The organism is Bacillus sp. V3B, assembly GCF_024494465.1.
In the GTDB taxonomy this organism is placed as follows: Bacteria; Bacillota; Bacilli; order Bacillales; family Cytobacillaceae; genus Bacillus_BD.
Window position 1 is genome coordinate 1 of the sequence record NZ_JAETXM010000012.1, and the last position, 57671, is coordinate 57671.

The window sequence follows — 57671 nt, forward strand, 5'->3', positions numbered from 1 at the left end:
ATCAGCGTAGCGAACAAATTTATGTCCCCTTTCTTCTAACTCCTTATCTAGTTCATCTAGCACTATATTAGAGAGTAAAGGACTTAGAGGACCACCTTGAGGTGTTCCTTCTTCTGTAATTGAAACCACTCCATTCGTCATGACACCAGCTTGTAGATATTTACGAATGAGTTTTAGTAGTGGTTTATCGTTGATTTGTTTCGCTAGTGTGCTCATGAGTCTATCATGGTTCACCTTGTCAAAGAACTTCTCTAGGTCCATGTCTACGACCCATCTGTATCCTTCTTTGATGTATTCTTTTGCTTTCCTAACTGCATCATGGGCACTTCGGTTTGGACGAAATCCATAGCTCTGTTCGGAAAACATCGGATCATATATCTTCGATAATACTTGGGCAATGGCTTGTTGAATCAAACGGTCTGTCACAGTTGGAATACCTAATAACCGAACACCGCCGTCAGGTTTCGGGATTTTGACTCTTCGGACAGGCATTGGCTCATAAGTACCCTTGAGAATTGCCTCTCTGATGGATGACCAATTTTCAAGTATGTGCTGTCGTAGGATTTGTACGGGCATCATATCTATTCCATGGCTTCCTTTATTCTGTTCTACTCGCTTCAATGCTTGAAGCATATTCTCCCGTGACAGGATTTGATTCATAAGCATCGTTATTTCTTCCTTCCGTGAATAGCTTATCTTCTTATGCCAGTGGTCACTCCACCCTCCAAGAGGTCCCCCACGGGATTCACCGTTTCCTTCCTCAAGTGAGGTACTACGTTTTCTGTGTTCATCATGACTCACTGAATGCCAAGGGCTATTCTCTCCTAATTGTTCGGTCCTTCCGAATCGTTCTAGACCGATTCGTACTATGACCTCTGCTGACTTCTGATGGTTCAGCTACTTATCACTAAGTAGGTTATGAAGAGTACTTCACGTATCCATCAGATCTCCCCAGGTAAGAGTGCAATCTTTCCTTCCATCTATCTGCTTCATTTACTCTGTATCATCTTTGGCAGAAAGGACTTTGTTTTGTTTGGCAAACTCATCCAATGATACCTAGCCTTATATGAAGTTCGTGTTCCTCAGACCAGAAGTTTGCCGCTCGCTTCCTTCAGATTCTGCGTCACCACAGACACCCTTGCGTTAGGCTAACTGCTACTTCTGCCTTCGCAGTTCGGGACTCACACCCTAGAGATTGCACCCATGCTGGGCGCACCAAAAAAGCTGGTTACGAATTCGTAACCAGCTTAACGGAGAACAATTGAGGGCAGTTCTCCTCTCCATTCGTAACCTTCTTTTGTCGTGACGAGTATGGAGCTAGCTATATCTGTTCTCCCCATTGCCTGTGACAGTTTTTTTCGAAGACTCACCATATACCGCTTCACCGCTGAAGATCCTACTTGACGGTCTAACCAGACAGACGCTTCAATTTTAGCTTTTGGACACGATGTCATCGGATGGTCCATTAAGAAACCGAGAATCTCTGCTTCTTTTCGTTCTAAACGGACATCATCTTGAGAAGCACGGAAAAATTTTTCTTCTTTTGATCAAATTCGCCCCGCCGAATTTGCGCCCGGATTTTTATCGAGCTCGCTCGATAAATGACCTTTAAAAATCCGAGGCATCCGCCGGAGGCTTAACTTCATTCAGTCGGGGTTTGAACCCCCACTGAATCAGAGAGCTTTTTGCATTCATCCCTTAACTTTAGAAGTGGAGGACTTCTGCTGAATGAAGTTAAATCTAATACGACACACTTCCCATCCATCGCTTCTTCGACCACTTTCTTATAGTCATCTTTTGAGACAAACTTCCTTTTTTCATTTGATCCTTTTAACAAAATCGGCTCTCTTCGATTCTCTTTCATTCGATCAGCATACAAATCAATGAACCATTCATGATCATTATTTGTATCCAGTCTTTTTGCCTCTTCAATCAATGTTAATGCCTTGCCAATATAGCCCAGCCTTGCATACCCAACTGCCAAGTTACATTGTAGTTTAATCTGCTTACTACCCTTCATTCCTTTTGCTAAAGCTTCATTCCCGTAAAAAAGAACGGCTTCCCATTTCCTTTTTTCTTTCGCTAAAATGAATGATAAATGATAAAACGCATCCCGTTTATTGGGTGCATGAATGGTAGCCATTCGCAATGTTTGATAAGCAGCAAGATGGTTTCCTTTTCTTATCTTCTCGTCTCGCCCAACTTCTAAATAAAGGTCTGCCAAAGTGATGGAATAACGAGGTTCTTTCTTATCTAATTGGATAAACTGTTTGTACAACTCGACCCCCTCTTCTAACCAAGCGTTCCTCTCTTCTCCTTCATCTAAGCCTTCGCGATCCAGCCAGTTATCCTCCAAGTCTAGCAACTCGTCCATTGTCTTTTGTTGCATGCTAATTCACTCCCTTAAATCGTTTAAAATGCAAAGAATTTCTCCTTTTTCTTTTACTATCGGTAAGTTTTCTTAAATACGAGTACTTAAAAATATTAATAGGAAATGAATAGGACGAAGGTTTTTGGTTTTATAATGTGTATTTAGCACATAATGTTATTAGTTTATTTTTGAAATTTTCCCCTATTTATCATTTATTTTTCTCCCTCTCGACAGCACTTAAAAGGATACCCAAAATTGGATAGATCCTTCCTCTATACGGATATACGGAATATCTCCGAATAATATTTAATCCCATTTTATTCATGATTGGGAACAATGCAAGTGGACTCTTTTTAGCTAAGAGTGTAAGGGACTTTTGACTTTTGACGGTCCCAATAAGAATTTAACTGACTTAACAGTGATATTAAATTCTTATCAAAGAATCTCATGATTTCAATCGTGGGAGATTCAAATAACAGATACATGTCAGTGGCACATTAAAACAGTGGGATACTAATTAGTATCCCACTATATAATTGTTCAAAAGCACTATAAAGTTGAGACTTTTACATATTTAGGTAAATATTTGATGCATATTGTGGCTATGAAAGGAAGAATTTATATAGTTCACTTAAAAAATATACCCCGCCTTAATCATTACTTTTCATAAAATTTTCAGGAACAAAATGCAACTCGACTTCCTCATAAGGTGATTTCTCATAGCTTTTGATTAATCCATTCGTCAAAATATCTTTTTTGTTTATGATTTTTTGTTTTATTTTAACAGTGATCACTTGTTTAAAAGGAAATGGATCAGCAGAGATGGTATGTTGATCTCTCCATTTAAGAGCCATCTTCACTTGCTTTTCATCCCCTGGCTTCATTGGAAGTGTGATCCCATTTCGAAAAAAGAAGTGTTCTTTTTCCTTTGGTACACCCGGTTCATTTAAGCACATGTATAGGGATAAATCATCACCTAACTTTAGTAACCCGTAATGGAAGTTGAACAAATCATCGTCTAATCCCGCAAAAGATTCAATCAATCGTTTTTGACGATCCTTTTCTTGCTCTATAAAGGCAACAGCCCCTTCGGAAGGATCATGCAGTAAAAATCGAGAATAATGTCTACTGCAAAGAAGTGCCGCATAAGGATCATTTTTTTCCACTTCAAGAATTCCGAATGTGTAAATAACCATTTTCGGCGACAAAGGATAATCTGAAAAAGTATAGGGAGCCTGACTTCGGTCATTCCAAAATGGCTGTTTGTCAAAAGGCTTCCATCCATAGTCATGATACCGAACCGCGTATTGTACTGACTGTCTAAACTCTTCTCCATACAAAAGAGAATCCTCCCAGTTTTTCATCAGTTCACCTGACACGATCGCATGGTTATCTTGTTCAATCATAATAAATTCATCTGCTCGTTCTCTTACAATCACGAGAATTCCCCCTCTCATTTACTATGGATCATTATAACTTTTGGCCAATAAGCTTAAACATCTATGCCTTTTAATACATATTAGATGTTTAAGGCTACCTTGAGGAAGAAGTCTATAAGAGTGCTTTAAATCGTTTTTCATAAGCTAAAAGGTCATTTTAACATAATCTATAGCTGTAGCACCCGGATTGATTAATGAACGAACGATTTGTGGCTCCAGTTGTTCCCACAATAGTTCATTTCTTCCCCTGAACTGTTTGGATTTTTCAGTCTTCATCGGTATTAAATCGAAATTTGTCACACACCGAAGAACGACCCCGAGCTTTTAATCAAGCTCGGGGTCGTTCTTTCGGTTGTCCTTATGCGTTGGAGGCTTCAGAAATGTTCTGAATGGATTTGGACAGCATTGCGTTAAATTCATCATCTGTTTGATTGGCAGTTAGTCCCTCTGTTAAGGCACGCGAGAAACTTGCGATCATTCCATGATTATGTGCTAGCTTTTCATTGGCTTCGGCTTGTGTGTAGCCACCTGATAACGCCACCACCCGCACAACATTCGGATGCTCAATTAATTCCTTATAGAAATTATCTTCTGTAGGTAAAGAGAGTTTAAGCATGATCTTTACGTCTTTCCCTAGGGCAGATAATTGATCGAGTATCTCTTCTTTTAATATTCTTTCTGAACCTGCCTTATCTGCGCTGTGAATATCCACTTCCGGTTCGATAATCGGAACTAGTCCAGCCGCAACAATTTGTTTCGCGACATCAAACTGCTGTTGAACAATTTTCTTGATACCAGAAGGATTAGCTTCCTTAATAAACGAGCGCATTTTCGTCCCGAAGATGTTGCGTTCATTTGCCCGATTCAGAAGCTCGTCTAAACCGTTAATCGGTTTCATGAGCTGAACTCCATCCTCAAGTTCAGCAAGACCTTTATCAACTTTCAGAAAAGACACAATGCCTTTCTTCTCCCATAAAAAGTCAGCTGTGTATTGCCCGTCAATCGAACGATCAATCGTGTTTTCAAATAAAATTGCTCCCAAAACATACTGGGAATCAAACCCAGGACTCTTGATAATACGAGTCCTCATCTCGTGGACCAATGTATACATCTCTTCATCGTTGGAATAGCTGTTTTCGCTAATGCCATATGACAATAGTGCCTTTGGAGTACTTCCGCCGCTTTGGTCCAAAGCCGCTATAAAACCTTTTCCTGTTTGAATTCTTCCAAATTGCTTGTTATTCATAAATAGTTCTCCTTTCGCTGAATGGAATTCTGTACCTGCTTTATTATAACACTTCATGAACCTCTCATGACTAAAGTCACGAGTTTCAGGGTTAGCGCTAAAGCACATTGACCACTTGTGGCGAGGAACACGCGGCCGCTATCCCATTGACAAAAGCCTTTGGGATTACTTTTCGTAGAATTATGGTGAAAAATTCTGTAATATAAAAGTTAGCTTTTTTACTTGATGGAAGAAGATGAACAAAATATACTTATATCAATTGATTTTCAATATTTCTAAAACAGCTGTACATGAAAAACAAACATAGATCGTATATTCATATAGATACTTTTTCAAACTGAAAATATCTGAATAGAAAGCGAGGAGATAAAGGATGAATCGAAAGCTTTTATAGGGTATTTTGGCTTGTGGCTGTGTTTTTGCGACAGGATGTGAAAGTCAGGAAGTGAAACAAGTAGAAAACATGCAAACCTCTCCAAAACAAGCTGAGGAAAAAGAGGAAACCAAAGATCTAACTGAGCAAGGGGCTCCTGATTCTTTACAAGAAAATGCTCCAATGAAAGAAGACACGCCTCCTGTCGTGCAAGAAGAAAAAGTTGTTTCCTATCAATTTAAAAAAGAGATCTATCAAGATGGAGATCTTACTATACACTACCCTCAGCTTATGCAAATGGAAGATAAAAACAAAGAACAGCAGATCAATGAGTTGCTTAAAAAGGAAGTAATAAACCCTTTAAATTAGTAGGTTGGATCATTTCGATTATTAACCCCTTTATGATTTGAATCTATATAGATCTGCTTTATCAAATTACACAAAATATTTCGATAATTAAATCGAAATGATACTTTATTTGCAATAGGAGAGGTACAATCTAAGAGCGAATAGGTGTTAAAGGGGACTTTCTTTGATCGAATGATGTCGCATACTCATTTGTCAGCTTTTCTTCCCAAACGATAGAAATCACTTCATTGTTAGAAAAAGGAGAATCCTCTTTTTCTGGTAAATTCAATATAAGTTGTTCATTATGAATGATTGCTTCTAGTTGACACGTTCTAAACCCGTTCGATACAATCACTTTATAACGGCCAGGAGGAGGAAGTAAGTAAAAAGGAGAGATGAGTACGTTCATATCTTCTTTATTTAATAAAACCGTTCCCTTCATTTGATAAGGTTCACCTAAGAAAAAAGGGATTTGTTTCACTTTTCCGGAAAAAATTAAATTTCGTATCATCGTTGAACTAATTTTTTCACCCGTAAACTCTATTTTTCCTACTCTGATGACATCAAGTAATCCATTCGAGTCAGAATTCATTCGCTCCATATGTCCTTTCCCATTGCAGCCATACGTAAAATCAAAACCAGCAACAACGATCACAGCACCAAAATCCAGGAGATACTTTTTTACAAATTCATCTGGAGGCAAAACGGCAAATTCCTTATCAAAATGGACTAAATAGTAAATTACCACTCCTAATTCCGCTAATTTTTCTTGTTTTTTTTCCTGTGGGATTAAATAGGGGAATAATTTATCTTCTTTTGAAAGAACTTCCTTCGGGTGAGGAAAAAAGCTCATGACTACCAATGGAAGGTTTCTTTTATCTGCTTCTCTTTTTGCGGATTTGATGACTTCTTGATGACCAAGATGAACTCCATCAAAAAATCCCAGAGCCATTACACAGGGCTTTGCTTCATTCATTCGATTTTTCCGATTGCTTCTATTTAAATGAATAACCTTCAATTTTCTCACCGCCTAAATATAACAGGATAAAGCATTTACCTTCCGAAGAGTGTGCTTTCCGCAAAAATGAATGGCTATTCGGAAGGTAAATCATCCTATCTTATGATTTTTCTGGGATCACCGGTAATAACAAATTAATTCTCTTTATATCGACATACCAACCATCTTATCTTCATCGAGGCTTGGTCCTCCTTGAAATAACCGTATGCCCTAATCTCCATCAGACATACGGTTATTTCACCTTTCTCAGTTATTACTAGCAGCCGCCAATGTGTTTTTTTGCTTTTCATAATCCTCGATTGTTATCATATTTAGATTGCTTTTAGGAGTCATGCAGCAAGCGAGTGCAAAATTGTTTTTTAGTTCTTCATCAGGAAGGTATTCATGGGATCGGGTTGTTTCGTGATCGTACTCGCCTTCCAACACTTTAACCTTACACATCCCGCAGCCTCCACGCTGGCATCCAGTTGGAAATGGAATAAAGTGATCCCGAGCTGCTCTTAATGGGGTTTGTCTCGGAGAACACTGATACTCAAATTCTTGGTTTCTTGCTTTTAATGATACTTTATACATGCCATCACCTCACTAAGTATATATAGAATTATGTTAATGCCTTCATAAAGGATTCGGACAATTCTCTACGGTGATAGAAAATACCAGTTCCAATTTCAGATGCATCCCATGTAATCGTCGGCATATCACGGAATGCCATATAACCGCCAGCAAATGCTTCATTTCGGTTTCCAGAAGGATCGAAAAAATAAATGGTTTGTCCTCTTGTAATTCCATGACGGGTAGGCGTAACATCGAATGGAACTTTATGCATCGATAAGAGGTCTGCCGCTTTAAATACATCATGTAGGGAATCCACATGGAAAGCCACATGATGCAGCTTAGCATCAGGCCCATGGACAAACGCAATATCATGTACTGTATTAGTCGTAAATAAGAAACTACCTAGTAATTCTTCTTCGCCTTCCGTTACGATTCTTTCACTTTGTTTAAAATCAAGGACTTCAACAAAGAATCGTGTAACGGTCTTCAAATCATCCCCTGTTAGTAATAAATGATCAAGACGATGTGGTGCAATCCCTTTTGCGGTTAATGGCCATGGATGAGGGTTACGCGTACCCACTGCCGTTCCAAGGAAACCAATTTCATAATATAACTCACAATGATGACCAGTTGGTAAAATAAAATGAACTGCTTCTCCTTCTGCTAATCTTGTATGGCTGGAAATACGTGAGGTAGTACAGCCGAACTCTTCAACCTTCTTTTCATAATAGGCTAAATCATCAAGGGTCTCGACCTTAAAGGCCATATGAACCAGACCCGCTTTATTCGATTTTGTTAAAATTAAACTATGATGATCATATTCATCCCATGCCTTTAAATAAACACTATTTCCTGCACGTCCGGTTTCTTCTAATCCGATCACCTTAGTATAGTAGTCTACTGATTGATCTAAATCTAGTACACTTAATTCTACCCGGCCAAGACGAAGTACTCTTCCCATGTTATTCCTCCTTTTTAAATACTTTTAGGTTCTTTTACCCGTTCTACTAACTGCAGCAACTCACGGTTCGGTCCATGAAATAAGATCATTCGTCCTCCCTCAAGAGTTGGCTTTACATCATCTGACGTAAAGATAATATCCTTCTCCTTCAAAAAACGAATGGTTTCCTCAATATTTTCAACAGTGAATGCGAGATGATTGACAATACCCGTTTCACTGTATTTGCTTCCTTCTGTTAATTCCTGAATGAGCTCAATTTCCATACTCCGCTGTGAATCAAGATATAAAAAAGCCATTTCTCGGTCAGGTTTACGACCTCGAAGCCGTACTTTAAACCCAAAAATATCTGAATAAAACTGAATGGTTTCATCCATATTGCCAACCATGATCGCTACATGTTCCATTTTCTGAATCATCTTAGTCTCCTCATATTTCACTAAGTTTGTAGATAGCAAGAGCTAACACTTGTATATTATTGCTGAACATAATTCAAATTGTTTTTTAATGCCTGCACCCATTGCATGGATTTCTCGTAGCATTCCCCAATTTGCAGCACCCTTTGATCGGTGAAAGGCTTTCCAATCAACTGCAAACCGACTGGAAGATTTTCCGAAGTAAACCCACAAGCAACAGAGAGAGCCGGAAAACCAAGAATATTCGCTAACGGCGTTTTACCAAGGGTAAACATATTGCTGATCGCCATTTCCGGAACCATCGTTCCAATTTCAAACGGTGGCTGAACATTCGTTGGGCCAACTAAGGCATCAATCCCATTCATCTGTTTGATCGTTTCTCTAACAAACTGCTCTCTTCTGCGTTGGGCAAGAAGGTAGACGTTTGCAGAAATATCACTACCAAAGTCAAAACGGTATTTCAAATCATCTCCATATAAATGACCATATTTCTTCAAAAATGGTTCATGCACCGAGACGACCTCTGATTGGGCAATCGCCTTTAACGCGTTAAGAGCCTCATCTATCCCCGGTAAATCAATGGGAACGATTTCCGCTCCTAATGATTCGAGTTGATGGAAGGCTTCTTCTATAACCTTTTTCACATCATCATCAATCCCAGCAAACATATAAGGTTCATAGAAGCCAAGCTTGACTCCTTTTAAATCATGTAAAGAGTCTGACAGAACCGTCACATTTTTTTGGACAGATGCTGGATCCTTTTGATCATGACCTTTCATGACTTCAAGCATAATGGCCGCATCTTGAACTGTTCTAGTCATCGGACCTACATGATCCAATGACCAACTGAATGGTAGACAGCCGCGTCTTGAGACCACTCCGTAGGTTGGTTTAAATCCAACGGTGCCGCACATCGCTGCCGGTAGTCGGATGGACCCCGCTGTATCCGTTCCTACTGCACCAAAAGCCATTCCAGTTGCGGTTGCTACCGCAGATCCCCCACTAGAGCCACCTGGAATTCTTGTCACATTCCAAGGATTTTTTGTACTGCCATAATGGGGATTTTCCGTCGTCGCCCCCATGGCGAATTCATGCAAATTCGCTTTGCCAATGATAACTGCTCCAGCACCTCTTAATTTTTGAACAGCTGCCGCATCCTCAGAAGGAATCCAGTTATCAAAAATTTTAGAACCGCCGGTCGTTTTTACACCCTTTGTTTGTAAAATATCTTTGACCGCAATGGGAATACCGTGTAACGGCCCTCTTACATGATGGTTTGACAACTCTGTCTCCAATTGTTTCGCCTGAGCCAGTGCCTCTTCTTCCATAACCGTAATAAACGCATTCACTCTTGGCTCATGCTCGGAAATTTGCTTTAAGGTCATCTGGGTTAATTCGACCGGTGAAATCTGTTTAATTTTAATGGCGTTTGCAACGTTTTCAATCGTATCAAAAAGAAGTTCATTCATAACTAGACACCTCATAAGCTTCTAAACTAAAAGTAAAGGCCGGCTCTAGTATCGCTAATTCTACTTCCTCATCATCCAAAATAGTTCGTAGATACTCTTCTAATGTCATGCAATCCCTGCTTTCACTTCGAAATTCTTATCCTAATCAAATTCGCCCCGTCGAATTTGCATCCGGATTTACCTGAGCTCGCTCGATAAATTACCTTTAAAAAATCCGAGACATCTGCCGGAGGCTTTAACTTCATTCAGCTGGGGTTTGGACCCCCACTGAATTGATAAAAGCTAGCATTTAACTCACCACTTATAGAAGATGGAGATTTCTGTACCTGTCGCAAGCTATCGGTACAAAAAGCATTTGCTGAATGGAGTTAAAACGTAAATATTAGTAGGATGATTTCCTTTTTTGCCTTCCCAAAGGAAATCACCCCACAACCGAATCGATAATCGTTACATTCATCTATCGATCTAGTAAAAGGCCACCTATCTATTATGACTTTACTTCTTGTCCACCTGCTTTAAACTGTTGATTCATTGGAAATGCCTCTTGCCATGATTTTTGATTGCTGTCATAGATCCCTGCACTATATAGATCTTTTAAGGAGTTATTGTCTAACTTAAAGTTCTCTGCTCCTTTTTGGAACGCTTTCGCTTGTTGAAGTAATAAGCGACGCATATGAATAATCGGTAAATCACTTGTTCCAAGGTGTTCCTTCGAACGGTCAACTATCGGTCCCATTGTTTCAGTTGCTGCATGGTCCTGATTCGCAATTCCACGAATACCCGTAAAGTTTCCTGTTTTTTGCAATTCACGATCCTGAGCATAATCATTTTCAAGGCTGATTTGTTTTTTGAAATGCTCATCTAGTTCTAAGCCACGGCGTTCATGATTAGCTTGAACATCGATTGGACGATCATGTGAAAATTGGACATCCCATGACCAAGTACTGTAATCATCTCTTGGAATAAACGCATGCCACATTCCATCTTCTCCCTCAAATCTTGGCGGATACGTATAAAATGGGAAGATATAGTGAATTTCCATAAACGCATTTTCAGTTTCAGTACCAATTCCAACCGCCACACAACGTTTTCCGTAATTTGTATCCTCGACATCCTGCTTAACCGGCGGATTTTTCACAAGCGGATGATCCGGATCAATTCCTAAATCAGTACTTAAAACCCCTTCACCTGTCTCCTGCTTTCCATGTGCTTTGTGTAGAAATGCTGCATGGACATAATCAAGGTCATTTTCCATTACCTGTGCATAGTTACATTCCTGCCAAACTCGCTCCGACATCATATAATCATCAGGCAATCCCATCCAATAAAATTCAGGGAATTCAGGCTGAGTATCTTCTGGTCCCATATAGGTCCAAACCATTCCTTTAACCTCTTTTACTGGATAGCTTTTAATTTTGATTTTCTGTCTAAACTTTGGATCTCCTTCTTCTGATGGAATTTCCGTACAATCGCCATTTGTATCAAATTTCCAACCATGGTACATACAGCGAAGCCCACATCCATCATTGATTCCATAATATAGTGAAGTACCACGGTGTGGACAGGCTTCCTCCATCAAACCAATTTTTCCTTCCGTGTCACGAAATGCAATTAATTCTTCTCCAAGTAATTTCACACGTTGCGGCTTGCCGTCAGGTTGTAATTCATCTGACTTTAAAGCTGGAAGCCAATAACGTCGGAATAACTCTCCCATTGGTGTACCAGGACCTACTCTTGTTAATAAATGATTATCTTGTTTTGTTAGCATATCAATTCCTCCTATATTGTATTTTACTGTTTATTTCGAAAATTAAGATATTATGTTTATATCTTATTAAATCAAACGCTTTCAAACAATTGACGATTAGGTCGGAAAGTTACGAAAGTTTACAACCGAAACATACAGTCAAGGGTAAATGTTAATCTGATTTTTTAAAAAATAATGTTGAAAACCAGGAATTAGACGTGGAAGGCGATTGGAAAAATTCTTATGAGACCATGCATATTTGCAGCACTTTCCCCCTCACTCAGAACCCGTCTGTTACTTTCTTGAGGGATATGCAAGTGGTTATTGTAGTACCTCTCTAGAAAAAAAGTCGTCTTCAAGGAAGTCGAATGCATCGGGAAGGGCGATTCGCATTGTCGATTTGTCGGAAAAACAATGGACTTATGGGGAGATGAAATTGCACCTGAATTGGCTGATTATGCGCGAGAAGATATTGGCGATGAACTAGACCAAACTCATAAACGTATTGAAAGATAAAGTGACATTTTGAAACGGGGAAATACCATTAGCAACCAAATCAAATTCGCCCCGTCGAATTTGCGTCCGGATTTACCTGAGCTCGCTCGATAACTTACCTATAAAAAATCCGAGACATCTGCCGGAGGCTTTAACTTCATTCAGTCGGGGTTTGGACCCCAACTGAATTGATAAAAGCTAGCATTCATCTTACCACTAATAATTGTTAGAGACTTCTGTACCTGTCGCAAGCTATCGGTACAAAAAGCATTTGCTGAATGGAGTTAAAATTACAAAAGGTTAAAAACCATATACGTTTGTAAAGAAATTTGAATTTCAAATTTAGATGAAGCCTTTGACAAATCGACGCCAATGATTTCTTGAATTCTTGTTATGCGATAACGCATCCCACTTATTGAAACGTTCATTTCTCTAGCGGTTTTATGGAGATTGCATTCATTTTCAATATAATAATATAGCGTTCGAACCAGTTCTGTCGAATTTTTCTCGTCATAGGTTTTTAAGTCAAGTAAAAACTCATGAGCATACGCCAATAATTCCTCCGGTTTCCTCGCATCTAGCAAAATCATAATATGTCCTAATTCATCCGCATGGACGACGGCACTACTTTTCGTATTCATTAACCGATTTTTCGCCTTTGCTACCTCAATAGATTTAGTGGATTCTTTATATCGTTTACTGTATTGCTCAGCGTCAGTACAGAGCTTACTTACACCGATATAGATTGAATCCGTTTCTATCTCCTTTTGTATCAACACGTAACAGTCTTCAGCAAAACTCTTGATGTTGATTTTTTTCTTCTGAAGGTACTCACTTGAAATTAAAACCGTTACTTTGTTATACTTTTGCAGCTTAATAAAGGTCGTGTGAAAGTGCGTTTCCTCTCGACTAAAGAAATTCATCAATGCTTTTAAGGGGCTATTCCCTTTATTTGTGTTATGTTCTTCGGAATCCGGGAAGAGCGTATGATTCGGGAGTTCGAAGGTTGCCACATAATGGGGCTTGTTGATGTTATAGCCAAAATAAGAGAATCGCTTCACAATATCAGCCGTATTGGTTTCACTCTTAAAGAGTTCCTCCAACAAGTCCCCCTTCATTCTCTCTTCCGTTTGAATGGCCGTCCGTTCATTTAACATTTTGACAGCACAAATACTCGCGGCCCTTTCGAGAAAATCTGTTTCAGCATCCCCAAATGGTTCCCCTTCCCGATAAATAGAAATGTAGCCATATACGTCATTTTGAATAATAATCGGAGAAACGAGTAGATGCTGATGAGTTGCCATTTCATAGGACTCAGTTTGAGTCAGGACAAGATCAGATACCTCTTTTTTAATAAATCTTTTGATTTTCTCCCATTGATACTCCTGAATATTTGGATACGTTTCATCAGCATAATGGGCGATGTCTTCAAAGTACTGGTTTTGGATAAAAACCGGCAGACTTAAGTCATCAGCAAGGATTTTGGCAAAATCATGCATCCCCTTGTCCTGAAGGAGAGCAGACGTCAAGTTCTTGGTAATGGACGTCCCGACATGCAGAATCTCACTTTGTCTTTCTACACGACGATAGACAATATCAAGTTCATCGGCAATGTCTTGTTCCTCATAGTTAGTCAAATCATCATCGATTTCAGAACCCCATTCTTCCACTGTTTTTGCCACATAGCGACATTGTTTATCGCCCCTTCCGACACATTCCGTTTCCTTAAAAATGACCCTCTTCCCCATACATTCACTTGTATAACCCCCACCATAACCAATCAGAAAATAACAGATTGGTTCATGATACAAGTCATAATGTTGTAAATGCTGCTTGGCTTCATACGAATCAACCCAGTGCCCAGAAACATCAAACGTTCCTTTCTCCATATCTACATGAAAGTATTCCGGATACGATAAGACACGGCCGCCAATTTGGTGCATTTGTGAGCCAGCTATAAGCCAATCCATGTCACTCTCCCAATCAACCATATCCTTTAACATCCTTGCTTCATATTTTCCACAATGCCAACCGTAGCGAAGAAGAAACCTTTTTGCCCTTTGGATTCCTAACGTGTCAATGAGATCCTTCCTTAATACCCCCCATGCATCCGTACTTGAAATGACCATACGCTTTTCTTGGAAATAATAATCTCCTCCATGATTGAAAAAGGAAAAAATATTTGTCAATTTGTTATTTCTAGTCGATGTCAAAACAACCTACCTCTTTCTTGTTTAATGATAGAATATTCCTAAAATTAAGATCACTACTATCCTTAAAAAGCATTTTTATATAATTTATTTTTTGAATTTTCTCTATTTTACCTTAAATAAAGGAATTCTTCTATTTATTTACTCCATTTTGAGAATATTTTTACTATTTGGAATTAGTGGGGAATAAAACTTTTCAGGAGGCTGGTAGATAGATTGGCTGGAGTAGGATGTTTTCTAGATAATAGACTCATTGATTTAAAGAGCTTCATTGCCTTCATCCCCCTTATAAATTCAGGGGATGAAGGCAATGAAGCGATCGTTCAAACGATGTTCCTCAAATGAAGCTAGGAAACGGCTTTGTGCCTAGTAATACAGAGCCAGCACCGTCGTACATGCCTCTACACTCTATAGTTAATTTCGTCAGAAAGATCTTGAATTGGAAAATCCTCCTTCGTAAAGTCAGGAGCCTTTAATCCCTTTTTGAGAACTTGATTTAAAGCATATTCTAAAGAAGCAATCGTTTTCTCGGATAAATAATGGATCCATGAATCATCTTTAGACAGACCTTTTCCAGTCCATGCTGCAGGACCTTCAATCTTTTTCGTTAAAATAATTCCCATGAAAATCCCTCCTTTATAATGTTTAATTAAATTTTTTTATGGTAGCAATCACAAAAAGGGAGTGGGAAGCAACGTCCTAATTAACAAATGAAATATGAGAAACAAGAAATTATATAAACTACTTCTAATGTTGTATAGAATAGGGAAAGCACTTTTCTTTATGAAGGTCTTTAGAGGACTAGGTGGTTTCATTCAGTATTCATCCCCTCCTTTTGATTAAAGGGATGAATACTGATAAAAAGCTTTTGAAGTGAATATCCTTTTTGACTGTTTTTCTAGGCTTAGATGAAGCCAGGAAACGGCTTTGTGCCTAGTAATACGGAGCCAGCTCCGTCATACATGCCTTCACTTAAAAATGCGTGTTGGGTTACGACCATCGCATCCCTCAGATAACGCTGTAATGGATGTCCGTCGTAGATTGCCGTAATCCCTGCAAGCATGTAAGCGGACTGGACAACACTTGCACCTACACGAGTAACCTCTGCTGCAGCTAAACGAAGCATACTTGTTTGCTCAGGAGAAACTCCGTCACCCTTTAAAATAGATTCCCAAGCGGAATCAGTAGTCTCGTAGAAAAATGCACGTGCTGATCGAAGCTTAGCTTCCGCCTCTGCCACACCCATTCGCACATATGCGCGATCAGCCATCTTAGGTGCGCCAGAAACACTATCACGACCAGCGGCCATCTGAGAAACTTCATCAAGTGCAGCACGAGCAACACCAAGGTTCACCACTGCTAGAACCTGTGCTGCATACGCAATGGTTGGATACTGAAAAATCGGTTCATCTATAGTAGGGACACCACCACGGACAAAGGTCCATTCCTCAGGAACGAAAACATCATTTACCCTTAGATCATGACTCCCTGTTCCACGCATCCCCATGACTTCCCAATTCTCAACAATTTCCACGTCCTCAGGTTTTAGTACAGCTGTTAAAGGCTTGCCGCCTTCCCCAGTGCCAATCCCGACACCAAGAACATCAGCCCCCTTTGAGCCACTTGCAAACTTCCAAAGACCATTTACACTAAATCCGCCTGTTACTTTCTCGGCAGGCTGGACTGGGAACAGACCGCCTGCAAAGGCAACATCTGGTCCATTAGCATATAATTGGGCAAGTGTATCTTTTGGCAGGGCTGCTAGGTAGACATTAGCAGAGCCAAAGCTTGCTACCCATCCAGCGGAACCGTCCGCTTCAGAGATTTTCTCAATTAGTTTAAGAAATTCTGATGGCGAAGTTCCAGCACCTCCAAAGCATTGCGGTACATGAGCACGATAAACGCCCAGCTGCTTTAATTGTTGAACCATATCACGAGGGACGTGACGCTTCGCTTCAAATTCATCCTTACGATTTCGGATTTCGTCCAACACACAGTTAAGTAGGTCCTTACTTTGGATTTCAACAGTCATCTTTTTTTCCTCCCCATTCTTGGACATTCTTTTCTTATCAAATTCGCCTTGGCGTATTTGCGCCCAGTTAATACCTGAGCTCGCTCGATAAATTTCCTCCTGAAAATCGAAAGGCTCGCCGGAGGCTTTAACTTCATTCAGTCGGGGTTTGGACCCCCACTGAACTGTTAAAAGCTAGCATTCATCTCACCACTTATAATCGTTAGAGACTTCTGTACCTGTCGCAAGCTTTCGGTACAAAAAGCATTTGCTGAATGAAGTTAAAAAAACAATTTGTTTCCTAACCTAATCATTAAGTGTTGTATTATCTCATCAGCCTTCCACCATTAATGTCGAAGGTCGCTCCAGTTGTAAATCCACCAGAATCAGAAGCTAAATAGGAAACTAAGTCTGCCACCTCTTTTGGTTCTCCTACGCGTTTTACTGGGATGCTCTCAACCATTTTCGCTATTTTTTCGGGGTCCATTTTATCCATCTCTGGCGTACGCACAGAAGCTGGAGTGACCGCATTAACGGTAATGCCATATTCTGCTAAGGATCTAGCAAAGGTTTTACTTAAGGCAATTTGTCCTGCCTTCGAAGCAGAATAATGAGCACCTGAAGTTAATGGGCCGGCCTGACCACCGAATGAAGACATATTAATGATTCGTCCCCATCCTCTTTCTTTCATCGCCGGAATAACCGCTTGCGAGAAAAAGAATGTACTTTTTACATTCACAGACATGACTTGATCCCATTCCGCTTCATCAATCTCTTCGATTGACGTTTCATAACGGATCCCTGCATTATTAACGAGAATGTCGATTCTCCCCCACTTATCTACAACTTGGTCAACAGCCTTTTTAATTCCATTAATATCAGAGACATCTAATTGGATAAACATCACTTGCTCTTTATCAAATGCTTCTTGAAACTTCTGCTTTGTTTGTTCAAGATTCTCTTTGTTTCTAATGACAAAAACGACCTTTTTTCCTTCATTCACAAAATTTTCAGCAACGGCTAATCCGAGACCTTTATTAGCTCCTGTAACAATTGCGACTCTTTGCTCTTTCATTTGCATTAAAAACCTCTCCTTTGTTCTCTGGTTAAAAATTTGAGAAATACAATCTTTATTGAATTAAAACGTTTTCATAAGCCAAGATCGAATTTCAATATTTCGTTCATCTTCAAATATTTTCCCTATGAACACAATATAGAATATTTAGAATAATCTAACTACTGCATATTAGGTTTGAATAACTAAGAAATATTAGTGCGATTCGTATTAGAACATTCCGAAAGGTACATTTATAAGTAAAGCGCAGCCACTGGAGAAAGAATTCACTCTCTAACATAAGAATCTTATCTTTATTAAAGGCTGCTTTCGTAAAGATTGTTGTTAAAATCCTAATGCCGATTTTAACGTAGAAATAGCTATTTTATGCTTTTAAAATCAGTTTTCGAGCTCTTTTCTCATAAATAAAACTTATTTTGCATGTCAAAATAGCTAAAGATAATAATCATTCATCTTCAAAAGCAACAAAGTTTGCGAAAAGAGCCTTATTAAATAAAAAGTGCCTGGAACCGTAGAACGCCGTATCTAGTAGCTTCTCTTATGCTACTAAATCGATATTCTACGGTTTCCAGACACTTGCCCCTCTACCAATTAAGTCTGAAAATTCTGAACTTTAAACTAAGAATGTAACGATTTCTGGGAATAGGATCAGAATAACCACAAAAATCGTATACGTCACAATAAAATATCCTGTCCCTTTGAAAACCGTTGTAATCGGGATTTCCTTTGATATTCCTTGAACAATAAAGGCGTTCACTCCTACCGGTGGCGTAATTGCACCTATACTTGTCACGATACATAGAAGAATCGAGAACCAGACCGGATCGTACCCGAGTGCAATGATCGCTGGAAAGAAAATCGGGATCGATAAGATTAAGAAGCCTAACGCATCCATAATGGCCCCACCAATCACATAGATCAATAAAATAGCAATAAGGATAATCACTGACGGTACCGCAAGATTATTCACAAACTCGGCCACAGCAAACGGAAGTCTTGTCGCCGTGATAAAACGTCCGAAAACGACCGCACCCACGACTAAAAATAACACCATAGCGGTTGAACGAATCGTACTATCTAGTGCATCTTTAAAGCGTTTCCATGTGAATTTTCTCATCGCAATCGTAATGAGAAGGGCACCAAACGCACCAAACGCCCCTGATTCTGTCGGGGTAAACAAGCCATAGAATAAGCCCCCAATCACAAAGGCAAATAAAACAAATACAGGAATAACCCCTCTTAACGATTTTAGTTTTTCTTTTAAAGGAAATTTTGGTCCTGCTGGTCCTAATTCAGGGTTTCTTTGGCAAAGGAAGATAATCGTTAAAATCATTAAAGTGGTAAGCAGGAATCCTGGTAGTAAAACAGCAACGAACAAATCCTGAACCGATTGCTGTGTTTGAATTGCAATAACAATTAATACTGTACTCGGTGGGATTAAGATTCCTAACGTTCCCCCAGTCGCCACACTGCCTGCACTAATAGCTTGATCATATTTATATTTTTTTAATTCAGGTAAGGCGATGGTTCCCATTGTGGCCGCAGTAGCTGTATTTGATCCACAAATAGACGAGAAACCAGCACTAGCTAAAACGGTTGTACTTGCCATTCCCCCTCTAAATTGCCCAAGCCACTTATAGGCCGCGTCAAACAAGTTTTGCGTGATCCCAGAGCGGAAAATGATTTCACCCATAAAGACATACAATGGAATAATAGCTAATGTATAACTTGAAAATTGCCCCCAAATATCAGCACCAAGAACATTTAAAGCTGCCTCTTTTCCCATAAATAGAAATAATCCAACAAACCCGACGATAAACATCGTGAAGCTGACAGGCATGCGTAGAAAAATGAGGACTAATAAGGCAATGATGCCAATTAACCCAATACTAATTGGATCCATACGACTTCCCCCCTTTTATTTCGGCAATAAGGTCTGTTAAAAGGACTAACACAAAGACAAAAAATCCAAGGGCAGTAAGAATAACAAATGGGTAAAAGACAATTCCTAAGGTTTGAGAAACATTTTGATTGGCAGACAGTGATAGTGCATATTGGAATAGTTGCCAGCCTACGATACTAAAGAAGCCAAGGGAAACAAAAGCAATCACAATTCTTAGGCCCTTTTGTAATCCTTCAGGAAATTTTGTGACAAGTAAGTCAATCTCCACATGACCACGGTGAATTTGCGTATAACCAAGTGCAAAAGAAACGGAAATGGCCGCTAACCAACCGACCATTTCGGTTGTTCCAAGTATTGGGGTTGAAAAGGATCGTTTAATGGCATTGATGACAATCAGAAGCATCATCACCATCACAGCACTTCCAGAAATCAAAGCGAATAATTGACTAACTCTCAAGGCAAATGTTTCTAACAAGCCCTTTTTTACTGCTTTATTTTCTAAATTCAAGCTCACTGATCCTTTATCTGGTGTTAACTCTGTCACTTCACTCAACGAAGATCCCTCCCAAAATGCCCATTTAGATTATAAAATGATTACCCCCTAGTAAAAGCGGAATAGGGAGTAATCATTTATTTCTTTTTTATTTTTGACTATATTGTTCAACAAGTTCCTTCAAACGCTCTTGATATTCTTGTCCAGGTAAACCTGCATCTTCAGCTTTTTTCACGGTATCTAATTGTAGTTTTTGACCAATTTCATCCCACTTTTCTTGATCTTTAAGGGAAACGACTTCAATGCCGTGCTCATCTTCGCTCCACTTTAATACCTCATCCACATAAGTATCTAAATAGTCGCCTGTAAAGTCAGTCATTTCTTGATTTAACTCATCAATAACCGTCTTTACATCTTCTGGAAGGGAATCCCATTTACTTTTATTCATAACAGCAACAAATGTATTCAGTGTAAGTGGATAATCGGTTACGTATTTCACCATTTCAGCGTATTTCATATCCTTTAATACTTCACGTGAAGATACATAGCCATCAACAATTCCAGTCTGCAGCGCTTCTGCGACTTCCCCTTGAGACATCCCTACTGGAGAGGCTCCCAGTTCTGTAAATAAATCGGTGGTCGCACCTGAAATACGTAATTGTTTCCCTTTTACATCGGCCAAGCTTTCAACTGGTTTTTGTGATTGAATATAAGCTGGCTCAGAAGCAAAGGCTGTAATAATTTTGAAATCTTTAAACGCATCTGGTGAATACTCGTTCACTAAATCAGCTATTACTTTACTAGCTACTGCTGCATTTGGGTATCCAGAAGGCATATCAGAAATCGCTAACAATGGAAATCTTCCAGGTTCGTAAGTTGTTGACGATAACCCAATATCAGCAAGTCCATTGGCTACTCCGTCATACATGTTCTCCGCAGTCAATAGAGATCCGCCTGGGAATGTGTTGACCTTTACCTTTCCATCTGTTCTTTTTTCTAATTCTTCAGCCCACTTTTCCATTTGCACAGCTGGGAAGGTTCCCGCAGGAGCAAAGAAGGCGTAGTTTAGTTCAATGACATCTCCACCACCTGAATTCCCGCCACTCGATGATGAACCGCTACAGGCTGTTATAATTAGCATCGTTATTGCCATTAGAATAAATAGTAATCGTTTCTTCATAGTCTCAATCCCCTTTTATTTTTCAAGTAAGAAAAACGGTCTGCCAATCACAGCCTCTAATCGGAAATACTTGTCCAAACCGGTTGCACGAAAAGCATTCGTCATATCTGCAACGGTTTGTAAATCTGGTACATTATAAAGAAAACAGGCATGCCATCCAGCACTTCCAGCTGGTCCTGCTGTTAAAATGTCTCGGTCAATCGTTCCTAGTAACTCAGACCCATTCTCTCTCCATGATGCAATGATTTCATTTAATGCAGGTAAAATCTCATTGGTTTTCTCTTCACCAGTTGTGTTAAACCAACCTGTTGATTCAAAATAGAACATAACTCGTAGTGGTGATGGTACTTGTGGTGCATCGTGTTTAATTCCAGCCATTTTTAAATTCCTCCCTATTTTTAAGACAATATTGTTTGTAAAACTCTTAATGCATTTCCACCAACAATTTTCTCGATTTCTTGAACCTTGTAATTTTTCTTTATCAACCATTTGATCATATTACTCATCGCTTCGGTTGGGTTCTCTAACCCTTTGACAAACGGAGAGGCATCGTAATCTTGATTGCCATGTGACTCATGAAGCGATAGCATCAAATCAAACGCATTTTGCAAAGCGACATGATCTCCAAAGAACGTATCGGGTCCTAAACCAACATGATCAAGCCCAACTAAATCAATTAGATATTCTAAATGCTCCATAACCGATTCGATTGTGTGCTCATTCGGATTCTTTGAAGAAAGTGTCGTATTTGGTGCGGCACAAACTCCAATAACGCCCCCTTTTTCAGCACAGGCTAAAAGCACTTCATCTGGTTTCATTCTAGGTGAATCCCAGACTTTTCTTGCTCCCGCATGAGTAATCATGACAGGAGATTCACTCGCTTCTATCACATCTAGGCTTGTTCGATCTCCACAATGAGAGATATCAATGACCATTCCTAGCGTGTTCATTCTTTCAACTACTTTTCTACCAAACTTCGTTAATCCGCCATCAAAGCTTTCTGTTAATCCAGATCCCAGTGTATTGGCATCATTATACGTAATCCCCATACAACGAATGCCAAGTCCATACAGAACATCCACTCGATCGACTTCATTTTCTAGAATGCTAGCCGCTTCTAATGAAGGCAAAATGGCTACTCGTTTCGATCGCTTTGCTTCCTCTAGGTCTTTATAGGTTTTAGCCAGATAGACTGTATCCTGTTTGGCAATGTCACAATAACGAATTCCCAAGGTTAAAATAACATCGTCCCACTTTAGCCCATTTTGAGAAGTAATGATGGAGATTCCATCCATAAAATTCTCAAATATGACATCGATACCGGAGCATGCTAAGCCCTCATAATCAAATTCTGTATGAAGCTGGCGACAATACGGAATGATATCATCGGAATTTTTGGGAACAACAAAGCCATGGTCCCGTAGAGAAACGATCGGATAATATTTTTGAATCGTATTGAAAATTCGTTCCTCTGATTCTAACAGCTTCATCTCATAGGTTTGCCGGTACCTTTCCGATTGAGGGAGCGGATACGGCTTATAGTGTTTTTCTGGTGTTAAATATTGAAAGGAGCGGTATCCATCATAAAGTTTGTCTGTCATCATCATCCCCCCAGTTTGTGAATCATTATTTTCTGCAATTGGTTTCTTGTAACCGTTAACACTTCATACCATTCAAAGTGTTAACATCGAGTTACTTGAATTATTGGTCGTGATCCTTAAGGCTATTACAATCCGTATGATCTCTCCTTCACGACCATTCATTTATGCGAAAAATGACTCTTTCTGTATTCTCTTGCTAGTTTATATCATAGAACATTCTGAAAATTGCGACTACAGCATAATCAGTTGGAATTATATGTTCCAATTCATACGAAACATACAGTCTTTTAGGGAAGGTTGTTGCATTGAACTAATAATATGAAACAAGAAATGCGCTTGTTCTTTACTTTGTAGATATTGGGATTGAAAGACTTTACTATATTTATCGCAACACTTTACATGATCAAGAAAATAAGTCGGTTTATCTTAGAAGCATTCTTTTACAATCATGCAGCTATTAACCTAACGGCTAAAAATGATGCGTACACCCATACTCACTTAAAAAACGACTAATAAAATAGAATTGATACTAAACGTAGACTTAAATCAACTTAAAATACTCTCGAAACCTACATATCCATCAAAATTATAAAAATGTTGAAATAAAATCAAATAGGGTGACAAGTACTTTCTAGAAACTAGAAGATACCTGTTACCCACCCTATTCATATCGCTATATAAGAAGCATATAAGCGATAACATCTACAGTTATAATTAGAGTAACCGCGAACCCCAAATTCCATCGAACTAATCGAATAGGATTAATTCCAATAATGTTCGTCATCATAGAAGAAACTATATTAAATGGATTTACCATTAGTAAAGCGAGCAAAGTTGCAATCAATAAGAAGACAAGACCATTTTCATTTCCGATAAAAAACGGATTAAGGATTTGAGCTAATAAAACAATTAAAACAACCGCATGAATCCCTAAATAGGATAAGAACCAAAGCATTAGAGATACAAAGATACAGAAAATAAACAAATGCATAAAATCAAATTGACTAACTAATATCTCATTTAGAAGACTAAAAACAGGCGATTTTTGAACCATTGTTAGGAAATAACTGGCGGCCAGAAAAAGAATATTGAAGTTTGCCATCTTTTTCACACCTTTAGGCCATGTTTTTTTCAACCGTCGAATGAGAATTGGAAATTTGCCGATAAATATACTCCATATGAGAGAAAATGGAACCAAAACTAAGATAATCGAAATCAACATACCAGGCTATGGGGTCAGACCCCAGTATATGATTCTTTATATTTGAGTTCTTAGGGAATGAAGGTTTGCCGTTTACAAATGACTGTTTCATCTTTGTTAAGGTTTTCAAACGAGATTTTTCTTTTTTGATTTTATTTTTAACCGATTTAATCTGTTCTTCTTTATTGGTTATGTACAATTTGTTTAACTCAGCGAGACTTTTTTGAATGGCATTAGCCTCTTGAACAGCACTATTCGCATAGTAATCGTCTAAATTGAAACGACTTTTCACTGTAAGGTGCATAGATTTAGACCGTTTATTCTTTCCTGAGCGATTTTCCTTTGTAGTTGTACTGAATGCGAATTGTTTCGCTCGATTGAAAACAAGAAGAGCATGAGTGATGGCTTCAATATATTCTTTTGAGAGTGTATCTTTATAGACTCTTACAGAAAAATAGGTTCTAGTTTTCATCACTCATGCTAATTTTCAAGTGCCAAGAGATCCTTTTTCACCTGTTCTTTATCCAAGTTATTTCCAATTAAAATTAAATTGGTCGGAAATTCCATAGGTTGAGCAAATATGTATGGAACTCCATATGCATATTGAACTAAATGAGTACGAGGATCGTCCTTAAAACGAACAAAACCTTTTACCCTAAAAATATTAGGAGAAAGTGCTTTAAGCCAATATTCAAAGTCACTTCGATCGATATCTTCTTGAAACGAGTAAGTCATGGTTCGGATGTGCAAGTGATAATGAACATGTAGCTCTTCTCTATTTAGGTCGTCATTCTTTTCACGGCTTGTCCGAAATTTTGATAGTGGGACATCTCCAAATGTGGTGAGAGATAGCTGCGCTCTGGAGTTTATTTCTTTAAGTTCAGTTTGAATCGTTTCTAATTCTTCAAAAGACACACAGTCTGTTTTATTAAGTAAGATGTTGTCTCCATATCTCACTTGCTCTTCTAATAATTTTTGTAGCTGATCGCTTAATTGAGTGCGATCAAGCCACCTTTTTGCGTCAACTATGCTGATAATGGATTTCACTTGAACATAGGGGCCAATAACTGGTGATAAACATGCATCCAAGATTTCAATCGGATGGGCAACCCCTGTTGTCTCTATATAAATCACATCCGGTTGCTCCTCCTGGTAGAGCTTAAGAAGTTGAAGCTCCACTTCATCCTTCATCGTGCAGCAAATGCAGCCATCCAAAAGTTCGGTTAAGGTTACGTCTGTCCCAATTATTCCAGTATCTACTGAGTATTCCCCTAGTTCATTCATTAACACAGCAACCTTGCGATTCCTTTCCTTTTCTTCCATTAATAAGTTTTTTAATAAAGTCGTTTTCCCGCTGCCTAAAAATCCACCTAAGATATAAATATCAACATTTTTTTTCATTTGTAATCCTTCTTTCTTTTTTTATTAATCGGAAAACTAAACTACAGCTAAAAAAGATGCCCCTATAGAGGAAAGGACCAAACCTGATGCTGCTTATCAGCATGAATAAAGGTCGGAATATGTATGAAAGGTCATGAAGCAAATTAGCCTTATAAATTAGAAATGAAGCGATGCAAATCCAAAAGAAAGATTGGCATCACTTATGGGCAAAATTACTTCAGTTCTGACTTCATTTGAAATAAGAGTTCACTACTTGTTGGCTTCTGCGGGAATACCTTGTGCGCACATAAGCTGTATCCTCTCGTTTGAAAAATGGGTACTTGTGCGGATAAAGTAACCATCCAAGGAAAAAAGTCTACTAAAAGGTAATCCCATACTCTTCCGTTTCCGGCTGATGCACCTGGTGTCCAGCCGTTAACTCTTTAAACCATCCAGGTTATTTAAAAGATAGTTTAAGATGGTCGTTTTTCCCGCACCTAAATACCCACTCAAGACTGTTACAGGTATTTTTTTCATCAATTAACACCCCTTACATAAATCGTAATAATTACGATTTAATAATAACACAGAATTTAACAATAGTATAGACATGAAGATAATGACAACAGATGAAACTAATTCATGAACTATTGTCAAAATATCAGCATACATTTTTAAACTTCTTCGCTTGCAAAACGTAATGATTTCTATTATCATTAATGAGAAAAATCTTATCCTGAGGTGATAGCATGAAACCAAACATTCATCCGAACTATGAGAAAGTAGTATTTATGGATACAAACAGTGGCTATAAGTTCTTAACAGGTTCTACCAAAAGATCAAATGACTCCATCGTTTGGGAAGACGGAAATACGTATCCACTAATTAAGGTAGAGATCAGCTCTGATACGCACCCGTTTTACACAGGAAAGCAGAAATTTGCAGATAAAGGTGGAAGAGTGGATCGCTTCCTTCAAAAATATAATATGAAAGAAAATAAATAATCCATTCACTTAATATAATAGTTAACTATTTGTTTATCTAGATAGTTGATAAAGAGAGTTAACATAGCCTTTTTACTTTAAAGAGTCTAATTTCTAAATCGTAATCGTTATGATTAACTAAGAATATTTAGGAGGCAAACGTAAGTGGCAAAGAAATCCAAAGTTGTAAAGGAACTAAAGAGACAAAAAGTGGTAGAAAAATATGCGGATTTAAGAAGAGAACTAAAAGAAAAAGGTGATTATGTTGCATTAAGTAAGCTTCCTCGTGACTCAGCACCTTCTAGGCTTCATAACCGTTGTCAAGTTACTGGGAGACCTAGAGGCTACTTAAGAAAGTTTAAGATGTCTCGTATCGCTTTTCGTGAATTAGCACATAAGGGACAGATCCCCGGAGTTAAAAAATCTAGCTGGTAAGCAGTGGAACGACAGGAACATCGTAAGTATAGTGCTTACCAGTTCCTGTTTGATTTATGTTAAGAATACCCATTGAAGATTTAGAAAGGCCAGCCAATACATGGGATTAAATGATTTTGAACACTATTTTGAACACTAAGGGAAAGATGGTCGTTTGTAATGAATGAAAAAATGATGGAGATTTTTGCGAGAAATATTGTGGCTTCTCTACCAAGGAATAAAAGAAAGCTTTATCAATTTATTTTAGACATTGAAGATAGTTTAGCACAGCAAGCCGAAACGAAGGAACAATTTTTAACCCTTCTCAAAGAGCAATTACCCCACCTTCAGGCAGCCAATCACTTTAATATGTCGTTACATGAAATAGTTAAATTGATGCACGAAATTGAAGATGAAATAAACGAAAAACTAGAAAGCAAGATAAAGAATTATAAGTGGATTGACTACACAGAGCAAGTACATGGTAATCAAATTGAGACAATTAAGAACAAACAGTATTTTCTTGTTTTATCGTAGATAATGAATGATGTACTCTAAACGAGTATTTTTAGATACAAATATTTCCATATAAAATCCAATGACAGGTACCCTAAGCTACTTAAAGCTCATTTTTGATTTGTTGAAGCGATGTCCCATCTGTTTTGGCTACGTAAACATATTCAATGATGCTTTTGATGATGGCTCCATGCATGAATTTCGGTCAATTTTCCTGTAAAACCAATAATCGACATGCCATCGTTGAACTACCCACCACTTAATTTTCTAACGAAAATTTGAAGTGGGGGATTCCTAAGAACACCGATCTATCGATCAGTTATGGATTAGGCGATCCCCGCCATTCCAACGGTTAGAAGTCTTAAGGCTTCATTTTTAAGATTTAAACTTGCGTTCATATCTCGGTCATGATGGGTATGACATTCTGGGCAATCCCACTCACGTAATCCGAGATCCTTAACGTCTTTATTTTTGTAACCACAACAAGAGCAAAGCTGACTGGAAGGAAAGTTTTTGGCAACCGTCACCACTTGTTTACCGTGACATTGGGGTCAGACCCCAGTATCTCAGTCTAACAACTCGTCCATTGTCTTTTGTTGCATGCTAAGTCATTCCAAATCGTTTAAAATGCAGATGTTTTCTTCTTTTTTTCTTTTATTATCGGTAAGTTTTCTTAAATACGAGCACTTAAATATATAAATAGGAAATGAATAGGACGAAGGATTTTTGATTTTATTATGTGTATTTAGCACATAATGTCATTAGTTATTTTGTAATTATCGACATCACTTGAAAGATTCAAAAACTTGGATAAATCCTTTCTCTATAATGAGCGTTGAAACGGTACATTTGCGTGCCGAATCAACATAGTTGAATTCAGCTAAAATCGCTTGAAGTTCAGCTTCGGTAAAAATCGTGTTATGCTTGTTCAAGAGAGATTCCTCATTTCGTAAAATGTTGTTGTGGTGACTACTATTTTACATGAGAATCTCTCTTTTTTATGCAATTTTATTGGTAGAAATTAGATAATCAACACGCATGATCTCACCTCTTTTTTAATTATTTTTAAGTGATGAAGAACTCAAACAATTATAATTAGATGCTGTTGTTGAGTCTAAATCACCTTTTGTTGTCCCTTCGTCACCGAAAGCCCATAAGCCTGTATGTTGACCTCTTGCTTCACGAGCAAACTTCACAAATTTACCATTTTTACGAATATTATACAAACGTTTGTTCTTACTTTTGCAAGAGAATTAAAAAGGGTGATTTGGAACTCGTATGGTGATTTTTTTCAAGTTAAACAGAATATGTGCTCTCGAACAGTCGGACAATCAAGATGGCAAGAAAGCCATCCCTTGTCCGAAGGCGATTCATCCCCCCTACTCACTATCGTTCCTTGAGGAAGGGGTATTCTCGCCTATTTACAATAAAACTAGTGGCAAATTCTTACGATCTAAATACATCATTGCTTTTTTCCTCCTTCATCAAAATGATTTCATCTCGCAGCTTTTACATTAGTTCTTGTGGAATTTGTAGTAAGTAGTCTATGAAGTATATAAGGGTAGATACATTTATGTGTCGTTCTTCTTGTGGATAATCACTTTTTTGTAGTATTAATCGAATTAATTTACGTTTAAAGCGATAACACTTCTCGACATCGTTTTTTGCTTCATTGGCAAACTTGCCAGCCAACACAGCGATGGCGAATGGATTACTTGATCGTAGGAGTTTCTCTTCTTCTTGATCATAAAAAAACGGAAGAAATCGTTTTATAGAAACGTTTCTTCCGTAATAAATCCGAACTGCCTTTTGAGACTTTTTACCTTTTTTCCATAGATTGCTGATTTTTCCTTTTCACTTCCTCAACATCAGTATCACTATAGATTCCTGTACCATGTCCGCCCGTGGTTTTAGCTAAGAATTCTTTGGCTTCATTATACGACATGCCTGAACGTTCATTTCGTCTTTTTACATCCTCAATGTTTGTACCTGCCACTGTATATGTATCATCGCTATTTTTGTTATTTTCCATCATCAAGATCCCCCCATTCTATACCTATTATTATCTCTAAAAAGGACCTAATTAATCATGGACTCTGAATCCTCTTCCTAATGCTACGACTTTTCTACACAGAAAACGATTTTTTCTAGATTCGTCACCTTTTCTTTTTCTCGTTATGGTAAGAGTACCCGGGAATACGTATGCCTTCCTCCACATGATGTTGGAGTAGGAGAAGTCATGAAGGATTCAGATTCCTTTCTTTGCTACGACAATCAATGCCGGAGAATCGATAGAATAAGCTTTAGACTGAAAGTTTCCGTATACATCAATGGTCTTGAACCCGCACTGTTTTAATAATGGCATTAGTTCTGATTTAGTAGCTGGAAATAAAGGGATTGTATTTGTTTGAAATTCACCATCAACAGTCAGGGTACTAGTGAACAGAATTTGGTCTCCCTCTAGTTCATATTGACGGCTAAATTCAAATGTGTCGGTTTTTTTGATAGGAAACGTAAAATCTTGTTTCGTTAAAACTCTTTCAAAATTGACAATTTGAAAGATAAAAACCCCTTCCTCCTGTAATTTTTGAAAAGCATGTTGGAAAAAAGTTTCGATTTCCCCTCGGTTATTCAAGTGAGCAAGGGTGTTTCCGATGCAATAAATGCCGTCATATGTTTCCTCCCCCTCGTTTAATTGCTCCATGGTTTTGGAAGCAATTTTGACTGGATTCTGGCAAGATTGTGCTTTTAGACGGATTTGTTCCACCATACCTAATTCCGGCTCTGTTGCGGTGACTTGAAATCCTTGCTGCGAAAGAGCAATAGCCATATTACCCGTACCTGCTCCAACGTCTAAAAGAGAGCCTCCTTTTTTAAAGTGAGAGGCTAAAAACGTAATGGCTCTTTCATTTGCTGGAAAAATGGAATCGTAAAAAGGGGTTAATGTTTTGTAAAATGACATAATTTTATTCTCCTTCTATATAAAGTAAGAGTCCTTGAGCGGGATTCTTTCGCTGATGTTCACTTTATAAAATAACTATAAGTGTTTTCTCCTAAAAAGAATGTGATGGTGGGCACATTCTTTTTATATTGTTTATAGTCTGTTATAAAACTTTTGAGCTTAGTCACTTAAGGTCTACATTAATAGGTCCTTATTACTGATTAACCTTTCTTATTCCAGGGACAAAATCATCCTTACACCATCGAACAAAGGTGCCTGAATGGCGAAGATATGTCTTGGCCGTTTTCTTCTCGAGAATACCTTCTCTCATTTTTTCCAAGACCTCTTGTTCATACACTTGATATAAATCTTCTAATTGCTGAATAAACTCCTGGGATGCCTTCATTCTAACTCCCCCTCCTTAGTCATCACATACTATAAAACTTAACCACTGCCTTCTCTTTATCAACTATTTCAAACTTCCAATGCCTCGTCGTTAACTTATTATCTAACGACCAAATGACACCTGTTGGCCATTTATCAGGCACTTTCCTATTAAAAAAACTGTTGCCCCAAATATTGGACATTCCCACTGTTTGGAAGCACCTGCGAATCCATGTCTAGCAAAAAAGACATCTCCAGAATTACCTTGTCCTTTAGACCAGAACTGATGTACTAAATTTAATATTCCATGAACACCAGAATTTTGAATATGATTATGCTTAATTCCAAATGAATCATAGCAAACAGCAGTATAGAACTTTTCCCCTTCACCAGAAAAGCCATAGTACTGAATTTTTTCAATCATATGGTTTAGTTAGGTTTATTGTAATGCGTATGTTTATATCGTTCAAATGTATGATGAAACTAAAAAAAGCTATTCACGTATAGTGAACAGCTTAATGTATGAAAAACATTTCCGACAGCCTTTCAATAGTCAGCACATCCGCAGGTGTCCAGTCTAATGATTTAAACTCGTCTGGCAATAACCATTTAATTGAATCGTGCTCTGTTAAAACGGGTTGTCCCTCCATACAAGCCTGTATGTTGATCTCTTGCTTCACGAGCAAACTTCAGAAAGTATGCACTGTATTTTACGTCAGGTATATATGTAGAAGGTTCTGCATACCCATTCAACACTAGATCGGCGTTCAACATTTTGGTTCGCATTTCATTTTCATTCATAGCATTTGTTGGTACCTCTAACCAAATAATTCTTAAGTACCGTGAATAACGATCCGTGTCAGAAACATCTTTTTGCATCCATACTTGTTTTCCTTCTAGTTTTAAAGCCGTATAGCTGCTTGCTTCCTTCCCATACTCTTCTGTTCTAATGATAGACTCAGGTGTATTTACTCCGACTAAACGAACCCTTCTTCCATCCGCAGTCTCGAATGTATCACCGTCTATGACTCTACCAACCGTAACACGTTCCAATCCATGCCTGCTCTCTCGTTCTTCTTTCCATGCTCCCTCTTGTTTTTCTTTCTTGTCCTCTTCTTGTTTCATTGATTCAGCTTTTGCTATTTTACTAGCTACTTTTGCATCGTGCATGAACTTAATCGTAACGAAACACCCCATCTCGAATAACTCCTCAAAATAAAGCAACGTCAACTTGATTCTGTTATCCTAAGTAGCTGGCATTGCCACCTTTTGTGATTCAACTTATGATCATCTTCTTAAAGGAATGAATTGCAGTTGAAGGAATTTGATCGGTCTTCTTTTCACAACTATTTCAATAGGCAACTATTTTAGTCAGGTTTGAGTACTCTTCGATTATTTTCTCTCCCAGGAAAATAGTTAACGACTTGGACAAAAGCATGTAGCATTCTTTTTCTTGTAAAAGTATGATCTAAAACAAACTCTCCCCTTCTTCTATAGTCAAGGAAAAATAACAAGAACCGTCCCCTTATCCCACCAAATCTCGAAACCTGCCAAACTCCTTATGAAACGCTAAATGAACCGTTCCAATAGGACCATTTCGCTGCTTGGCGATGATAATTTCGATCCGATCTTTTTGTTCCGCTTTCTGATCATAGTAGTCATCTCGATAGAGGAAGGCGATCACATCAGAATCCTGTTCGATTTGGCCGCTATCGCGAAGATCGGATAACATTGGACGCTTATCTTCGCGGCTCTCAACGGCTCGGCTTAGCTGTGAAAGAGCAATCACCACCACATTTAACTCCTTCGCCATCCCCTTTAATGCCTGGCTGACTTCACTAATCTCTGCCTGGCGGTTTCCTTTCAGTCTTGGGTCCCCCATAATTAATTGCAAATAATCAATCACGACAAGAAACCGTTTCTCTTCTCCGTATTTTCGTCTTAGCTTCCTGACATTGGACCGAATGAAGTTCACATCGATCCCGCCTTGATCAAAAATATGCAAGTCCAACTTTGAAAGTGTCCCCATTGCCTGATGAAGATCGCTCCAATCATGTTCTTGAAAAAGCCGGTATGGATTTCTTAATTTCACCGAACTGACTGCCCCTATTCCGCTAAGGGCCCTTTTTAGCAATTGTTTTTTCGCCATTTCTAAAGAAAAAACGATCGCGACATCTTCTTTGGCTGCTTCTAGAGCAAGCTGTAAAGCAAAGGCTGTTTTTCCAACGCTTGGACGGGCACCAACGACAATCAAATCACTTTCTTGAACTCCCCCTGTCAGTTGATCTAAGGATCTAAACCCCGACGGAATTCCGGCTATATCTCCCAGATCCTTTTCGCATTCGTGGTATAAATCAATCAAACTCTGTTTGATTTCACCTCCATTCTCGACAGTTAAATGATCTTCCACCTGTTGTAAATTCCGAATTCCGTCACGTAAAATAGCTTCAATGTCCTCATGCTCTGCCCGTTGTTTGATGCGATGGGCAATCTCAATCGTTTTTCTTTTTTGGTAATACTGTTTTACTGTCTCTTGATAATAGTGAAAGTTTGCCGTTGATGGTACACTGCCGGCGAGCGCGGCTAAATAACTGCCTCCACCTATATCGCCGATCTGTTTCGTCCCTGCTTCCTCGGCAACCGACACCATATCAATCGGCTTCCCTTTCTCAGCCAAACCTAGCATTAAAGTAAAAATGATTCTAAGCCTATGTACGTAAAGATGCTCTGGACGAATCGTACAGTCCTTCATCAAATCATCCTCTAAAAATAAAGAACCAATCAAGGCTTCTTCGACTTCCAGACTATAATATGGATTTTTCTCCATTAGTTTTCACCTCTTTGAATGCCAAGTATCTCTCTCATACGAGCTAGCGACGCTTGTACGACTTCATCACTGGCAGGTTTTTCACGATGATATAAAAACGCGATGGTCTCTTCAACATTTGGAATAGCTCGTGGGCCAGTTTCTGGTTTTCGAACCAAATCTGAAACCCTTGGTGCATAAGGCGAGCCTGCCACATGCTTGCGCAAATTCTTCTCCAGTCTGCTAAAGGAATCATTTTTTAACACCGCAAACCATTCATTCACTTTCTCCTGATGTATTTCATAAGGATCATAATAGACAGAAATGAGCTTTAATAATTGGAATACCTCTCGCTTAGTCATCAAGATCAAAATCCCCTTCACTGTATGTTTTCTTCGCACCTTTTTGATTGCAATAAGATTCAAATTTGGTTCCAAACAACGTCTCAGGTCTCAGGTATTTACTCCAGAAGGGATCCTCCAGCCATTCTTCTGTCTTTAAATCGATGACCTTTTGAAAATCCTCGAGGCCAAATCCTTCGTTCCAGCGTGCGGTAATGAGCTCTTTTGTTTTCTTTGTTCCTGATTTATAAGATGAATGACTTTTGTTGTTCAAGTAGGTAATGATGTCGGAAAAAGGAATCGGTTTACTTGTTGTAGTCTCTGTTGAATTCTCTGTAGTAATCTCTGGTATTGCTTGGGACATTTTGTCCTCTTCTAAAGGACAAGTTGGAACAACGATCGTGCCAATTTGTCCTGTCGATGATTCCAAAAAGGCCCGTGCATTGGACTCTAATTCTGCCAATTTTTCATAGTTAATCGAGTACCATTTGGTTTTGTCTATTTTTAATCGATTATAGTTTGCCGAAAGTAAATAACCTTGATCCTCAAGCGACTTGATACTGCGCTTAATCGTTCGCTCTGACCAAAAAGGCATCTGTAATTGCCAATCCCTGTATGTGTTATACACCCATTTCCGCCCATCCTTTTCGTGTTGACTAGTTACGAGCCAATAATGAATTTGCTGCAGCATCACCGCTTCATTCAACCCTATTTTCTGTGCTAGTGATGGTAAGATCATAATGGGATTTTCATGAATTAATAGCTTGCTCATCTTCTATTCCTCCTTTTCATTTCAACACGTATATATCAGAAAAAACCCCTTTTAAGCTTTTGCATTTTTGAGATGTGGAAAACGATTAAACCTATATACATTACTGGACTGGGCACCATTCATTCTTTCGGTTTCATAGACCGTGAGAATGCCCATCCTCTTTGCTTTTCCTAGCATTCTTTTAAAAGTAGAGCGGGATATCCCGTGATTATGATATTCTTCATGAATCGCTTTTAAAATGGTGTCAATTTTCGCATCGCTTACTCCAGGGATGACCGCCGCAAAACGAACGAGTTGTTTGAGTCCGACTCTTTCCCCTTTGGTCCATTCCTTGTTGTGATGTTGTAACCACATTTCCATATGGTGATGAAACTCTTCTAGTGATTGAAATTGAGAAAACTGTTCTATTTGTTCGAATGTGCCACCTTTTATATTCATGCTTTTGCACCACCCTTTCACCTTCTTTATATAGATTTAGGGGGAAAAGTGACTGTATAAATTTATGACAGTTTTGTGAACAGCTCGATTAGGACTTAGATGAAGGATGTTAGGTATAACGGTTGGATGCTTTTCGCTATTTTAGCTTGATCAGTCCGTTACACCGTATTTGAAAGATTCTATTTTGAAAAAAATGAATCATTTTTTACGAATGGAGGAAGAAAAAGTACATTTTGTCCCTCAAATTTACACGTTTGTGGCTAGAAACGCGCAAATTCTGCAGTCGAAACGATTTTTTCTAGATTCGTACCCTTTCCTTTTTCTCGTTATGGTAAGGGTACCTGGGAATACAAAGAACGGTACACAGTTCAGAAGGATCTCAAAGATGAATTTTGATCAATTGGCTGCGGAGTATTCAAACATGATTCACTCGATTATTTATAAAATGGAGATTGTTAAACGCGTTAACAAAAGAGCAAAAATGGACGGATCAATGTTGCTATCCTGAAAATGAGGATGAATTTGACTTGAAATATGAGGATCATGTGCTGGAAATGGAAGATTTATTGAGCCATTTCTATCATTTAACAGACTTACAAAAGAAATGGGTAGTCTTGCGCTTCTATGATGGTTTGTCAAATAGGGATATAGCCGAGATGGGAATATTCCTTTGCGTAAAGTGAGGGCTTGGGGAGATCTGGCAATGAAGAAGTGTATCCCCTCAAGACCAGCTGGCGTCTCTTAGGATACAGGATTGACGCCAGCTGGTCTTGAGGGGATATTCGTTTATGAAAAAGGCTTTGTTAAACAATAATCATTCACACAACCATGAAAATATAGTCATTTAAAAAGGGACTGCTTTCTTTTCAGGAGCAGTCTCTTTTTAAAAGAAAAAGATCAAGGAGCAGTCTTTTGCTTATTTTAACAAAAAAAGCGAGAGAACCATCCCTACGAGAAATGAGGTCTAGATGATGGAACAATTGATTCCTCTCATTAGTGAGGTAGGCTTTCCTGTTGTCGTTACTCTATTTTTGCTCTATCGAATTGAAGCAAAACTAGATACGGTCGTACAATCGATTCAACGTCTACCTGATCGAATAAGTGGTGAATAGATAAAAAAGTCGCTGTGCATTGTGATCTATAAAGTAGATCATATAAATTCGGATATTTGAAGGGAACTCAGGATGAATAAGCTTTAGTTCCTTTTCTCTCCTCTTTATTCTGTCTTGAATTCCCCTTAAGTCAACCGCCACCTTAAATCTACTTTTTTCCACCTCGGTTGCTTCCTTATATGCTCTTTTAATACTAAACTCATTATCTTCTACTTACACTCTTACCTCCATTAGTCGAATAAGACAATATCTTAATCTGCAATTACAGTCATCTTTTCCACCACGTTTTCTATTACTGAATTTATATCTGCATAGCCATAATAACGAACATACATCACTGCTTTTCCTTTAGAAGCAAATACCTTTTTCATATCCTCATCCACATGAACAATCAAAAGATCCACGTCTTGATGTTTTGTTTCAACAAAATCTTCTCTACTATCATATCTATATCTTTCTATTAAATCAGAAATCAGTTTTTCCGACAGAGATGGTATACTTAGCTGATAAAACTGTGTATGAATTGCCGGTGAATATTCATCGCTCCCATCATCCCATATTTTTCCAGGTATCATACCCTGTTCATCTGTTTCATATTGCACGGGTGCCAATGGACTCCAATTATATGAATATCGGTTGCCCCAATCCACATTGTCACTCACATAGGAAGGTTCCCCTCGAACCAATGCTGGATTCTCTTCTACATCTGCTAATCTAACAATCGGTAAGTCAACACTTGCTTCGGGCAATGTTTTCGTATCCATTTTTATAAGCTGTACGAATGGAATGATAGCACTCAATCCAACCACAACGGTAAAAAGAAAAGCGATGGTAGAATGTAATCGGTAGTGCTTCTTCCAAGGTGCATGATGGTCAATCGATTTGCCTTCGATAAGATTCCTTCGCAACGTACGAATGGAAATGGATGCTTGTAGCGAATGATAGGCCGAGTATCCAAGGAAGATGGCTAAAATGGTTTGTTGAATAGCTGTGCCTTCCACCATCACTAAGGTAGGAGTCCCATCAAGAAACCAAATAGCAGATAACATACCGATCATTAAAATCATTGCAACAACTACCATAACAGCATTTAAAGCTAATTTCTTGTCCAGTTCCTTTAATGTATAAGACTGCTCGGCGGGGTCTGTATGAAGCTCTTGTGCAGTGAGTTCTTCAGGTGATGAAAAGACATGAAAAAAACTATAGCTTGTTACATAATCCCAACCACTTTCTTCATACATCTGTATTTGTTCTGGTTTAAGCTTTTTCTTTATCGATACATCTATTCTGTACCTCATTTTCTTCGGTTCAGCTTTAACAAACTTGGCAAAATGGATTCCCATCTTTTTTAGATGCAACCCTTTAGCAGCCATGTCTGCGAACCAGCTTTCATGCTCACCAATTCGCCAATAATCACTTGGCCGAAGTTTATTAACTGTTTTCTTAATCCTCATCACCTTCCTCTAAAATGCTACTATCTTGTATCAAGGCTTTTAATCGACCATACTCTTTATGCAAAGCTTGCTCCCCTTCTGCTGTTATAAGATAAGTCTTCCTTCTGCCATCATCCTCTGCCAGTGAGATAAGACCGTCCTTTTGCATGCGTGAGAGTACCCCATAAAGCGTCCCCGGCCCCATTTTTACTCTGCCATTTGATACCTCTGTAATGGCATGCATAAGCTGGTACCCATGGTTAGGACGCATTAATGCTAGTAGTACATAATACATGGATTCGGTCATAGGTCCCCCATTATATGCCATAGCTTACTTCCCTTCTTTCGTTCTCTAGAGATATTATGTTTCGCGATATTATGTATAACGATATATCGTATAACATAATATTACATCATGAAATTTCCATTGGAAATATCATTTTCTCGGTTATTTTTAAAGGGAAAGCTAAAGTGGATAAAGGTTTTAAAATAAATTACTTTAAATTCCTTAGAAATGGCAACTATTTTACAACCATTTCATAGTTCAATCAAGCGTTTTAAATCTCCAAAAGACTACAAAGTTTAAGAAAAGAGCCTTACTTCATCTTTTCATTCTTTTCGTTAATGTTCACGCTAAACAAATAAGGAAAGCATTCTGTTCAGGCACAGAACACTTTCCTATTAGAGAGATTGTATAATCAACCAATTAAGTAGTAACTTTATTCAATTATTTGGCTTTTGGTTTCTCTTTTCCCATAGCGTCAAATAATTGTGTGGATGATAAGGAATTAAATGGCATAGATACATTATGTTTAATCCCTTGGTTGTAAGACGCGATTAAGTCTTTAAGTAGAACGGCCAAGGCAGTGTCTGCTGTCCATTCAGAAACATCGCTCCAATTTCTAGCGACCCAACTATCGCCTGTGCTAACTTGTAATAAGTTTAATACCTCTTCTTCAGGTAGGTTATAGTGTGTCGCTAATTTAAGTCCTTCAGCCACCGCATTCATGTTAATACCTAGAATCATATTATTAACTAATTTTGCTACTTGGCTGTTGCCTGGTTCCTTGCCATAGTAGAATGAATTGGATCCAATCGCATCAAAGTAGGCCTTAAAAGATTTCACGATGTCTTCTGAACCTGATGTCATAATCGATAATGTTCCAGCTTGGGCACCTGAAGCACCACCGCTTACCGCAGCGCTAATTAATCTCAAATCACTTTCTTCTTCCACTTTTTTGCCTAATTCATTCATGGTATCAGGGTCAAGTGTACTCATAACAATAATTGTTTTATCTTTAGGTTGGGCAGATAATAGACCGTCCTCACCAAAAATAATGTCAACATTTTGGGCATAGTCACGAACCATTGAGATAATCGCTTCGTCAGCTTGTTCCGCCACTTCTTTTAAAGTTTCTACCATTGTTATTCCAGCAGCACTTGCTTTCTCATAAACACCTTTAAAAGCATCGTATCCAATTACCTCAAAACCAGCTTTCTTTAAATTAATTGCCATTGGGAAGCCCATTGTTCCTAATCCTACAAATCCAATTTTTTTACTCATGATTAATTCCTCCATTTTGTTATATACTTTTTTTCAAGTAAATCAAATTCGCCCGTCGAGTATGAAAACTTACTACAGTAAGATCGTTAAGCTAAACCTAAGAGGGCCATGATCACGATAACGGCCATTGCAATCCAGTGGGTAACACTTATACTGATAAATCCATTTTTGAAGGTGTCTTTCATTGTTAATCCCGTTATATTGTTAAATATAATCAAGAATCCAGAGTAAGGAACAATGGATAGAGCTCCAGATGCGATTGCGATTGAGCGGTGAACCGTTTCCGGATCTAATCCCATTTCCAAATAGATAGGGGCAAAATTCGCAACAGAAATACCAATTGCCCCAACAGCAGAAGCAGTAATACCGCTTATAAGACCTGTACCGATCATTAATGAGAGTATGGGGGGTCCAGGAATGGATTGAATCAATTGAAATACACCCTTAAACGCCGGAACACTTGTTGCAATGCTACCAAATGCAATGGTACTACCAGTTGTTATCGTTGATGATAACGATTCGTTAGCACCTTGGTTTAATACCCCTTTTTGCTGATCAATTTGTTTACGGAATAATATAGCACTCAATACGATCGCAACAATTAAAGCGACAATGATAATGTTGTTCACAGAACTAAATAGTAATATGATGCCTAATAACACGATGATAGGCAGTAAACTGATAATGAATGGTGGGAGCTCACGTTTAGATGTCACATCACTACTTTCAACCTTCTCATCCACATTAAATGTCTCGTTTTTACGCAAGCTTTTGGACAACGCGAATTTCATAAATACTAGTATGAAGACAACTGCTACGATGGAAGTGACGATTCCAATAACCGGCGCAGCAGTTAATGTGGTTCCCAAAGCCGTTGAAGGCACAATATTGTGTAATGAAGGTGCCCCAGGCAACATCGTCATAGTGAACGTTGAGGTCCCACCAAACACAGGAATGGCAACTAATTTCCACGAAATATTAAGTTGTCTGAAGATCGGTTTAGCCATTGGAATTAATGCGAATATGATGACGAATACATTAATCCCACCGTAAGTAAGAATGGCAGAAATAATAAATAATGCCACTAATGCGTTATACGGGTTCTTGATTCCTACCACAGACAATACTTTATTTGCAATTGAAATCGTTGCCCCACTTTTATCCATGTATTTCGCTAATATAGAGCCTAATAAGAAGATAGCGAAATTTGATGCAACAAACCCAGCAAGTGCCGTCATATAAGAATTTTCTTTGCCAAATACGGTTGCTAGTATAGGTACATCGTTAAACAGCAACACGACAATCGTCGCGATGGGTGCAGCAACGATGATATTGAACTTTTTAATAATAAAGAGAATGATTGTTAAAATACCTAACAATATCCCAAATATTCCTAATATATCCAAATTTAATTCTTCCCCCTTTATTCTCTTGTTCTTAAAGATGCTAGCAATTTATTATTTTACTGTTAAACTTTCGGCTTTCCATTTAACAATGTGCTTCTGCAGCATCCTGTAAGTTTAAATGTTACAGAAATGGGAATCTAATATTCTCCTTTTTTTGGTACTGAACATTTTTTCAACAATCCATCCTAAACCATTTATTTCTCTTTGAAACTCCCCTTTTTTATTGAATCCAAGTTATCATTTTTAAAACCAACAGGTTAAAATATATTTTAGTCATATACATTTAATCAATAAGTTTATAATTGAAATATCTCGAATTCATAATAAAAATAAGTCATTATTTCATTTCCTGCTACTTCTTTAATAGAATCAACAGAAAATACTTTGTTGTTATATCTTTTCATAAATGCTTCTCTTAGGATCAAAAGCATATATCGAGAGACCTACTTTTGTAAATTTAAAGCCATAGTAGTCCCAGTTCACCTAAGCATACAAAACCGATATTAGATGCCCCCAGTAATTACGGACTCTTTGTTTTCAAAAGATGTACCATGATTTCACTCCTATAATTTAACTTTTTGTTCACAATTTATTCACACTTAGTATACATCTTATATTTATATGAGTAAAATGAATAATAGGAATTAAAAGTATTCATATTTTTCATAGATTGGAGACGGCATTCATGGACATACGTCACCTTACTTACTTTATAGAAGTAGCCAAATATAAAAGTTTTACCAAAGCTTCCAAATCCCTTCACTTGTCACAATCAACCTTAAGTAAAGTCGTTAAAAGTTTGGAAGAAGAATTAAATGTAGAACTAATTGACCGTTCCGCAAAGAAAATTGGATTAACGGACGCAGGGGAAATCGTTTTGGCGGAAGGGGAAATCATTATGGAATCGCTAAATGATTTATCCACCCACCTATATGATTTAATGAACTTAAAAAAAGGAAAAATAAAAATAGGCATACCTCCAATAATTGGTTTTTTATTTTTTCCAAAAATCATTAAGGGGTTCAATAATCTGTACCCCGATATCAAAATAAAAATCTTTGAAGATCATTCAAACAAAGTTAAACAGGATGTCAAAGACGGAATATTAGATTTTGGTGTGGTAATGCTACCGGTGGATGAAAAGGAGTATGATGTTATTCCCTTTGTTTATGAAGAACTGTCCCTCTTCGTCCATAATACCCATCCATTAGCACAAAGGGAAAAAGTTGAAATGAAAGAGTTAAAAAATGAAAACTTTATTTTATTTAATCAAGAACTTATTCATAACCTTATTATTCAAGAATGCCTACGAGCTGGTTTTCGTCCGAAAATTGCCTATGAAATTTCTGAGTGGGGTTTTATTAGTGAAATGATTAGCGAAAACATAGGGGTTTCGATTTGTCCAAAACCCATAGCAAAAAAAGTTAATCAAGATTTAATCAAGGAGATTTCCATCGCAAATCCAAGCATTCCTTGGAATTTAGGATTTATTTCAAAAAAAAGAAAACAGGCTTCACCTGCAGTTCGTGAATTTATCCGGTATATTTCAGCACAAATACCTATTAAATTATGAAAAAAGAAATGGATCATATGAGTTATATGTTATTTAACGAATAATGAAAACTTTTTCAGTCTTTATCCCACAAACCAAAAACCCTCACAAATGTTGTTAAAACAACGTTTATAAGGGTTTTAATTTTATTAAAACGATTCAGGTTTTGAAACGAGGGACGGTTCTCGCGTTTCTCCATTATTTCCAATTTCACTCCCTTTCGTTATTCAGAATACCTTTAACAGACAAAACCTGACTCAGAGAATGAATCAAGCTTTAGACATATCTTTTAGTTTGACACTCCCACAGCTAAAGCAGTGGGAGTGTCAACTGAATTGAAAATAGGAGTATTAACCGATTTCTACAACTCAATAAAATTTTAACGATTGTTTTTTTCGTACATACTCGATAATCGAAAAAACAAGCTGTTCTTCTAATGATTCAAAATTCTTATCTATCAGCAATCGTTGCCCTTCAAATTTAAAGGGTTCTACCATTACTTTTCTTTACTTAAATGTCTTTTTTCCAATCTTTCTTCAATTCTTTCCATTGCAGCTTGGTTACGTAATAATAGAAGTTTATTTTCTTTAACAAGCTCCGTAAAAGAACGCTTTTTTCGTTTAGTCATTCTCTATGCACCATCCTTATTTATTAAGGAAGTCTTTTTAAATGTAACCTAGACTAGAGTTTTCTGTGTCCATACTCCCTTGCATGTATAACATTCTTCTAATCTTTATTTATTCATCTATCTACAAATACGACTTTCAAAGGCAATCTGTTATTCTCAATATTCACGTAAATAACATTTATTTTTCGTCTAAATCTGCAAGCGTAAACATAATAGAGGTAAAAGGAAAAGAATTTAAAATGTATTCTAATTTCATTGGTTATCACCTCCTTCTTTCATTCTTCTCACTAAGAAATGTTTTCATTTTCTAGTCTTGTTGATATTTTTAAACGTCTCACGGTCCTAGGTAAAGTTTTTTTAGATTACTGACTTTTCAAGAATTTCAACAACATCTAAAGTTTGAATACTTTCTTCTACTTCTTTTGCTTTTGTACCATCACCGATCATCGTTAAGCAATAAGGACAGCCTGTACTAATGATCGTTGGATTCGTTTCAAGAAGCTGTTCGGTTCTTGCGACATTGATACGCGTTCCCTTATCTTCCTCCATCCACATTAATCCTCCGCCAGCACCGCAGCACATCGAATTTTCTCGGTTCCGCTCAGGCTCTACGACCTTCACCCCTGGAATCGCTTTTAGAATTTCACGAGGTGCATCATATACATTATTATAACGTCCTAAGTAACAAGAATCATGGTACGTAATCACTTCATCTACTCTATTTTTCGGTGTCAGTTTTCCTTCTTTGATTAGGTTTTCTAGTAATTCTGTATGATGATACACTTCTGCCTCTAAACCAAATTCAGGGTATTCATTTTTGAGTGTGTTAAAAGCATGTGGATCCATTGTGACAATTTTCTTTACTTCATACTTTTTAAACGTCTCAATATTTTTATTTACCAGCTCTTGGAATAAAAACTCATTTCCAATACGACGTGGTGTATCTCCAGAGTTCTTTTCTTCATTTCCGAGGATCGCCACCTTCACTCCAGCCTTATTTAAAAGACGGGCAAAGGATTGAGTAAGCTTTTGACTGCGATTATCGTAAGAGCCCATCGATCCGACAAAGAATAGATAATCAAACTCTTCGTCTGCTTTTTTCAATTCTTTTGCGGTTGGAATCACGACGTCCTCTAAAGCATCACGCCAATTAACACGTTCCTTCCGGTTAAGCCCCCATGGATTTCCTTGACGTTCAATATTTGTCATCGCACGCTGAGCATCAGGATTCATTTTTCCTTCCGTTAAAACAAGATAACGGCGCAAATCAATGATTTTATCGACATGCTCATTCATAACAGGACATTGATCCTCACAGTTACGGCAGGTCGTACATGCCCAAATCTCTTCTTCTGTTATAACATCCCCTATTAAACTCACACTTTCCATCGTTGCCGCTACTTCTTGAGAACCGGCACCCACTGCTAAGGCTAATTGATTGCCTCTTGTGTTTTTAAAAGCAAAGGCAGGCGCCCAAGGTTGTCTAGACGTCACTGCTGCTCCTTTTTCTGTCAAATGATTTCTCATCTTAACAATCAGATCCATCGGAGATAATGTTTTCCCGGTTCCTGAAGCTGGACACATATTTGTGCATCGTCCGCATTCTGCACATGCATACAGATCAATCAGCTGATGTTGGGTAAAATCCTCAATTTTCCCAACACCGAATGATTCGGCTTCCTCATCCTCAAAATCAATCTTCCTCAATTTCCCAACAGGTCCGCTTTTCTTAAAGAAGATATTGACCATCGCAAATAACTCATGAAATTGCTTTGATTGTGGGACAAACACTAGAAATGTGAATACAGTCAACATATGAACCCACCAAAATACGTAGAATAACACAGTTCCTGCCGTCGTTCCGATTCCGGCAAACAACGTTGCAATGACTCCAGAGAATGGAGCGTAAACCAAATTCGGTTCGTGACCTAGCATAATGGTTTCGACTGCCAATGAAAGCAGGATCGATAAGGTCAGCGTGAATAATGCGATATACACAAAGGCGGCTTTTCCATCACGCTTCCATTGCAACCGTTTTAGCTTTTCACCATAACGGCGATAAAATCCATAAACTACAGCCAACATCATGAGAAATGTAGCCCATTCCTGTATAAGACTGAAATATTTATGCGCCTCGCCAAAAGGAAATTCATAGCCTTTAATAAATCCTTTTATAATGAGTTCAATAAGGCCTATTTGAATGATAAAAAAGGTATAAAATAATACTAAATGCATCAGACCGCTTTTCTTGTCTTTGAATAATTTTGACTGACCGAAGCCGTTGATTAAAATCAGATTGAAGCGTTCTTTCAGATTTGGTTCAAACTCAGCTTTTTTGCCAAGCTTTATAAACAAATACCGAGTATATACTAGATTGACAAATAAATAGACTGCATATCCAGTCACAGCAAGGAAAGCTAGTAAATTCAGCAATGATAACATCCTTTTTCATTCCCCCGATCACAAATCTGGGAGGATTTTACTCCTCCCACTATCACATTAGACACCCATACCAACGGTGATTTTTTTAAATTCTTCCGTTAACAATGGCACAACCTCGAACAGATCACCTACAATACCGTAATCAGCTACATTAAAAATCGGAGCTTCTGGATCCTTATTAATGGCTACGATGATTTTGGAATTGGACATACCGGCTACGTGTTGAATGGCACCGGATATTCCGCAGGCAATATAAAGATCAGGTGTGACTACTTTGCCGGTTTGACCAATTTGTAAAGAATAGTCACTGTACCCAGCGTCGCAGGCACCACGAGACGATCCCACTGCACCGCCTAACGTATCTGCCAATTCTTGCAACACTTTAAATCCTTCTGAGCCTTTCACTCCGCGTCCTCCAGAAACGATGATTTTTGCTTCTGTTAGATCTACACCGCCTGCTGTTTTACGAATTACATCTTGTACAATCGTTCGTAAATCTTTTACTTCCACATTTATGGACGCTACTTCCCCTGTACGTGATTCATCTTTGTCTAGCGTATTGATATTATTCGGACGGAGCGTAGCAAAAATTACTCCATCCTTGATCACTTTTTTCTCAAAAGCTTTCCCTGAATAGATCGGACGAGTAAAGACAAACTCATCTCCATTTACCTCAAGACCAACAGCGTCTGAAACAAGGCCTACTTTCAACTTTGCTGCAACTCGTGAAGAAATCTCTTTTCCAATCGAAGTATGTCCGAGAATAAAGCCCTCAGGTTTTTCCGTTTCTAATACCTGCGTAATGGCCTGAGTGTATCCATCTGATGAATAATTCTGTAAATAAGGATGTTCAGGAATTAAAACACGATCGGCACCATATTGAATCATCGTATTGGCTAGACTAGCAGCCTCACTACCTAGTAATAATCCTACTACTTCGCCTCCATCTGCAATTTGTTTTGCAGCAGCAATCGCTTCAAACGAAACTTGACGCAGCTCCCCCTGGCGTATTTCACCTAACACTAGTACTTTTTTTGACATATAGGTCCCTCCTCTAATTTTATCTAACGATTGATCTACTAATTTGGTAATTAAATTACTTTTGCTTCTGTTACTAATAACGATGTAAGTTCTTTTACCTGCTGCGAGATTTCTCCTTCAAGAATTTTCCCTTTCCCTTTAACCGGTGGTAAGAAACGATCGACCACTTTTGTTTTTGCTTCAACATCCTCTTCATCCATATCTAAATCATCTAATTCTAGTTTTTCTAGCGGCTTTTTCTTCGCCTTCATAATACCAGGCAGGGAAGGATAACGGGGTTCATTTAGTCCTTGTTGACAAGTCACAAGCAACGGAAGCGTTGTTTCAACGGTTTCAACATCTCCTTCAGCATCACGTTCAATCACAGCTCTATTCCCCTCAAGGGTTAGCTTCGTAATCGTTGTTACAATCGAAATTCCTAATTCCTCAGCCAGTCTAGGACCAACTTGTCCAGATCCGCCATCAACTGTTACGTTTCCTGCTAAAATAATATCCACGGCTTTATCTTTAAAATAAGCGCTTAGAATAGCAGTGGTAGAGAATTCATCTCCCTCTTCAACCTCCTCATCATCAATCAGAACCGCTTTATCTGCACCCATGGCAAGAGCTGTTCGAAGTTCTTTTTCCGCATCCTCTTCACCAATTGTGACAACAGTCACTTCTCCGCTATGCTCATCTCGTAGTTTAAGAGCTTCTTCAATTGCATACTCATCATAAGGATTGATGATAAATTCTGTGCTATCCTCACTGATTTTTCCACTTTGAATCGAAATTTTTTCTTCTGTATCAAAAGTTCTTTTCATCACAACATAAATATTCATCTATTTTCCTCCTCGTCCAAATCTATTATTCTATTAATCTAACTGATTACCTATTTAAGAAAACTCAGACACTCAACCTTCATTTGATTTTGAATGGTCGATTAAATATTCACAAAAATCCCCTTAGCTTTTGCTACAACTTCATTTTGATCATTGTAAATAAGACAATCGATATAATTTAATGTCCTTCCTTTTTTTACCACAACCGCATCTGCAATGAGGACCTTTCCTTTTGCTGGTTTTAAAAAAGTAGTATTGATGTCGGCTGTGACCATTTTCTGATTACTGTTTTCATCTGCTCCAAATATATTGCCCATTGCAATATCTGCTAGTGAACAAATAACCCCTCCATGCACGACCCCTATACTATTTAAATAAAGAGGTTCTATCGGCATGGTGACCTTTAAATTTGTTTCACTTATCCTCTCGTGTTTAACCCTTAAAAATGCATCGAATGGACAATCAACAAACTTCGTTTGCATCGTTAACACCCCCAATTATAAATTGTGCCTTTACTATTTCCTTTCGTATCTGTAAAATATGAAATTTGACATAAATCTTGATTATCAATATGAACAGAGTAATTTTCCTTGTTGCTCTGTTTAAAAGAAAGCAGCTGGCCATTACCTATTAAGGCCATTTTTTCAGAATTTAATTTAGCACTCCTTTCTATCAAATAAGCTAGATCATTCATAGATTCCCCCTATTCTCAAATTAATAGATAGAGGCCCAGCAACAATAAGCCTAAGCTCCTGTTTCTGGGCCTCTATCTATTAGTTAAGAAAGATTTTTGGACTTTCCCCATAGATATACCAGCATTTCTTATTTCTAAACGTAAACTGCTGTCTTCGACTCTTTGTATCGATCCCAAGCCGATTTGATAGATTGAATGACAGCGCCTTGTGAAGGTATTAATACATGACTTCGAAGAATATCAATTAAAGGATTTATTCCCTTCTTTAAATCATATCCTCTTACAAGAGAGGTTAAATAATAGTTTGTCAAGTCTGCAATAAATGTAAATTCAGCATCTTCAATAACTTCTGTTTCAACATTAATCACTAAAACGACTGCCAGTGATTTATATCTTTCATACTGCGTAGTTCCTCTTGGAAGCTGGGCGAAACCAGCGATTAAAACAGTATTATTTTCATTCATGCTTATAACCTCCTTGTTATTCATATTATTATTTTACATCTAATAGGGTTATTAATTCAATGCTTTTTTACAATTTTCTAAATATTCTTTTTTAAACAGAATGATTACTAGGAATAGAAATTAGAAATGTTGTCCCATTGCCTAATTCACTTTTAACTTTAATGGTTCCTCTCATTGCCCGCACAATGCCATACGAAACCATCATACTCAAACCTGTTCCCTTAGATCCGCTTGTTATATAATATGGCTTTCCCAGCTGTTCTAATTGCTCCTTACTCATCCCAGTTCCTTTATCTCTAATTTCAATGATTACATTTGAATGATGCACCCCGGTATAAACAATTAAACTCCCGCCTGAAGGCATGGATTCTATCCCATTTTTAATGATATTTAATAAGCATTGCCGGATTTTTTTTGTATTTCCGGTGATCGTTCCTACTGATAAGTAATTAGTATAAACATTAACGGAATTTCCTTCGGCTAATGGCCGCAATATACTAAGGACCTGATTTAACTCTTGGTTTACATCAATTTCTTCCATTTGATCCGTAAACTGTCTTGAATAAATTAGATAATCTTTAATAATTAACTCTGCTGCCTCCAGCTCGTGCTTTACCATTAAGAGGTATTGCTGCCTTTTTGTTTTGTCAACTTCCGTTTCTTGAAGAAGCTGGACAAATCCCACTGCTGCTGTCAGCGGGTTCCTTATTTCATGTGCTATTGCGGCTCCCATTTGTTCAAGCGCAACCGTTCTTTCCGAATCAATGACGCTATTATATAAACGAATATTTTTTAAAGAAAATTCGATTGAATAGGAAAAAATAAAAACGCCCAGAGTTGGAACGAATAAATAGGAAAACAAGGTTTCAAAATCCAGAGAAACCCAATTGATCAATGGTAAAAGTAATCCCGTTATAAAACTAAGGATAATAGCAAGAATTACAGAAAGAGATATACGTCTTTTGGGATTTTGTCTTATAAACCAAGGATGAAACTTTAAAAATAGGAGGAATAATGATCCATATATAGTTAAATTCACGAAAAATCCTAGGTCAATTCCATAAAAGGCTCTAATAATAATGACGATTATTGGCAGTAATGGTCCAATCCCAAAATATAACCCGCCAATTAATACGGGAATTAGTCTTAAATCGTATGAAACATGGGGAATAGGTTGATAAGAAAAAAGAAAACATACTAATATAGAGCATATGAAACTGCCTAAAGTTATTAATTCAGGCATATTTCTTCTTCTCTCTAACCACATCAAATAGAAAAACAAAAAAACTAATAATAATGATAAGTTGAATAAAAGATGTCTGGTTACTTCCATTTTCCACCATCCAAGGCACTGTTAATAAAGTAGCATAATAAAAATTGGAGCAACGCTTCCTACCTGTAAGGAAGGATAGGACCACGTACTCCAATTCTTTTGAATTTTTTTCCATACCTGCGTGTCTAACAGCCACTCTAGAGTATTGAAAGATGTCATGTGATGTGGTTTGTTCGTAAAAACAAAATCACATCACATGGACGGAAATTGTTACTACTATAGGTAAATTAACGCGAAGGTATCTGCCGATAAGAAGCTAAGATTCCTCCGTTGGCCACCTTGCTTGGGAGTTCACGCCCGAGAATTCTTTCTGCTTCCCGGGTTACCCCGATAAGCTTTTCCAAGTCAATTCCGGTTTCGATACCCAGTTCGTGACACATGTGAACAAGATCTTCGGTTGCAATGTTTCCGGCAGCACCCTTGGATCCACCGAATGGGCATCCTCCTAACCCTCCTACTGAGGAATCAAAATGTGTGACCCCCATCTTTAATCCAACATAGGCGTTGGCCAATCCCATCCCTCGGGTATCATGCAAATGTAAGATTATGGTTTTATCTGGCCACCTATCTTGCACTTGACCCACGAGGTACTCGGTGGAAACCGGATTTGCCCATCCAACAGTATCACCAAGGAGGATCCGATCGGGATCAATACCATGCGCGTTTGCTTTTTCTATTGTTCTAGAAATCAATCTAACCACATGCCCAGGATCGACATTCCCCTCATAGTTACAACCAAAAACTGTCATAACAGCAATTGTGCTGATTGGAACATTAAACTCACGTAGAATGGCAATCCGTTCATCCATTTCATCGAATGTCTCTTCGATGGACCGATTTGTATTCTTTTTGGAAAATGTTTCACTCGCAATTATACTAAGGACGCCTTCCAAATCAAATTTCCCAGTGGCTTTGGCTCTCTCAATCCCCTTAGAATTCAGGTATATACACTGGTACTCTGTACCTGGATTCCTTTTAAAGCCTTCAGCAATCAACTCCGCATCTGCCATCTGCGGCACCCATTTCGGACTCACAAATGAAGTAACTTCAATCACAGGAAAATTGCATTCAGAAAGCAAATCAACTAATCGAATCTTATCTTCAGTAGACACTGGTGTCTTTTCAATTTGCATGCCTTCCCTAGGTCCTACTTCGCGTATTGTTACCTTCTTCGGAAATGCCAATCTTATCCCTCCAATATAATCTAGTTATTAACCTCCGTCATACTGTCAACGGAAATTTAGTACAATAAGAGATGCAAGCAGTGTTCCTCTCTCTATAAAAGCCTAATACGATTTTAGAAAACTACTATTAATGTGATAGAGTTTACCGTTATCGTCCTGATCTATTATTAGTTACCTAAGTTGACAACAATGTTTCTTGGGTTCCGGGAAGTAATAAACACAACCGGCTCTGTATCACTCATGTTTCTTTCAATATGCGGCAGATATGGAGGTACATTGAAGAAGTCTCCAGGCCCCAGTTCGACGAATTCTTCATAGTTCCCACCAAAATAAATTCGCATATGTCCGCTGAGTATATATCCTCCAGTCTGAGCTTCTCCATGATGGTGTGTACCCGAATCTTTTCCCGGCGCAACGACAACGCGGCCCTTCCATATGTTCGGCGTATCCAATCCGGTCATCCTTGCCAGATTTTCAGTTTGATTCGCAGCCGTATTCAATTCATTGGCTCTTACTACTATGATTTCTTCATACGTTTTGGAAAAGACAGACGTGTCCTTTTCATCCAGATTGACAACGATATTCGCCTTCGTTCTAGAGGTAATAAAAACTACCGGTTCCGTCTCGCTCAGTGTTTCCTCAATATGCGGAATATACGGTGGCACATACACAAAGTCACCCGCTTCTAAATCCACAAACTCCTTATAATTCTCACCAAAGCTGATTCTTGTACGGCCACTCAGAATATATCCCGCTGTCTCTGCTTCTCCATGATGATGGGCCCCAGATACCTTTCCTGCTTCTCCCGTTACTCGTCCCATCCAAAAAACCGGTGAATCAACCCCTGTGACTCTTGGCAAGTTTTTGGATTGGGCCGTCTGCTTCGAAAGTTCAGCCGCTTTAACTGCAATGACTTTATCGTTGCTTTTACTTTTCATAACCATAACAACACCCCATGTTAGAAATTTAATAGATTCATATGACAATCAGGCTTCCAGCTTGATTGATTCATCAACCGTTACAATCTCATTTTTAATACTGCCAATCCCTGAAATCGATACTTCGACGACATCCCCTGACCCTAAAAATAACGGTGGATTTCGTTTTGCGCCGATACCACTAGGTGTTCCGGTAAGGATAATATCCCCCGGAAGAAGCGTCATCCCCTTTGAAAGCTCCGCAATAATACGGCTAACAGAAAACATCATTAAATTCGTATTACTGGACTGAACCGTATTTCCATTTACTTTGCAAGTGATCTCCAAGTTCTGAACATCTTCTATTTCATCCCTTGTGACCAGCCAAGGTCCCATAGGACACGATTTATCCATACTTTTCCCCATAAACCATTGACCACCATGAGATTGCTGTACATCCCTTGCAGATAAATCATTCGCACACATATATCCGAAAATATAATCGGATGCTTCTTCTTCAGAAATATTTTTTCCTTTACGTCCAATGACAACAGCGAGCTCTGCTTCATAGTCAAATTTTTCTGTAAAGTTTTCCGGCAAAGGGATCCCCTCATTAGGACCAGCTATAGTCTCTGTAGCTTTTGTAAAGACTGTTGGTTTAGTCGGTAGATCAATATCTTGACGGAAACGTTCGTTAAAATGTTCTAAGTAATTCCACCCCACACACATTATGTTGCGTTCTAATTTAGGTATTGGTGGTAATAAGTGCTTACTTTTTAACGGTCTTCGTTCAACGTTAGAACTTAGGATCCTATTAATCTCGTCGATCCCATTACGTCCTGCTTTAATGAGTGATAAGACATCGGGAAATTCATTGCTAACATCAATCACTGTATTATCTTGGACAATCCCGACACTCATTTTATTTTCATTAAGGTATGAAATAATCTTCATTGAGAAACATCCCTCCTCCATCATATATCTCTCATACAAGTAGATCCTCTTAGAAGCTGATTAAAGTAGGTTATTAAAACAGTATTAATTTCACCATTTTATAACCTATATGTTATCTATATTATGTTTTATGCCATTTTAGGTTATATATAAGCGATAAAAAATGACCAATTCTAATAACCCGATTCCTTAAACACACTCGTCGCTTACCGTCCACTCCATATTGGCTCTCTTTTTTCTAGAAAAGCATTCATCCCTTCCTTTGAATCTTCGGTTTCACCTAAAATAACTACTTGATCACGTAGGTAATTCAATGATTTTTCATAATCCATTCCTTTAATCATTTGCATAGCCTCTCTGCCCAACGTTAAGGCAGTTGGATTCCGTTTTGCCAGTTGACGGGCAAATTGCGTTACTTCCTCCATTAATTCACTATCCGGATAAACTGCGTTTACAAGCCCCATCTCTTTTGCTTCTAAAGCATTGACTTTTTTCCCTGTATAAAATAATTCATAGGTTTTTTTTGAACCAATCGTTTGAATTAATGGTGCACTTATCATCATCCCCCAGAGACCTACATTAATCTCCGGTGCTCCAAACAATGCATTTTCACTTGCAAAGGTTATGTCACATACAGCAGCGAGTCCTAATCCTCCTGCCAGAGCATAGCCATTTACTGCGGCAATAATAGGCTTTTTCAATTGATGAATCGCAAGCAAGCAATTTTTATATTTTGAGACATGTTCCTTATAGGTTAAGATATGCTGTTCATTATTTTCACTCATGCCGCCAAGGTCGGCTCCAGAGCAAAAGGATTTTTCTCCTACTCCTGTTACCAGCAAGACATGAACATTTGCTTGATCATTCAATTCATTCAAAATGGAAACAAAGTCTTCCATCATGTCGCCAGTTAAAGCATTATGTTTGTTCGGTCTATTTAAGGTAATCGTCGCAACATGATCCTGAATATCAACTAAAATATGATTCTCTCTCACTTAAACACCTGCTTCCTATCTAAATATGAGCTATTAATTCACCTTAGTCGTTTTTAAGTAGCTATCAATGAAATTTGTTGTTGTGTTTCCAGAAATGTATTCCGGATGATTTACTATTCTCTTTAATGTTGGAATATTTGTTTTAATTCCTTCTACTATATATTGATCCAATACTTCACTCATACTTTTTATCGCTTCATTGCGAGTGAGTCCCTTTACAATTAGTTTTGCAATCATCGGATCATAAAATGTAGTGACAACAGATCCTTGTTTTACAGATAACTCGTGGCGAATATTTTCCCCTTTAGGTATACTTAGACTTGTGATTGTTCCTGGGGAAGGGAAGAACGTATTTGGATCCTCCGCATAAATTCTTACCTCAATTGCATGTCCATTTATTTGTACGTCCTCTTGACTGATGGATAGTGTTTCTCCATTTGCAATCCTAATCTGCTGCTCTACTAAATCTAAGCCAGTAACTTCTTCCGTAATTGGATGTTCAACCTGTAATCGAGTATTGACCTCTAGGAAGTAAAAATTCTTATTCTCATCCATGATGAATTCTACTGTCCCGGCATTTTCATATCCGATTGCTATTGCTGCGCGGACAGCTGCTCCGCCCATCTCTTTTCTTGTCACTTCATCAATAAATGGTGAAGGGGCTTCTTCGACTACTTTTTGATGTCTTCTCTGAATAGAGCATTCTCTTTCCCCTAAATAAATGGTATTTCCCTCTTTATCTGCCAATAATTGAATTTCAATATGTCTTGGATTTAAAATAAGTTTTTCTAGGAACATAGCTCCATCGCCAAAAAAGTCTTTTGCCCGTTTTTGGTTTCCTTGAAAAGCCTTTCTTAGCGCTTCTTCATCATCAACCCTCTGCATTCCAATACCTCCGCCTCCAGCGGAAGCTTTTAACATGATCGGATATCCGATATTATTTGCTTCACGAACCGCTTCTTCCACATCTGCTAAAGGTGCATCCGTACCGGGAACAATGGGAACTCCTGCTTGGCTCATTAATTTTCTAGCCTCAATTTTGCTGCCCATTTGAGATATGGTTGCAGGAGATGGTCCAATAAATACAATCTTATTTTCAGTGCACCGCTTAGTAAATTCAGAATTTTCAGATAGTAGACCGTATCCAGGATGAATAGCATCAACGTTTCCTTTTATTGCAACCTCTAAAATTTTCTCCATATTTAAGTAGCTTTCATTAACCCTTGGCGGTCCGATTAAGTAACTTTCATCTGCCATTTCTACATGAAGGGAATTTTGATCAGCTTCAGAGTATATCGCGACTGTTTTAATCCCCATTTTTTTACACGTTCTAATGATACGGGCTGCAATTTCGCCTCTATTTGCAATTAAGATTTTATTAAACAATTTTTTCGCCTCCTAATGTAGTTATTTCAATTTGATGACCACATCACCGTCATTTACAAAATCTCCTTCGTTAACGATAATTTCATCTACAGTACCGCTAACCTCTGAACTAACGGGGATTTCCATTTTCATTGATTCTAAAATCACTACATCCTGACCTTCACTTACTTGCTCACCTGGTTGCACTGTGATTTTCCATACGTTACCTGCCATATTTGTTAAAACTTCCATTTCCATTCACCTCATTAGTTGTTTTAAATCAAAGATTCTACCTTTACTTTTTCACTTTCATACCATTCTTTTAATCTAAATTTTTGTACCTTGCCTGTTTGATTCAACGGTAACTCGCTATGCTCAACAAACTTAATATATTTTGGTAATTTAAAGCGTGCCAATCTAGAAGTTAAATAATCTAAAATCTCTTCTTTTGTTAAAGATGTACCTGGTTCAAGAACAATCCAAGCCATTCCAACTTCACCCATTACAGGATCTGGAACTCCAATGACGTAAGCCTGGTTTACACTTGAATGATGGGTAATGACATCTTCAATTTCTTTCGGCGCCACATTTTCAGCACCCATTCTATAAATCTCCTTTAAACGCCCCGTTAAAGAAATATAGCCATTTTCATGAATGAATCCTATATCACCGGTTCTAAACCAACCATCTTCTGTAAACGCTTCTGCTGTTTCTTTCGGTTTATCATAGTAGCCCTTTGTTACCAATGGTCCTCTACAGATGATCTCTCCTCCTCTATTTGCGTTAAAAACTTCACCTGTTTCTGGATCCCTAATTTTAAATTCAATATTGTTACCATTTAATTCTTTTAAGCCAAAATGACCACCCGGAATGGTTTTACCAACATAATTGGTTAAAAAAGATAATTCATCATTCGGGTCTGTCTGCAGTACTCCCGCTGCTAATTCCGTCATGCCAAAACCAGTGATAAGCTCATCTATTTCCAATTCATTCTTTATCTCCTGCCACAATGTCACTGATACTTCTGCACCAGCACAGTACATGGCATTTAGACTTGAAAGATCGCGTGGGTTTTTCCGTTGAGCTTCTACTAATTTCAAACCAATAGTTGGGACACAGACTACATCATCTGCTTTGAACTTTTCAATGAGGTATGCAGCCTCATCACCATTAAATTCCAACTGAGGAATAACGGCCCCTCCCGTATACATTGAAGCTAATACTCCTTCTACAAATCCAAAAACATGATAAAATGGGAGAGGTACAAAAATTCTTCTTCCTTCTTGATAACCTCTATTAAGACAGCTGCCAAAGGCACTTCTCCATAGCATATCATGAGTGACTAATACACCTTTCGGCATAGATGTTGTTCCTGAAGTGTACATGATTTCAGTAATATCATTTACATCAATGTTTCTTCCATGTTGAAGTGCAGTAGTAAGAGTTAGTGCTTCCTGTTTGTTACTCGATAAGATTAATTCATGTAAGTCCAATGTCCCTGTATACTTTTTTCCTTCTGGTGAAAAAACAATCAATTCTTTTAAATTTGGAAAGACAGCCGAAGGTTTTCCTTCAAATACCTCTGGACTTAACTCTCGAATGGCATCAATAAAATTAAAGGAATTCCATTCATCAATGACGATTAAATAAGAAATTTTCGATTGATTGATTAAATACTTTAGTTCCTCTTGCTTTAGTCGAAAATTTAACGGAACCGTAACCGCGCCAATCGTTGTACTTGCCAGCTTTGCAATGACGAATTCTGGGAAGTTAGGAAGAATAAGAGCTACATGATCTCCTTTTTGGATCCCAAGTTCATATAAACTTAAGGCTAGTTTACGCGCTTCGTCATGAATCTCTTGATAACTCCACGTTTTTCTTTCCGTTACAATGTAATCATTGTTTAGATATCGGTCTGCCATCTCAAAGAAGAACTGATGAATAGGCTTTGGAGTCCAATCAATACTTTTTCGAGCAAATGATTGCCTCCTTTCATTTAATACATCCATTTTTCACTTTCCTCCTATAGACGGTTATTATCCTCTTCTAACAACTGTTTTCTTTTGTGCTATACCCTCTAAAATGTCCCTGTTTTGACTGTATAAATCAAATCTTTGAATCAGATCCTTACGCAAGCGGTCTCCCGGTACAACATCATCAATATAAAGCTCTGATGCCGGACTCCAAACATTAATGTCATCATTGTATTTTTCACGCTGTTCTTGAATGAATTTTTGACGTTCAGCAGGATCCTCAATCGATTGAATCTTGTTATAATACATGGCATTGACAGCAGCCTCAGGACCCATAATAGCAGGCTGTGCTTGTGGTAAAGCGATACACGCATCCGGCTGCATGGAGGCACCTGACATGACAACATAACCAGCACCATAAGCCTTCCTAACAATGACGGCAATTCTTGGAACAGTAGCATTTGCAACTGTTGAAAGCATTCTTGCACCTCTTCTAATAATGGCTTCCTTTTCAACCTTACTTCCCACCATAAAGCCCGGTAAATCTACAAGGAATAGTAATGGAATATTATAAGCATCACAAAGTGAAATAAAATGTGCCGCTTTTTCAGCAGATTGTGGAAAAATAACGCCGCCCTTAACCTTTGATTGATTCGCTACGATTCCAATAGATCTTCCGCCTATCCTACAAAAACCTGTAATCATTTCT

Annotated in this window: 60 protein-coding genes and 3 pseudogenes (1 of these 63 running past the window's edge); 8 read left to right on the forward strand and 55 right to left on the reverse strand. The window is 38.1% G+C overall.

Translation table 11 applies throughout. The features are described 5' to 3' along the window. From ltrA to JMM81_RS13755, 5 genes and pseudogenes are all read right to left on the reverse strand, one after another. The coding region (ltrA, locus tag JMM81_RS13735) for a group II intron reverse transcriptase/maturase (protein ID WP_256242137.1) at positions 1-666 on the reverse strand (666 nt) is incomplete at its 3' end. A gap of 581 nt (positions 667-1247) precedes the next feature. Beyond that, positions 1248-1499: pseudogene (locus JMM81_RS13740) on the reverse strand (winged helix-turn-helix domain-containing protein); the annotation flags it as partial. Positions 1500-1642: 143 nt separating this feature from the next. Further along, positions 1643-2389, reverse strand: coding sequence for a tetratricopeptide repeat protein (locus tag JMM81_RS13745; RefSeq protein WP_256242138.1), 747 nt, complete (start codon positions 2387-2389; stop codon positions 1643-1645). A gap of 632 nt (positions 2390-3021) precedes the next feature. Beyond that, the gene (locus tag JMM81_RS13750) at positions 3022-3810 is read right to left on the reverse strand and encodes a DUF3891 family protein (protein ID WP_256242139.1); all 789 of its coding nucleotides are present in this window, start codon (positions 3808-3810) and stop codon (positions 3022-3024) included. Between the two features lie 358 nt (positions 3811-4168). Next, entirely contained in the window at positions 4169-5056 is an 888-nt protein-coding gene (locus tag JMM81_RS13755; protein ID WP_256242140.1) for a fructose bisphosphate aldolase, read from the reverse strand. Positions 5057-5501: 445 nt separating this feature from the next. Here JMM81_RS13755 and JMM81_RS13760 point away from each other — a divergent pair, with 445 nt between their 5' ends. After that, positions 5502-5798, forward strand: coding sequence for a hypothetical protein (locus JMM81_RS13760; RefSeq protein ID WP_256242141.1), 297 nt, complete (start codon positions 5502-5504; stop codon positions 5796-5798). A 130-nt stretch (positions 5799-5928) separates the two neighbouring features. Here JMM81_RS13760 and JMM81_RS13765 read toward each other — a convergent pair whose 3' ends face one another. The 19 genes and pseudogenes from JMM81_RS13765 to JMM81_RS13855 form a co-directional block, all read right to left on the reverse strand. Then, a complete protein-coding gene (locus JMM81_RS13765; RefSeq protein WP_256242142.1) occupies positions 5929-6795 on the reverse strand; it encodes an FAD synthetase family protein in 867 nt (288 codons plus the stop codon). Positions 6796-7041: 246 nt separating this feature from the next. Continuing rightward, positions 7042-7368, reverse strand: coding sequence for a 2Fe-2S iron-sulfur cluster-binding protein (locus JMM81_RS13770; protein WP_256242143.1), 327 nt, complete (start codon positions 7366-7368; stop codon positions 7042-7044). Positions 7369-7396: 28 nt separating this feature from the next. Further along, positions 7397-8311: a catechol 2,3-dioxygenase gene (locus JMM81_RS13775; protein ID WP_256242144.1), complete on the reverse strand. Its 915-nt coding sequence runs from the start codon at positions 8309-8311 to the stop codon at positions 7397-7399. A 14-nt stretch (positions 8312-8325) separates the two neighbouring features. Continuing rightward, positions 8326-8727: a VOC family protein gene (locus JMM81_RS13780; protein ID WP_256242145.1), complete on the reverse strand. Its 402-nt coding sequence runs from the start codon at positions 8725-8727 to the stop codon at positions 8326-8328. 56 nt (positions 8728-8783) lie between these two features. Further along, a complete protein-coding gene (locus JMM81_RS13785; protein WP_256242146.1) occupies positions 8784-10193 on the reverse strand; it encodes an amidase in 1410 nt (469 codons plus the stop codon). 487 nt (positions 10194-10680) lie between these two features. Continuing rightward, on the reverse strand, positions 10681-11961 hold the full coding sequence (locus tag JMM81_RS13790; RefSeq protein WP_256242147.1) for a Rieske 2Fe-2S domain-containing protein: 1281 nt from the start codon (positions 11959-11961) through the stop codon (positions 10681-10683). Positions 11962-12725: 764 nt separating this feature from the next. Further along, positions 12726-14648, reverse strand: a complete 1923-nt coding sequence (locus JMM81_RS13795; RefSeq protein WP_256242148.1) for a XylR N-terminal domain-containing protein — start codon at positions 14646-14648, stop codon at positions 12726-12728. A 398-nt stretch (positions 14649-15046) separates the two neighbouring features. After that, positions 15047-15268 carry a hypothetical protein gene (locus JMM81_RS13800; protein WP_256242149.1) on the reverse strand — a complete coding sequence of 74 codons (222 nt, stop codon included), beginning with the start codon at positions 15266-15268 and terminating at the stop codon, positions 15047-15049. 281 nt (positions 15269-15549) lie between these two features. After that, positions 15550-16677, reverse strand: coding sequence for an acyl-CoA dehydrogenase family protein (locus tag JMM81_RS13805; protein WP_256242150.1), 1128 nt, complete (start codon positions 16675-16677; stop codon positions 15550-15552). A 304-nt stretch (positions 16678-16981) separates the two neighbouring features. Further along, positions 16982-17737 (reverse strand): SDR family NAD(P)-dependent oxidoreductase, encoded by a 756-nt coding sequence (locus JMM81_RS13810; RefSeq protein ID WP_256242151.1) that lies wholly within the window; start codon positions 17735-17737, stop codon positions 16982-16984. Between the two features lie 607 nt (positions 17738-18344). Then, positions 18345-19634: a TRAP transporter large permease gene (locus JMM81_RS13815; protein ID WP_256242152.1), complete on the reverse strand. Its 1290-nt coding sequence runs from the start codon at positions 19632-19634 to the stop codon at positions 18345-18347. Then, positions 19621-20178 carry a TRAP transporter small permease gene (locus JMM81_RS13820; RefSeq protein WP_256242258.1) on the reverse strand — a complete coding sequence of 186 codons (558 nt, stop codon included), beginning with the start codon at positions 20176-20178 and terminating at the stop codon, positions 19621-19623. The genes JMM81_RS13815 and JMM81_RS13820 overlap by 14 nt, the downstream gene beginning before the upstream one ends. Before the next feature lie 97 nt (positions 20179-20275). Then, on the reverse strand, positions 20276-21307 hold the full coding sequence (locus tag JMM81_RS13825) for a TRAP transporter substrate-binding protein (RefSeq protein ID WP_256242153.1): 1032 nt from the start codon (positions 21305-21307) through the stop codon (positions 20276-20278). A gap of 15 nt (positions 21308-21322) precedes the next feature. Next, positions 21323-21685, reverse strand: coding sequence for a hypothetical protein (locus JMM81_RS13830; RefSeq protein ID WP_256242154.1), 363 nt, complete (start codon positions 21683-21685; stop codon positions 21323-21325). A gap of 20 nt (positions 21686-21705) precedes the next feature. After that, entirely contained in the window at positions 21706-22908 is a 1203-nt protein-coding gene (locus JMM81_RS13835) for a dipeptidase (RefSeq protein WP_256242155.1), read from the reverse strand. A 673-nt stretch (positions 22909-23581) separates the two neighbouring features. Then, on the reverse strand, positions 23582-24010 hold the full coding sequence (locus JMM81_RS13840; RefSeq protein ID WP_256242156.1) for a hypothetical protein: 429 nt from the start codon (positions 24008-24010) through the stop codon (positions 23582-23584). Positions 24011-24023: 13 nt separating this feature from the next. Then, on the reverse strand, positions 24024-24581 hold the full coding sequence (locus tag JMM81_RS13845) for a hypothetical protein (protein WP_256242157.1): 558 nt from the start codon (positions 24579-24581) through the stop codon (positions 24024-24026). Between the two features lie 8 nt (positions 24582-24589). Beyond that, complete coding sequence (locus tag JMM81_RS13850) at positions 24590-25510, reverse strand: CobW family GTP-binding protein (RefSeq protein WP_256242158.1); 921 nt, start codon at positions 25508-25510, stop codon at positions 24590-24592. Positions 25511-25930: 420 nt separating this feature from the next. Further along, positions 25931-26026: pseudogene (locus JMM81_RS13855) on the reverse strand (GTP-binding protein); the annotation flags it as partial. A gap of 212 nt (positions 26027-26238) precedes the next feature. On the opposite strand from JMM81_RS13855, the gene JMM81_RS13860 reads away from it, so the two are divergent. The 3 genes from JMM81_RS13860 (at position 26239) to JMM81_RS13870 (ending at position 27423) form a co-directional block, all read left to right on the forward strand. Beyond that, positions 26239-26493 carry a type B 50S ribosomal protein L31 gene (locus JMM81_RS13860; protein ID WP_256242159.1) on the forward strand — a complete coding sequence of 85 codons (255 nt, stop codon included), beginning with the start codon at positions 26239-26241 and terminating at the stop codon, positions 26491-26493. A gap of 144 nt (positions 26494-26637) precedes the next feature. Then, positions 26638-26907, forward strand: coding sequence for a 30S ribosomal protein S14 (gene rpsN / locus JMM81_RS13865; RefSeq protein ID WP_256242160.1), 270 nt, complete (start codon positions 26638-26640; stop codon positions 26905-26907). Positions 26908-27066: 159 nt separating this feature from the next. Continuing rightward, complete coding sequence (locus JMM81_RS13870) at positions 27067-27423, forward strand: hypothetical protein (protein ID WP_256242161.1); 357 nt, start codon at positions 27067-27069, stop codon at positions 27421-27423. 305 nt (positions 27424-27728) lie between these two features. Here the strand turns inward: JMM81_RS13870 and JMM81_RS13875 are convergent. From JMM81_RS13875 to JMM81_RS13930, 11 genes and pseudogenes are all read right to left on the reverse strand, one after another. Continuing rightward, positions 27729-27944 (reverse strand): annotated as a pseudogene (locus tag JMM81_RS13875) (zinc ribbon domain-containing protein); the annotation flags it as partial. 243 nt (positions 27945-28187) lie between these two features. Then, positions 28188-28334, reverse strand: a complete 147-nt coding sequence (locus JMM81_RS13880) for a hypothetical protein (protein WP_256242162.1) — start codon at positions 28332-28334, stop codon at positions 28188-28190. 887 nt (positions 28335-29221) lie between these two features. Further along, positions 29222-29437 (reverse strand): gamma-type small acid-soluble spore protein, encoded by a 216-nt coding sequence (locus tag JMM81_RS13885; RefSeq protein WP_375162386.1) that lies wholly within the window; start codon positions 29435-29437, stop codon positions 29222-29224. A 213-nt stretch (positions 29438-29650) separates the two neighbouring features. After that, entirely contained in the window at positions 29651-30364 is a 714-nt protein-coding gene (locus JMM81_RS13890) for a class I SAM-dependent methyltransferase (protein ID WP_256242163.1), read from the reverse strand. A 193-nt stretch (positions 30365-30557) separates the two neighbouring features. Continuing rightward, positions 30558-30749: a hypothetical protein gene (locus tag JMM81_RS13895; protein WP_256242164.1), complete on the reverse strand. Its 192-nt coding sequence runs from the start codon at positions 30747-30749 to the stop codon at positions 30558-30560. A gap of 102 nt (positions 30750-30851) precedes the next feature. Next, positions 30852-31151: a hypothetical protein gene (locus tag JMM81_RS13900; protein ID WP_256242165.1), complete on the reverse strand. Its 300-nt coding sequence runs from the start codon at positions 31149-31151 to the stop codon at positions 30852-30854. 185 nt (positions 31152-31336) lie between these two features. Beyond that, positions 31337-31924, reverse strand: a complete 588-nt coding sequence (locus tag JMM81_RS13910; protein WP_309143499.1) for a thermonuclease family protein — start codon at positions 31922-31924, stop codon at positions 31337-31339. Positions 31925-32252: 328 nt separating this feature from the next. After that, positions 32253-33554 carry a replicative DNA helicase gene (gene dnaB, locus JMM81_RS13915; protein ID WP_256242166.1) on the reverse strand — a complete coding sequence of 434 codons (1302 nt, stop codon included), beginning with the start codon at positions 33552-33554 and terminating at the stop codon, positions 32253-32255. Beyond that, on the reverse strand, positions 33554-33895 hold the full coding sequence (locus tag JMM81_RS13920; protein ID WP_256242261.1) for a hypothetical protein: 342 nt from the start codon (positions 33893-33895) through the stop codon (positions 33554-33556). The genes dnaB and JMM81_RS13920 overlap by 1 nt, the downstream gene beginning before the upstream one ends. Then, positions 33888-34646: a conserved phage C-terminal domain-containing protein gene (locus JMM81_RS13925; RefSeq protein ID WP_256242167.1), complete on the reverse strand. Its 759-nt coding sequence runs from the start codon at positions 34644-34646 to the stop codon at positions 33888-33890. The genes JMM81_RS13920 and JMM81_RS13925 overlap by 8 nt, the downstream gene beginning before the upstream one ends. Before the next feature lie 51 nt (positions 34647-34697). Beyond that, the gene (locus JMM81_RS13930; protein ID WP_256242168.1) at positions 34698-35084 is read right to left on the reverse strand and encodes a hypothetical protein; all 387 of its coding nucleotides are present in this window, start codon (positions 35082-35084) and stop codon (positions 34698-34700) included. 385 nt (positions 35085-35469) lie between these two features. On the opposite strand from JMM81_RS13930, the gene JMM81_RS13935 reads away from it, so the two are divergent. The 3 genes from JMM81_RS13935 to JMM81_RS13940 all read left to right on the forward strand — a co-directional run bounded on the left by JMM81_RS13935 (position 35470) and on the right by JMM81_RS13940 (position 36196). After that, the gene (locus JMM81_RS13935; RefSeq protein ID WP_256242169.1) at positions 35470-35592 is read left to right on the forward strand and encodes a hypothetical protein; all 123 of its coding nucleotides are present in this window, start codon (positions 35470-35472) and stop codon (positions 35590-35592) included. Then, positions 35537-35767, forward strand: a complete 231-nt coding sequence (locus tag JMM81_RS23105) for an ECF-type sigma factor (RefSeq protein ID WP_375162387.1) — start codon at positions 35537-35539, stop codon at positions 35765-35767. Before JMM81_RS13935 ends, JMM81_RS23105 begins: the two co-directional genes overlap by 56 nt. 288 nt (positions 35768-36055) lie before the next feature. Beyond that, positions 36056-36196 carry a YvrJ family protein gene (locus JMM81_RS13940; RefSeq protein WP_256242262.1) on the forward strand — a complete coding sequence of 47 codons (141 nt, stop codon included), beginning with the start codon at positions 36056-36058 and terminating at the stop codon, positions 36194-36196. A 251-nt stretch (positions 36197-36447) separates the two neighbouring features. On the opposite strand, the gene JMM81_RS13945 is transcribed toward JMM81_RS13940, so the two are convergent. From JMM81_RS13945 to JMM81_RS13960, 4 genes are all read right to left on the reverse strand, one after another. After that, positions 36448-37650: a DUF2812 domain-containing protein gene (locus JMM81_RS13945; protein WP_256242170.1), complete on the reverse strand. Its 1203-nt coding sequence runs from the start codon at positions 37648-37650 to the stop codon at positions 36448-36450. After that, on the reverse strand, positions 37640-37957 hold the full coding sequence (locus JMM81_RS13950) for a PadR family transcriptional regulator (RefSeq protein WP_256242171.1): 318 nt from the start codon (positions 37955-37957) through the stop codon (positions 37640-37642). The genes JMM81_RS13945 and JMM81_RS13950 overlap by 11 nt, the downstream gene beginning before the upstream one ends. Before the next feature lie 399 nt (positions 37958-38356). Next, positions 38357-39193, reverse strand: coding sequence for an NAD(P)-dependent oxidoreductase (locus tag JMM81_RS13955; RefSeq protein ID WP_256242172.1), 837 nt, complete (start codon positions 39191-39193; stop codon positions 38357-38359). Positions 39194-39279: 86 nt separating this feature from the next. Further along, positions 39280-40599, reverse strand: a complete 1320-nt coding sequence (locus JMM81_RS13960; RefSeq protein ID WP_256242173.1) for a GntP family permease — start codon at positions 40597-40599, stop codon at positions 39280-39282. A gap of 685 nt (positions 40600-41284) precedes the next feature. On the opposite strand from JMM81_RS13960, the gene JMM81_RS13965 reads away from it, so the two are divergent. Then, positions 41285-42172 (forward strand): LysR family transcriptional regulator, encoded by an 888-nt coding sequence (locus tag JMM81_RS13965; protein WP_256242174.1) that lies wholly within the window; start codon positions 41285-41287, stop codon positions 42170-42172. A gap of 475 nt (positions 42173-42647) precedes the next feature. Here the strand turns inward: JMM81_RS13965 and JMM81_RS13970 are convergent, their stop codons facing one another. From JMM81_RS13970 to JMM81_RS14045, 16 genes are all read right to left on the reverse strand, one after another. Further along, entirely contained in the window at positions 42648-42779 is a 132-nt protein-coding gene (locus JMM81_RS13970) for an FbpB family small basic protein (protein ID WP_256242175.1), read from the reverse strand. A 357-nt stretch (positions 42780-43136) separates the two neighbouring features. Beyond that, complete coding sequence (locus JMM81_RS13975; RefSeq protein WP_256242177.1) at positions 43137-45221, reverse strand: (Fe-S)-binding protein; 2085 nt, start codon at positions 45219-45221, stop codon at positions 43137-43139. 57 nt (positions 45222-45278) lie between these two features. Further along, positions 45279-46262, reverse strand: a complete 984-nt coding sequence (locus JMM81_RS13980) for an electron transfer flavoprotein subunit alpha/FixB family protein (protein ID WP_256242178.1) — start codon at positions 46260-46262, stop codon at positions 45279-45281. Between the two features lie 50 nt (positions 46263-46312). Next, the gene (locus JMM81_RS13985; protein ID WP_256242179.1) at positions 46313-47083 is read right to left on the reverse strand and encodes an electron transfer flavoprotein subunit beta/FixA family protein; all 771 of its coding nucleotides are present in this window, start codon (positions 47081-47083) and stop codon (positions 46313-46315) included. 101 nt (positions 47084-47184) lie between these two features. Next, positions 47185-47565 carry a PaaI family thioesterase gene (locus tag JMM81_RS13990; protein WP_256242180.1) on the reverse strand — a complete coding sequence of 127 codons (381 nt, stop codon included), beginning with the start codon at positions 47563-47565 and terminating at the stop codon, positions 47185-47187. 2 nt (positions 47566-47567) lie between these two features. Beyond that, positions 47568-47777, reverse strand: coding sequence for a hypothetical protein (locus JMM81_RS13995; RefSeq protein ID WP_256242181.1), 210 nt, complete (start codon positions 47775-47777; stop codon positions 47568-47570). Positions 47778-47911: 134 nt separating this feature from the next. Then, positions 47912-48241 (reverse strand): DUF3870 domain-containing protein, encoded by a 330-nt coding sequence (locus JMM81_RS14000; protein WP_256242182.1) that lies wholly within the window; start codon positions 48239-48241, stop codon positions 47912-47914. A gap of 91 nt (positions 48242-48332) precedes the next feature. Continuing rightward, on the reverse strand, positions 48333-49136 hold the full coding sequence (locus JMM81_RS14005) for a sensor histidine kinase (RefSeq protein ID WP_256242183.1): 804 nt from the start codon (positions 49134-49136) through the stop codon (positions 48333-48335). A 665-nt stretch (positions 49137-49801) separates the two neighbouring features. Further along, entirely contained in the window at positions 49802-50758 is a 957-nt protein-coding gene (locus JMM81_RS14010; RefSeq protein ID WP_256242184.1) for a hydroxymethylglutaryl-CoA lyase, read from the reverse strand. Positions 50759-50925: 167 nt separating this feature from the next. Further along, positions 50926-51702 (reverse strand): cupin domain-containing protein, encoded by a 777-nt coding sequence (locus JMM81_RS14015; RefSeq protein WP_256242185.1) that lies wholly within the window; start codon positions 51700-51702, stop codon positions 50926-50928. A gap of 42 nt (positions 51703-51744) precedes the next feature. Further along, positions 51745-52629 (reverse strand): fumarylacetoacetate hydrolase family protein, encoded by an 885-nt coding sequence (locus tag JMM81_RS14020; protein WP_256242186.1) that lies wholly within the window; start codon positions 52627-52629, stop codon positions 51745-51747. 206 nt (positions 52630-52835) lie between these two features. Beyond that, positions 52836-53624 carry an enoyl-CoA hydratase/isomerase family protein gene (locus tag JMM81_RS14025; RefSeq protein WP_256242187.1) on the reverse strand — a complete coding sequence of 263 codons (789 nt, stop codon included), beginning with the start codon at positions 53622-53624 and terminating at the stop codon, positions 52836-52838. 33 nt (positions 53625-53657) lie between these two features. Further along, positions 53658-55010 carry an acetyl-CoA carboxylase biotin carboxylase subunit gene (locus tag JMM81_RS14030; protein WP_256242188.1) on the reverse strand — a complete coding sequence of 451 codons (1353 nt, stop codon included), beginning with the start codon at positions 55008-55010 and terminating at the stop codon, positions 53658-53660. Between the two features lie 21 nt (positions 55011-55031). Beyond that, positions 55032-55241 carry an acetyl-CoA carboxylase biotin carboxyl carrier protein subunit gene (locus tag JMM81_RS14035; protein ID WP_256242189.1) on the reverse strand — a complete coding sequence of 70 codons (210 nt, stop codon included), beginning with the start codon at positions 55239-55241 and terminating at the stop codon, positions 55032-55034. 23 nt (positions 55242-55264) lie between these two features. Further along, complete coding sequence (locus JMM81_RS14040) at positions 55265-56998, reverse strand: class I adenylate-forming enzyme family protein (protein WP_256242190.1); 1734 nt, start codon at positions 56996-56998, stop codon at positions 55265-55267. Between the two features lie 27 nt (positions 56999-57025). Next, positions 57026-57671 carry the final stretch of an acyl-CoA carboxylase subunit beta gene (locus JMM81_RS14045; RefSeq protein WP_256242191.1) on the reverse strand. Its footprint extends 932 nt past the window's final position, so the window shows 646 of its 1578 coding nt (coding positions 933-1578); the start codon falls outside the window, past its right edge; the stop codon is at positions 57026-57028.

Coding starts and splice junctions, on each gene's coding strand:
- JMM81_RS13930 (WP_256242168.1), bottom strand. CDS start 35,084: ATGAATATAAAAGGTGGCACATTCGAACAAATAGAACAGTTTTCTCAA.
- JMM81_RS13910 (WP_309143499.1), bottom strand. CDS start 31,924: ATGGGGTGTTTCGTTACGATTAAGTTCATGCACGATGCAAAAGTAGCT.
- JMM81_RS13885 (WP_375162386.1), bottom strand. CDS start 29,437: ATGATGGAAAATAACAAAAATAGCGATGATACATATACAGTGGCAGGT.
- JMM81_RS13975 (WP_256242177.1), bottom strand. CDS start 45,221: ATGTTATCATTGCTGAATTTACTAGCTTTCCTTGCTGTGACTGGATAT.
- JMM81_RS14035 (WP_256242189.1), bottom strand. CDS start 55,241: ATGGAAGTTTTAACAAATATGGCAGGTAACGTATGGAAAATCACAGTG.
- JMM81_RS13965 (WP_256242174.1), top strand. CDS start 41,285: ATGGACATACGTCACCTTACTTACTTTATAGAAGTAGCCAAATATAAA.
- JMM81_RS13890 (WP_256242163.1), bottom strand. CDS start 30,364: ATGTCATTTTACAAAACATTAACCCCTTTTTACGATTCCATTTTTCCA.
- JMM81_RS13800 (WP_256242149.1), bottom strand. CDS start 15,268: ATGGGAATTATTTTAACGAAAAAGATTGAAGGTCCTGCAGCATGGACT.
- JMM81_RS14020 (WP_256242186.1), bottom strand. CDS start 52,629: ATGAAGATTATTTCATACCTTAATGAAAATAAAATGAGTGTCGGGATT.
- JMM81_RS13845 (WP_256242157.1), bottom strand. CDS start 24,581: ATGAAAACTAGAACCTATTTTTCTGTAAGAGTCTATAAAGATACACTC.
- JMM81_RS13805 (WP_256242150.1), bottom strand. CDS start 16,677: ATGACTGTTGAAATCCAAAGTAAGGACCTACTTAACTGTGTGTTGGAC.
- JMM81_RS13810 (WP_256242151.1), bottom strand. CDS start 17,737: ATGCAAATGAAAGAGCAAAGAGTCGCAATTGTTACAGGAGCTAATAAA.
- JMM81_RS13970 (WP_256242175.1), bottom strand. CDS start 42,779: ATGACTAAACGAAAAAAGCGTTCTTTTACGGAGCTTGTTAAAGAAAAT.
- JMM81_RS13745 (WP_256242138.1), bottom strand. CDS start 2,389: ATGCAACAAAAGACAATGGACGAGTTGCTAGACTTGGAGGATAACTGG.
- JMM81_RS13860 (WP_256242159.1), top strand. CDS start 26,239: ATGAAACCAAACATTCATCCGAACTATGAGAAAGTAGTATTTATGGAT.
- JMM81_RS13950 (WP_256242171.1), bottom strand. CDS start 37,957: ATGGCATATAATGGGGGACCTATGACCGAATCCATGTATTATGTACTA.
- JMM81_RS13850 (WP_256242158.1), bottom strand. CDS start 25,510: ATGAAAAAAAATGTTGATATTTATATCTTAGGTGGATTTTTAGGCAGC.
- JMM81_RS13815 (WP_256242152.1), bottom strand. CDS start 19,634: ATGGATCCAATTAGTATTGGGTTAATTGGCATCATTGCCTTATTAGTC.
- JMM81_RS13840 (WP_256242156.1), bottom strand. CDS start 24,010: ATGGCAAACTTCAATATTCTTTTTCTGGCCGCCAGTTATTTCCTAACA.
- JMM81_RS14015 (WP_256242185.1), bottom strand. CDS start 51,702: ATGGTTATGAAAAGTAAAAGCAACGATAAAGTCATTGCAGTTAAAGCG.
- JMM81_RS13755 (WP_256242140.1), bottom strand. CDS start 5,056: ATGAATAACAAGCAATTTGGAAGAATTCAAACAGGAAAAGGTTTTATA.
- JMM81_RS13900 (WP_256242165.1), bottom strand. CDS start 31,151: ATGATTGAAAAAATTCAGTACTATGGCTTTTCTGGTGAAGGGGAAAAG.
- JMM81_RS14000 (WP_256242182.1), bottom strand. CDS start 48,241: ATGAATGAAAATAATACTGTTTTAATCGCTGGTTTCGCCCAGCTTCCA.
- JMM81_RS13870 (WP_256242161.1), top strand. CDS start 27,067: ATGAATGAAAAAATGATGGAGATTTTTGCGAGAAATATTGTGGCTTCT.
- JMM81_RS13790 (WP_256242147.1), bottom strand. CDS start 11,961: ATGCTAACAAAACAAGATAATCATTTATTAACAAGAGTAGGTCCTGGT.
- dnaB (WP_256242166.1), bottom strand. CDS start 33,554: ATGGAGAAAAATCCATATTATAGTCTGGAAGTCGAAGAAGCCTTGATT.
- JMM81_RS13775 (WP_256242144.1), bottom strand. CDS start 8,311: ATGGGAAGAGTACTTCGTCTTGGCCGGGTAGAATTAAGTGTACTAGAT.
- JMM81_RS13920 (WP_256242261.1), bottom strand. CDS start 33,895: ATGACTAAGCGAGAGGTATTCCAATTATTAAAGCTCATTTCTGTCTAT.
- JMM81_RS13985 (WP_256242179.1), bottom strand. CDS start 47,083: ATGAATATTTATGTTGTGATGAAAAGAACTTTTGATACAGAAGAAAAA.
- JMM81_RS13990 (WP_256242180.1), bottom strand. CDS start 47,565: ATGCAAACGAAGTTTGTTGATTGTCCATTCGATGCATTTTTAAGGGTT.
- JMM81_RS13995 (WP_256242181.1), bottom strand. CDS start 47,777: ATGAATGATCTAGCTTATTTGATAGAAAGGAGTGCTAAATTAAATTCT.
- JMM81_RS13825 (WP_256242153.1), bottom strand. CDS start 21,307: ATGAAGAAACGATTACTATTTATTCTAATGGCAATAACGATGCTAATT.
- JMM81_RS13780 (WP_256242145.1), bottom strand. CDS start 8,727: ATGATTCAGAAAATGGAACATGTAGCGATCATGGTTGGCAATATGGAT.
- JMM81_RS13935 (WP_256242169.1), top strand. CDS start 35,470: ATGAATTTTGATCAATTGGCTGCGGAGTATTCAAACATGATTCACTCG.
- JMM81_RS13770 (WP_256242143.1), bottom strand. CDS start 7,368: ATGTATAAAGTATCATTAAAAGCAAGAAACCAAGAATTTGAGTATCAG.
- JMM81_RS13955 (WP_256242172.1), bottom strand. CDS start 39,193: ATGAGTAAAAAAATTGGATTTGTAGGATTAGGAACAATGGGCTTCCCA.
- JMM81_RS13980 (WP_256242178.1), bottom strand. CDS start 46,262: ATGTCAAAAAAAGTACTAGTGTTAGGTGAAATACGCCAGGGGGAGCTG.
- JMM81_RS13925 (WP_256242167.1), bottom strand. CDS start 34,646: ATGAGCAAGCTATTAATTCATGAAAATCCCATTATGATCTTACCATCA.
- JMM81_RS13895 (WP_256242164.1), bottom strand. CDS start 30,749: ATGAAGGCATCCCAGGAGTTTATTCAGCAATTAGAAGATTTATATCAA.
- JMM81_RS13830 (WP_256242154.1), bottom strand. CDS start 21,685: ATGGCTGGAATTAAACACGATGCACCACAAGTACCATCACCACTACGA.
- JMM81_RS13835 (WP_256242155.1), bottom strand. CDS start 22,908: ATGACAGACAAACTTTATGATGGATACCGCTCCTTTCAATATTTAACA.
- JMM81_RS13945 (WP_256242170.1), bottom strand. CDS start 37,650: ATGAGGATTAAGAAAACAGTTAATAAACTTCGGCCAAGTGATTATTGG.
- JMM81_RS14040 (WP_256242190.1), bottom strand. CDS start 56,998: ATGGATGTATTAAATGAAAGGAGGCAATCATTTGCTCGAAAAAGTATT.
- JMM81_RS13940 (WP_256242262.1), top strand. CDS start 36,056: ATGGAACAATTGATTCCTCTCATTAGTGAGGTAGGCTTTCCTGTTGTC.
- JMM81_RS13785 (WP_256242146.1), bottom strand. CDS start 10,193: ATGAATGAACTTCTTTTTGATACGATTGAAAACGTTGCAAACGCCATT.